We start from the raw sequence: 56,891 nt of genomic DNA on the forward strand, positions 1-56,891 counted from the left end.
GCGATGTGGATGCGGGTCGCCGACCTCAGGATCCGGTGCGACGACGTGGAAGGCGGTCGCGCGGCCCTGGACCGGGCGCTCGCCGTGATGGCGGTCTGACCCCGCGCAGCAGGTCGGCCGGCTCGCGCCCCAGATGCCGCAGCACGCAGCACAGGTGCGAATAGACGGCGTCGGCGCGGGGGTAACGGTCGGTGGACGCGGCGCGTTCGTGCGCCTCGAAGGCGGCTATCAGGGATTCCGGGTAGTCGGCGAGGTAGACGCCGGTGATGCGCGGCGCGAACGCCGACAGCTCCCGGTCGAGCTGCCAGTAGTAGGACACCAGGTCGGTGAGCGGCTCACAGGCTTTGACCAGGTCGTCGTGGTTGTCGAAGCGGGGCACCGGGTGGTCGTGGTCGCAGAAGGGCACGTCGTCCTCCGGCGCCGTCTCCGGCTGTCCGGGGTCGAGCGGCACGTCCGGGAACTCGATCTCGCCGTCACCGCCGGTCTCCAGGAGGATCCGGCGGGCCGTGGCGAGTGGCGGGTAGCCGAGCGTCAGGCCGCGCAGGGCCCTCGGCAGCTCCGCGAACGCGTCCACGCCCGCGAAGGTGTGGTTGGCGGGGGATTCCTTGCGATGGGACAGCAGCGCCCATGCGGCCGTCTCAGCGGCTTCGGGGGGCAGGACATCGCGGTAGCAGGCGACGAGGGCGTCCAGTTCGAACAGTTCGCCGTACGTCTCCTCGCGGCCCGCGGTGATGTGCAGGGCGTTGCCGTCGATCCGTTCGCGGTGATATTCCAGGCCCACTCTGCGGGCGCGGGTGCACCAGGCCTGGGCTTCTTCGAGGGGGAGCGTGAACCGGCCGAACGGCTTGCGCCCGGTGAGGAGGGCGCCGGCGATCCAGCGTTCACTCCACCCGGCTCCGTCGTAAGGCGCGGGATCGGCGGGATCTCTGAGCAGTCCCTGGGAAAGGACCTCGTTCCACGGGCTCACTAGAGAACTTCTGAATCCGTTCATGGCGGGCCCGGAGAAATCCCAGATCCGGTATCCGTGCCAGACGGCCAGTATCCGCGTCCAGGAGCCGAACTCGTTTTCCGCCCGCTGTCCGTCGTAAAGGCCGTGTAATGGGTTGCCGAAGTCGTCCTGGAAGGGTCCGGGCTGGCACCGTCCTGCGGGGCTCACCGGCGTTCGATCATCAATTAGGGGCATCCAGCCGCGCACGGGGCCGGGCCTCCTTTCCGCCATAGGGATTGTCAGGCTCCCCACCGGCACCTTCAGAAGCGCGCCGAAACCGAAAAGAATTTTGCCCGATCAACGATCGGTCGCGCAATGCACCAAATTAACCATGGTGGGCAATTTGAGCTGCACGTGCATCTTCACGTGCCTTCGAAATCTATTTTCCCTTTTGTGCGGCCCGAATTCACCGTGCCTTCGAGACCGTTGGGGCAGGATCAGCCGGTGGTGGCCGCTGACTCCGGCTCAAGGTGGGCCCGGAGCACCCGCCGCTGCGTGGGCAGCGCCTCGGAGTGGCGGATACGGCCCGCGTCGGTCAGGTTCACGAAGACCCCGCGCCGGTCGTCGGAGCACATCGACCGCATCACGAACCCGGACTTCTCCAGGCGGGCGATCAGCCGTGACAGGGCGCTCTGGCTCAGGCTCACGCCGGCGGCCAGCTCCTGGACCCGGAACTTCCCGTTGGGGCTCAGGCAGATCCCCTCGACCAGCCGGTCGAGCACCTCGAACTCGCTCACGCCCAGTTCGTGGTGCTCCTGCAGCTCCCGCTCCAGGTCGGACACGATCGCGGCGTGCCTGGCGGAGAGCTCACGCCAGGTCGAGACCACCTCGGTGTCGGTCATCTTCCACTCCTGATTTTCCTTCGCCGCACCATAGCACCGGTGTCAACCACATGCAAATGCATTAATTGCTTGTGCATTGAATGCATGTGCATGTAACGTCCACCCTCATGATGTCTACTCGTGAGGGCCGCTGGGGGGCCTCCCTTTGGGGCGTCCTCATCGTGCTCTGCACCGTCGTCTTCCTCGACGGTCTCGACGTTTCGATGGTCGGCGTCGCCCTGCCGTCCATCCAGGCCGAACTCGGCATGTCGACCCAGGCGCTCCAGTGGGTGGTGAGCGGGTACGTCCTCGGTTACGGCGGCCTGCTGCTCCTCGGCGGACGGACCGCCGATCTGCTGGGACGACGCAGGGTCCTGCTCGTCGCCCTGGGCGTCTTCGCCTTCGCCTCGCTGCTCGGCGGGATCGTCGACAACGGCGCGCTGCTGATCGCGGCCCGGTTCGTCAAGGGCATGTCGGCCGCCTTCACGGCGCCGGCGGCGCTGTCCATCATCACCACGACCTTCGCGGAGGGGCCCGAGCGCAACCGGGCGCTGAGCATCTTCACCGCCTGCGCGGCCAGCGGCTTCTCCCTCGGGCTGATCCTGTCGGGACTGCTGACCGAACTCGGCTGGCGGTGGACCTTCCTGAGCCCGGTCCCGGTCGCCCTCGTCGCGCTGATCGCGGGGGCCCGGCTGCTGCCGAAGTCGGAGGAGCGCAGTGAGGGGGGCTACGACCTCTTCGGGGCGTTCACCATCACCGCCGGGATGCTGCTGCTCGTGTTCACCGTGGTCGAGGCGCCGGAGGTGGCCGTGGGGCGTACCGTCCTGACGGGCCTGGCCGCCGTCGTGCTGCTGGGGCTCTTCGTCTGGTGGGAGCAGCGGGTCAAGCATCCGCTGGTGCGGCTCGGGATCCTCAGGTCGGCGCCGCTCCGCCGTGCCAACCTCGGGCTGGTCATCCTCTTCGGGTCCTACGTCGGGTTCCAGTTCGTGGCCATGCAGTACTTCCAGAACATGCTCGGCTGGTCGGCTCTGGCCACCTCGCTGGCCTTCCTGCCCGCGGGGCTGCTCGTCGCGCTGTTCTCCACCAAGGTCGGGTCGCTGGCCGACAGGTTCGGGACCCAGAAGATCATCCTGGCGGGGGCGGTGTCGCTGGTGCTGGCCTATCTGGTGTTCCTCAACCTCGACATGAGCCCGTCGCTGTGGTTGATCATTCCGGGCATGCTGCTGCTCGGCGGGGCGTTCGCGCTGGCGTTCCCCTCGCTCAACATCCAGGGCACCAACGGAGTTGACGACGCGGAACAGGGGCTCGCGTCGGGGCTCATCAACACCTCCGGCCAGATCGGCGGGGCGGTCGTGCTGGCCATCGTCACAGCCACCCTGACCTCGGGCGTCGGGGGCGACGACCCGTTGGGGTCGACACGTGCGGCGATCGTCATCTCGGCCGTGTTCGCGCTGATCGGGCTGGGGATCGCGATCACCGGGGTGGTGGCCGGGAGGAGGCGGCGTACACCTGTTTCCGAAACGGTTCTGGAGACCGTGTAACAGATCATATTTATGCAGGTCCACGCTAGTATGCCGCAATGACCCTGCCCACTTTTGAGCAGATCCGCCAGGCCCCCAAGGTGCTTCTTCACGATCACCTGGATGGGGGCCTGCGCACGGAGACGATCATCGAGCTGGCCCGCGAGACCGGCTACGACAGACTGCCCTCCACCGATGCCGCCGAGCTGGCCGCGTGGTTCCGCGCGTCGGCCGACTCGGGGTCGCTGGAGCGCTACCTGGAGACCTTCGCCCACACCGTGGGCGTCATGCAGACCCGCGAGGCGCTGATCAGGGTGGCCGCGGAGTGCGCGGAGGATCTCGCCAACGACGGAGTGGTCTACGCCGAGGTCCGCTACGCGCCCGAACAGCACACCGAGCGCGGGCTGACCCTCGACGAGATCGTCCAGGCGGTCAACGAGGGGTTCCGGCTCGGGTCCGAAGGACGCGGGATCCGGGTCGGGGCGCTGCTCACGGCCATGCGGCACCAGGCCAGGTCGATGGAGATCGCCGAGCTGGCGGTGCGCTACCGCGACGTCGGGGTCGTCGGGTTCGACATCGCCGGGGCCGAGGCGGGCTATCCGCCCACGCGGCACATCGACGCCTTCGAATACCTGCAGCGGGAGAACGCCCACTTCACCATCCACGCCGGTGAGGGGTTCGGGCTGCCGTCGATCTGGCAGGCCATCCAGTGGTGCGGGGCCGATCGGCTCGGCCACGGTGTGCGGATCATCGACGACATCACCGTCTCCGGAGGCGACACCAAGCTGGGCCGGCTCGCCGCCTACGTGCGCGACATGCGGATCCCGCTGGAGATGTGCCCGACGTCCAACATCCAGACCGGGGCGGCCGACTCGATCGCCGACCACCCGATCGGGCTGCTGCGCCGGCTCCAGTTCCGGGTCACCGTCAACACCGACAACCGGTTGATGAGCGGCACCTCGGTGACCAAGGAGTTCGCCCAGCTCGTCGAGGCCTTCGGTTACGGCTGGGACGACCTCCAGTGGTTCACGGTCAACGCCATGAAATCGGCCTTCATCCCGTTCGATGACCGGCTCGCGCTGATCAACGGGGTGATCAAGCCGGGATTCGCACAGTTGAAGTGGCGCGGATGACCTTCCGTTCGAAGACGGCCTGGTTCTTCGGCTGGGCGTGGCTCGTGTTCGTCGCGATCAACACGGTCGACCTGATCGTGCGCGGCACCCTGCCGTCGGCGCTGGTCGTGGGAGCCTTCCTCGGGCTCGTCACCTGGATGACCTACTTCCTGGCGCTGCGGCCGGCGACGATCACCGAGCAGGGTGGCCTGCGGGTCCGCAACCCCTTCCGCACCGCCTACCTGCCGTGGTCGGCCATCGACGAGGTCTCCGTGACCGGCGCGATCACGATCACCGCGGGTGAGCTGACCGTCCGCTGCTGGACGCCCATGCCCACCGCACGCGAGCGGGCCAAGAGCCTGCGGCAGCAGGACCGCCAGGTCAAGCGGGGCCGCTACCCGACCTCAGAGGTGACCCTGTCGAAGGGCGAGCAGGCCGCCCGCGAGGCGATGGCCGGACGCACCCACGCCGACTGGGTGGCCGACCAGATCAGGGAAGCGGCCACGGTCAGGAAGCGCCAGTCCACCGGCGAGCCGACCGTGACGTGGGCGATCGACTCGATCGCGGCGACGGTGGCGATGGTCGCCCTGGCCGTCGCCGCGATCCTGGCGCTTTAAGCGGGGTGCGGCGATGGTCATGTGAGCCACCGCCGCAGACAGCGCGCTTCAGAGCGAGAGCGCCTCGCGCAGGTCGGCTTTCAGCGCCTCGATCTGCTCCGCCGCCGCTGCTCTCGTCGCGACGATCTCCGTCACCGGGAGCACCAGCTCCAGGTAGCACTTGAGCTTCGGCTCGGTGCCGCTCGGCCGGATCACCACCCGGCCGCCGCCGGACAGCCGATAGCGCAGGCCGTCGGTCGGGGGCAGGTCGGGGGAGCCCGCCGCCAGGTCGTCGATCGACTCGACGGCCCGTCCGCCCAGCTCGACGGGCGGGTCGGCGCGGAGCCGGGACATCGCGCCGGTGATCTGGGACAGGTCGTCGACGCGGAAGGAGAGCTGGCTGGTGGCGTGCAGGCCGTAGCGGAGCGCCTGGTCGTCGAGCAGGTCGGTCAGGCTCAGGCCGCGCTGCTTGGCCTCGGCGGCGATGCCCGCGACGGTCAGGGCCGCGCCGATGCCGTCCTTGTCGTGAACGGGCAGGCCCTCGTCGGAGCCGACGCTGTAGCCCAGCGCCTCCTCGTAGCCGAAGATCAGCCCGCTGCCGGCTTTCATGATCCACTTGAAGCCGGTCAGGGTCTCGCGGTGCCGTACGCCATAAGCCTCGGCGATCCGCCCGAGCAGCGACGACGACACGATCGTGGAGGCCACCAGGCGGTCGGGGGCGCTCGTCGAGCGCAGCACGTGTTCGGCCAGCAGGCCGCCCACCTCGTCACCGGTGAGCATCCGGAACGTGCCATCGGCCTGGCGGGCGCCCACGGCGCAGCGGTCGGCGTCGGGGTCGTTGGCGATCACCAGGTCGGCGCTGACGGCCGACGCGGAGGCGAGTTCCAGGGCCAGGTCCATGGCGCCCGGCTCCTCCGGGTTCGGGAACGCCACGGTCGGGAAGTCGGGGTCGGGGCGTGACTGCACCCCGACGCTCATCGGCGAGGCGAACCCCGCCTGCATGAACGCCTGCCCCAGCGTGGTCCCGCCGACGCCGTGCAGGGGGGTGTACGCCACCCTGAGCTCGCGCGCCGTCCCGAGCGGCAACGAGATCAGCGCCTCGATGTAGGGCGTCAGGATGTCGCGGGCCGACAGGATCGCCCACTCCTCGCCGAGCGGGAGCTCGTCGACCCGGCCGGCAGCGTCGATCGCGGCGGAGATCTCCGCGTCGACCGGCGGGATGATCTGGGCGCCGTCGCCCCAGTAGACCTTGTAACCGTTGTCGCGCGGCGGGTTGTGCGATGCCGTGACCATGACCCCGGCGTCGGCCTTCAGATGGCGCACCGCGAAGGCCAGCACCGGCGTCGGGTAGAGGCCGCCCATCAGCGAGACCGTCAGGCCCGCGCCGGTCAGGACGGCGGCGGTGTCCCGCGCGAACACGTCGGAGTTGTGCCGCGCGTCGTAACCGACGACCACGTGACGGCCCGGCCCCAGCACGCTCGCGAGGCCCGCCGCCGCGCGCATCACGGTCACCCGGTTCATCCGGTTGGGGCCCGCGCCCAGTTCGCCGCGCAGACCGGCCGTGCCGAACTCCAGTTTCGTGCCGAACCGGTCGGTCAGCCCGTCGTCGTCGCCCGATTCCAGCAGCGACTCCAGTTCCGCCCGGGTCACCGGGTCGGGGTCCTGGCCGAGCCATTCCCGTGCGAGTGTCGTCAGATCGTTCATCGCCGTCCCCGATTTAGAGCTTGCCGACGACCTGGCTCAGCAGGCCGCCCATCCGCTGCGCGGTGGCCCGGCCGACCTCAAGGACCTCCTCGTGGTTCAGCGGCTCCCCGACGAGCCCGGCGCCCGGATTGGTGACCAGCGACAGCGCCAGCACCTCCGCGCCGGCCTGCCGGGCCGCGATGGCCTCCAGCACAGTCGACATGCCGATCAGATCCCCGCCAAGGGTGCGGAGCATGCGAATCTCGGCCGGAGTCTCATAAGTCGGACCCCGGAACGCGACGTACACGCCCTCGGCCAGGGAAGAGTCGGTCTCCCTGGCCAGCGTACGCAGCCGCTTGGAGTAGACCTCGGTCAGGTCGAGGAAGGTCGCGCCGGTCAGCGGGTTCGCGCCGGTCATGTTGATGTGGTCGCTGATCAGGACCGGGTCGCCCACGTTCTGGGTCTCCGGCCGCAGACCGCCGGCGGCGTTGGTCAGCACGACCACCTGAGCCCCGGCCGCGCAGGCGGTCCGGACCCCGTGGACGACCGGCTCGACGCCGAGTCCTTCATAGAGGTGGGTGCGGCCCAGGAAGATCAGGACGTTCTGGCCATTAGATGCTTTGACGGCTCGGATCCGCCCCGCGTGGCCCTCGACGGCCGGAGGCGCGAAACCGGGCAGATCGGTCGAAGGAAACTCGGCCAGGGGCTCGCCGATGGCGTCGGCGGCCGGCACCCAGCCGGACCCCATCACGAGCGCGACGTCGAACGCGTCGACACCCGTCTTCGCGCGCAGCGCGGACGCCGCCTCGGCGGCCAGGGAAAAAGCGTTACTCACGCTCCTGAGCGTACAGATCAGTCACCGAGGGACTTACAGGGACGGGCACGCAGTTCGTGGACGTAGTCATCGGGTGCCCCCGCCTTCTCGGCGGCATCGGCGATGATGCCGAGATAACGCGCCGAGGGAAGGCCGCCCTCATAGGAGTCGACCACGTAGAACCAGGCCAGCACGTCGCCGTCGAGCGTGGCCACCCGCAGCCGGATCTTCTTGTAAAGCCCCAGGTCGAGGCCTGTCCACTGGTCGAGCGACGGTTCGTCCCACTCGGGGACGTCGTAGAGGACGATGAACACCTGCGCGCCGTCGTCTTCGACCACGGTGGCCAGCGGACCCGCCCAGCCGACCTCTTCACCGCCGAAGGTGAGCCGCCAGCCTGTCAGCCAGCCGGTTCCCCTCATCGGCGAGTGGGGCGCCCGCTCAGCCATCTGCTTCGGATCCATGTTGCTGCCATAGGCGGCGTATACAGGCACCTCGTCAGCCTAAACCAAGATCGCCCGCAGGACCGGCCGTGGCGGTTCCACGTAGTCGTGCCGTTACCACCTTCCTGGGTACGGAAGAATGGGACATGTGACAAGGATCGCGATCATCGGCGGCGGCCCCGGCGGATACGAGGCGGCCCTGGTCGCCGCCCAACTAGGGGCGCGGGTCACCGTGGTCGAAGAAGAGGGCCCGGGTGGCGCCTGCGTGCTGACCGACTGCGTCCCGTCCAAGACCATGATCGCGACCTCGGTCCGCAAACAGGCCCTGGTCGACGGAACCTCGCTGGGCGTCCACTTCACCGGCGGCCCCGACGGAGACGTGGGCGGCGCCGTGGCCGACATGCCCGTGGTGAACAAGCGTGTCAAGGAACTGGCCCGAGCCCAGTCGGCCGACATCGCGGCCCGTCTCGCCGCCGAGAACGTCGAGGTCGTCCGGGCCCGCGGGCGTCTGGTGGAACCCGGCACCGTCCGCGCCGGCGACCGGACCATCCGGGCCGACGTCGTGATCGTGGCCACCGGGGCCACACCGCGCGTCCTGTCCACCGCCGAGCCCGACGGCGAGCGCATCCTGACCTGGCGGCAGATGTACGACATCGACGAGCTGCCCGAGAAGCTGATCGTCGTCGGATCGGGCGTGACCGGCGCCGAGTTCGCCGGTGCCTACATGTCGCTGGGCTCCGAGGTCACCCTGGTCTCCTCGCGCGACCGCATGATGCCCAACGAAGACGCCGACGCGGCCGAGGTCCTCGAAGAGGTCTACCGGCGGCGCGGCATGAACGTGATGGGCCGCTCGCGCGCCTCCTCCGTCAAACGGACCGCCGACGGCGTGGTGGTGACCCTCGAAGACGGGCGCACCGCCGAGGGGACCCACTGCCTGATGACCGTCGGGATGGTGCCCAACACGTCCGGCATGGGGCTCGAAGACAACGGAGTCCGGCTCGACCGCAACGGCTTCATCGAGGTCGACAAGGTCTCCCGGACCTCCGCCCCCGGCGTCTACGCGGCCGGCGACTGCACCGGGGTGCTCATGCTCGCCTCCGTCGCCGCCATGCAGGGCCGGATCGCGGTGTGGCACGCCCTGGGCGAGGCCGTCCAGCCGATCCGGCTGGCCACGGTGGCCTCCAACATCTTCACCGACCCGGAGATCGCGGCGGTCGGGGTGACCCAGAAGCAGGTCGAGAACAAGGAAGTCGACGCCAAGGTGGTCAAACTGCCCCTGGCCACCAACGCGCGGGCCAAGATGCAGGGCTTCCACGACGGCTTCATCAAGATGTTCTGCCGCCCCAACACCGGCATCATCCTCGGCGCGGTGGTCGTCGCCCCCCGCGCCTCCGAGCTGATCCTGGCCCTGTCGGTGGCGGTCCAGCACCGGCTGACGGTCGACCAGCTCGCCCACACGTTCGCGGTCTATCCGTCGCTGTCGGGCTCCATCACCGAGGCCGCGCGCCGGCTGATGTCCCCGCTCACCGCTGCGGACATTTAGTTTCTTTACAGCTCCCGCCGGACACGCCGGCCATCCGCCGGATTGTCAGACCCGATGCCTAGGTTGAGGGCATGACGATTCAGCGGATGGACCATGTCAGCCTTGTCGTCGGAGACCTCACGGCGGTTCACCAGGCTCGGCATGGAGGTGGAGGGCACGGCGCCCATCGAGGGGCCGTGGGTGGACGCGATCAACGGCATCGACGGCCTTCGGGCCGAGATCACGATGATGGGGACCCCTGACGGCCACGGCAAGATCGAGCTGACCAAGTTCCACTCGCCGGCGGCGGTCAGCCACGGAGACCAGGCGATGCCCAACGCTCTGGGCATCCGCAGCATCATGTTCCTCGTCGACGACCTCGACGAGACCCTCGCCCGGCTGGACGCCGAACTGGTGGGCGAGGTGGCCCAATATGTGGATGCCTATCGGCTCTGCTACGTCCGGGGCCCCGAGGGCGTCATCGTTTCCTTGGCCCAGCAACTGAGCTGAGCCGCCATCGCGGGGCGCAGTCCGGCAAGGCTCGTTTTGTCGGAAGCTCTTAGCGTGGCAGTACCGACCGCACCCGCTGCAGGGCCAGCCGCCCGTGGTGGACCGCCGCCGCGGCCGCGTGGAGTTCCTCCGGCGTCCGGGCCAGGTAGAGGGCCTGCTTGGCCGCCTCGTAGGCGTCGAGCGCCGCCCGCCAATCTTGGCTCGGGCCGCTGACCGCGTTGACCTTCATGTCGAAGTCGAGGGTGTCGATCTCCTCGCCCAGCCGGGTCACGTCCTCTTCGGCCACGCGGCGGGCGAGGGCGAAGTTGGTGTCGCTGCGGCGGGTGCGCTGGTGGCTCAGGCCCCAGACGATCAAGGTCAGGCTCAGCCCGAGGGCGCCGGCCAGGATGATCAGCAGGGCGGGAGACATGCCCAGGATCCGGGGCGGCATGTTGCGGCTGGTCGGAGGGGTGGTCGGGTCGTCGCCGGAGCCGGTGTCGCCGGTGAAGGGCTCCTGCGGAGTGCCTTCGGGCACGTCGTTCGCGCCGCCCCTGGCGCCGTTCAGGTTCACGTCGTCGGCCTGGATGAAGCTGGCGCCCTCGATCACGGCGCCGGTGAAGTCGGCGCCCTGGAGTTCGGCCTGGGTGAACTCGGCCTCGGTCAGGTCGGCGTTCTTGAAGATCGCGTGCTGCAGCCCGCCCTGGCCGAACTTGGCCTCCTTCAGCTTGGCCCCGGTGAAGTCGGCCGTCCGGCCCTTGACCTGGCCGAGCGTGGCCTCGTTGAGGTCGGCGCCGACCAGCTTGGCGTTGGTCAGGGTGACCTGGCCCAGGTTGGCCCTGGTCATGATCGCCTTGGACAGGTCGGCGTGCGGGAACTCGGCCTGGGCCCCTTCGACGTCGATCATGATCGCGCCCCGCAGGTCGGCCTGCTTGGCCCGCAGCTGCCCCAGGTCGGCCGAGGTCAGGTCGGCGCCCCGGAGGTCGGCGTACTCCAGGTAGGCCTGGGTGAAGTCGGCCTCCTTCATGGAGGCGTTGCGGAGAATCGCGCCGGTCAGGTCCTTCTGGGTGAAGTCGACCTCGTCAAGCTTGGCGCCGGTCAGGTCCGCGCAGCGGAGGTTGTCCGGCAGCTGGCGGCCGTTGGTGAAGTCGGCGCCGCGCAGCTTGGGCCCGGAGCCCTTCTGACAGGGCGCCGCCGTGGCCTGGGCGGCGGTGGCCGGGACGGCGAGGACCAGGGAGAAAGCGAACAGCGAAGCGACGACGGCACGCACGGGAAACAGCCTCCTGAGGGGATGCTCCGAGTTTCTCACGCACCCTTTCGCCCCGCTTGCAGTCATCTTGAACAACCTGGCCCCATGGAAAGGCCCCGCGGACCTCCGGGAGGTCGCGGGGCCAAGCCCTGAATCGGGCGGTCTACCAGTCGCCGCCACCGAAGTCGCCGCCACCGAAATCGGAGCCGCCCCAGTCGCCGCCGCCACCGAAGTCGCCACCGCCGCCGAGGTCACCCCCGCCGTCGGCCGCCGCGCCGTTGGCATAACCGGCGCCGTAGCCCCCGTAGCCGAAGCCGCCGAAGGCGCCGCCGAGCATCGTGCCGACGAGCATGCCGGTCAGCAGGCCGTCGAAACCGCCGTAGTAGCCGTTGGCGTAGGGCTGGTAGGCCGGACCGGCCGCCCAGTAGGGCGCCCGCTGGCCGTTGGGCAGCACGACCTCGCGCATCTCCGGGTCGAAACCGCGCTCGATCGCGCTCGCGTCCATCGCGCAGGCCGGGACGTCGCGCAGCGCGCCACCGGGCGGGGCCCAGCGGACGTTGCGCACCGACGGGCCGTGCTGGGGGTTGAAGAAGCAGGGCGGCAGCCGCTCGGGGAGCGGCAGCTGGTTGACCTTGGCCTTCACGACGGCCAGGGCGTAGCGGCCGTCTTCCAGGGTGGCGGTGACGTCGCGCAGTTCGTCGGCCCGCTTGACCTGGGTGAGCTGTGACTTGGCCTTCTCGTAGGAGTCGAGGGCGTGCTGCCAGTCGTGGTCGGTGCCCGCGGCCGGGAGCATCTTCGCGTCGAGGTCGAGCGAGGTGATCTCCTCGCCGAACTTGGTGACGTCTTCTTCGACGGTGTGCAGGACGGCCTTGAGCTCAGCGGCTTCCTTCTCCTCGCGCCGGCGCTTGTTCCGCCGGGCGACCAGCCAGATGCCGCCGCCGCCGACCACGGCGATGACGCCGAGGGTGACCCAGACGCCGGCATTGCCGCTGATCGTGTCACCGGGCTTCAGCGGCGCGGTGCGGTTGCCGCCGAGGTACATCTCGGCCCGGTTCGTGAACTCCTGCATGACGGCGACCGGGTCGCCGACATGGGCGTTGGCCGATTCGTTGGCCATCCGGCCCGCCGCGTTCTGCGGGAAGGCGGTGCTGCCGCCGAACAGGGTCGTGCCGTCGATGACGGCCACGGTCGCCGCCGAACGGCCGTTCTTGTCGAGCTCCGTGAGGAGGCTCGGGATGAACTGGGCGACGTTGGAGCGGTTCACGGTGCCCTCAGGGAGCGCGACCGCGTAGATCGGATATTTGGCGTCGTCGAGCGTCTTGGTGATCTCCGACTGCTGCGCACTCGTCAGGGGAGACCCGCTCACCGTGAACAGCGGGCTGGTCTTCCACGCGCCGATCACCGTGGCCGCGTCGGGGGGCGCCGCAGCGGCCCCTGCCGGGGGGCTCACCAGGAATAGGGCGGACAGACCGATGAACAGTGCCCCGATGACTGCCCCGAGGCGGCCTAGCGGGTGGGATTTTGTCACGATTCGGGCCTCCTTCGCCCTTCAGGACGAACGGCGTTGCGCGATGGTTCCGCTGACCTCCACCGTATCCGCCCGCACACCGCGCTACGCGCGCGGATTCCCTTCGCTGCCAGGGATGTCCGCCTTGTCAGCCCTGTGTCCGCTCTGTGCGAAATCGGGTCAGGCGTCCTTGATCTCGCAGATGACCGACCCGGCGGTGACCGTCTGCCCCACCCCGGCGGCCAGCCCGGTGATCACGCCCGCCTTGTGGGCGGTCAGCGGCTGCTCCATCTTCATGGCCTCCAGGACCACGATCGTGTCGCCCGCGGCCACCGCCTCGCCGTCCCCGGCGACGACCTTGACGATCGTCCCCTGCATGGGGCTGACCAGCGAATCTCCCGAGGCCGCCGCCTTCTTGGCGGCTCCGCCGGCTCGTTTCGGAGCCTTCTGTACGGATCTCGCCACCCCGCCCATCGAAGGCAGCACCACCTCGAGCCGCTTGCCGCCGACCTCGACGGTGATCCGCTCACGGGCGCCCGGTTCGGCCGCCTCCTGAACGCCGTCGTAGGGCGGGATGTCGTTCACGAACTCGGTCTCGATCCACCGCGTGTGCACCGAGAACGGCTCGGAGACGAACGCCGGATCGCTCACGATCTTCCGGTGGAACGGGATGACCGTGGGCATCCCGTCGATCTCGAACTCGGCCAGGGCCCGGCGGGCCCGCTCCAGCGCCTGGGTCCGCGTCGCGCCCGTCACGATCAGCTTCGCGACCAGGGAGTCGAACGACTGCGGAACCGTCATCCCGGCCTCGTAGCCGGAGTCGAGCCGGACCCCCGGCCCCGACGGGGTGCGCATCGCGGTCAGCGTGCCGGGGGCGGGCAGGAAGCCGCGCCCGCCGTCCTCGGCGTTGATCCGGAACTCGAACGAGTGCCCGCGCAGGTGCGGGTCGCCGTAGCCGAGGGTCTCCCCGTCGGCGATGCGGAACATCTCGCGGACCAGGTCGATGCCGGACACCTCCTCGGTGACCGGGTGCTCCACCTGGAGCCGGGTGTTGACCTCCAGGAAGGAGATCGTGCCGTCCTGCCCGACGAGGAACTCGCAGGTCCCCGCCCCCACGTAACCGGCTTCGCGGAGGATGGCCTTCGAGCTGTCGTACAGGATGACCATCTGCTCTTCGGTCAGGAACGGCGCGGGCGCCTCCTCGACGAGCTTCTGGTGGCGGCGCTGGAGCGAGCAGTCGCGGGTCGAGACGACGACCACGTTGCCGTGACTGTCGGCCAGGCACTGGGTCTCGACGTGGCGCGGACGATCGAGGTAACGCTCGACGAAACACTCGCCCCGGCCGAACGCGGTGACGGCTTCGCGCACCGCGGATTCGTACAGATCCGGAATCTCCTCCATCGTCCGGGCCACCTTCAGGCCGCGACCGCCCCCGCCGAAGGCCGCCTTGATCGCGATCGGCAGCCCGTTCCCGGCCGCGAACGCGACGACCTCGTCCACCCCGCTCACCGGATCGGAGGTGCCGGCCACCAGGGGAGCGCCCACGCGCTGGGCGATGTGCCGGGCCTGCACCTTGTCGCCCAGTGCGTCGATCGCCGAGGGAGGCGGGCCGATCCACGTCAGCCCCGCGTCGATGACCGCCTGCGCGAAATCGGCGTTCTCCGCCAGGAACCCATAACCGGGATGAACCGCATCGGCCCCCGTCCGACGGGCCACGGCCAGCAGCTTCTCCACGTCCAAGTAGGTCTCCGCCGAGGTCTGGCCACCCAGCGCGTGCGCCTCGTCGGCCACCCTCGCGTGCAGGGCGTCCAGATCCTGGTCGGCGTACACCGCGACGCTCGCCAGACCCGCGTCCGCGCAGGCACGGGCGATGCGAACGGCGATCTCACCCCGATTGGCGATCAGGACCTTCTCCACCGGGAGCTCCTCACACTCGACCTGAAATTGGAGTGTATGGATGCCTTCGTCATCACTGCCCGGCGACCCGGTTCTGTGCGGGTATTTCACCGTTGAGCTGCCGAAATCAGCCCCGTCTTATAGCGACTGCGCATAACCGGTGCTCAGGGCCGGTGTGGCGTCTACCGTGAGGGCGCCATATCGGTGTCCGTGAAGGGAAAAAAGATGAGTCAGAGCTTGCTCGGCGGTGACCCGGCGGAAATGCAGACCATGGCCGCCCAGTTCACCCAGCAGGCCGACCAGGTCCGCGCCACGATGGCCACCCTCGACCGCGAGGCCGCCAAGGTCGGCTCGGTCTGGACCGGCCCAGGTGCGGAACGGTTCCGCGACGCGTGGCAGAACTACCGGGCAGCCTTCCAGCGCATGTCGGAGGAGCTCAACGAGGCATCCCGGACGATCAACACGTACCGAGGCAACATCGAGTCCGCCACCCGATAGAAGGGGGCGTGGTTCCACGCGCCGGGAACCACGCCTTTCCTCTCTCCTCGATCAGGCCACCGGGATGACCGAGCCCTTTGTCCCGGATGAACTTCCGCCCCTCGGGCCCGGCCGGCTTCTTCACGCGCGACTGGGAAGGTTCGCGTGATCAGGACATGCCTGCGCACTCGCGATGGCCTGCATGCTCGCGACGGCTTGTCGGGCTGCCCGATGACCGTCAGGGGACCGCTGTCTGGATGGGGGTGGCGGTGCCGGAGACGATCAGGAGGCCTCGGCCCACGGGGCCGCCGCTGGTTGTGCCTCTGGGGAGGCGGACGTTGAACAGGTCGCCGTCGGCCGGGCTCTGGACCGACAGGAGCAGGCCCGTCCGGGATTTGCGGGCCTCGGCCACGAAACCCCGGTAGGCCGTGGCCAGGTCGCCCGTGGTTCCCGCGATCAGCAGGCCGTGGTCGCCGTCGCGGGCTCCCCGGAGGATCTCGTCGAGGGCCGTGCCCAGGGCCGAGTCGGGCGAGATGAGTTCGGCGTCGTCGACGATCACCACGTAGTTCTCCTGACCCTCCAGCAGCTTCATCGGGTCATGCGCTCCCGGCAGGCCGCCGAAGCCCCCGCCGGCCCCCGCCTGGTCGTCTTCGCGGACGCTCCGCGCGTTGCCGTCGAGGACCGCCAGCACCCCTCTGAGCTCCCGCAGAGGGCTCCGGCGCGGAGCGATCACCAGCACCCGCACCTCGCGGTCGAGCAGGAACTGGGCGGCGGTCAGCAACGTGGAGGAACGCCCGGAGCGGGACGGTCCCGCGATGACCGCCGCCGGGCCCTGGCCCAGCAGGTCGATGCCCATCGGGGCCAGCGCGTCGCCGCCCGCCCCCAGGAGGGACCACAGGCGCGAGGGCGGTTCGAAGCCGCGTACGAGATTCATGGCCTGATCCGCGGTGATGCGCGCCGGGAGGGCGTCGACCCGCAGCGGGCGGTTGTCCGTCGGGGGGACGGCCGAGCGGGCCAGCGACTGCAGCGCCGCCACCTGGGCGGGGCCCGAGGGGTCTTCGGTCAGCAGGGCGATCTGGCTTTCCACGATGCCGTGTTCGCTCATCGACAGCGCCCGTCCGTTGGGCATCGCCGACGGCACGTTCTTGGCCGGCAGTCCGGCCAGCCCGTAGTCGGCCGGGTCGGACAGCCTCAGCACCAGGCGGTCGTCGAACACCGTCGAGATCTGCCCGATCAACCCCGACCGGTCGGAGGTCACCACGGCGCGCAGTCCGACCGCCGGGCCCTCGCGCAGGAGCTGCATCACCCCGTCGATCAACCGGCCGTAGTCGTAGTTCTCGAAGGCCGCGACGAACCCCTCCCAGCGGTCGATCATCAGCAGCAGCCACGGTTCGCGCAGCCCGGCGGCCCGTGCCTCGGCCAGCGAGGCGAACCCGGCCTCGGCGAGGAGTTGCTGCCGCCGGGCGATCTCCGCGCGCAGCCGGGCCAGCAGGCGCTCGACGCGGTCGAGCTGGTCGCGGGTGACCACCGCGCCGCAGTGGGGGAGCGCCACCAGCGGCAGCAGCGCCCCGGAGCCGCAGTCGATGGCGTGGAGGTGCAGGTCGTCGGCGGTCATGCGGGTGGCCAGGGACCCGGCGATGGTGCGGAGGGCGGTCGAGCGTCCGCTCCGGGCCGTTCCGGCGATCAGCAGATGGCCGGGGCCCAGCACCAGAGCCCGGCGCCGCTGGGCCCACGGCAGGTCGGTCACGCCGAACGCGATGGTCTCGCCGTCGACGTCGGGCAGTTCCACCTGGTCGGCCAGGGGAGGCAGCCACGGGCTCGGCTGTTTCTGCACCCCCCGCGACACCTCGATCACCCGGTCGACCAACCGCGCGAGGTCGGTCGTCCCGGTCAGCTCGGACACGAACGCGCTCGCCGGCGGACGCCCGAGGGCCTCCCAGGGCAGGTCGGTCACCCGCACCTGGCCCAGAGAGCCGCCCCCCGGCGCCCGCCCCCCGATGCGAGCGGCCTGGACGGCCACCGCCGGCCCCGAGCCCGACCGGACGTAACAGCGCCCCGGGGTGGCCTTGGGGATGTAGGCGGCCTCCGGCCCGTCGATGACGTCGGCCGATTCGCGGGCGTCGGTGACCCGCAGCGCGATGCGCAGCGACGTGTTGGCCTGGATGTCGGCGGTCACCACACCGGCCGGGCGCTGCGTGGCGAGGATCAGGTGGATGCCCAGCGACCGGCCACGGCGGGCGATGTCGACCAGGCCCTCGACGAACTCGGGCAGCTCCGCGACCAGGGCGGCGAACTCGTCGATGATCAGCACCAGGCGGGGCATCGGCGCCCGGACACCCGTGGTCCGGACGGCGGCCCGGCCGAAGATGCCGGGAGCGGTCGCCTGCTGGACGCCGGTGGCGCCCATGATCCACGTGGTGCCGCGTTCTTCCAGGTAGTCGTCGATGTCCTTGGACCCCGCGTCGAGCAGCAACCGCTCGCGGCGGCGGATCTCGGCGGCCAGGGACGCCAGCGCGCGCTGGGTCAGGTGGGCGTCGAGGTCGCTGACCATGCCGACCGTGTGGGGGAGGCGGACGCACTCCTTGAACGCCGCGCCGCCCTTGTAGTCGACCAGCACGAACGTCATCTCGTCGGGCCGGTTCACCGCCGCCAGCGAACTGATCAGCGTCTGGAGCAGCTCCGACTTTCCCGCGCCGGTCGTGCCGGCGATCAGCGCGTGGGGGCCGTCGCGGCGCAGGTCGATCGCGAACGGGCCGTCGGGGCCCACCCCCAGGACCGCCTGGGTCGACCGGCCCGGATTGTTCGGCACGTCGATCAGATCGAGCAGCCGCGCCGAGTCGGGCAGCGCGGCCGACGGGTCGTCGCGGCTCACGTCGCGGAGCGGGGCCAGCGACCGGGCCAGCCGGTCGGCCCACGCGGGGGAGACCTGGTCGGGGCGGATCGCGCCGAGGGCGTCGAGGCCGCCGCCGCGCAGCCGGATGGTGCCGTCGTCTTCGCAGGCCACGACGGTCGCGCACTCCTCGGGCAGGAGCGACTGGACGTCGTCGATCGCGATCGTGTAGACCCCGGCGGGCGGGCCCTGGCGCAGGACCTGGGGCATGCCGGGCAGCGCCCGCATCGCCTGGGCGCCGTCGAGCACCACGAGCACGTCGTAAGGCCGCTCGTCGTAGGTGCCGAACGCCGGTTCGGCCGTTTTCGGGGCGCCCCGGCCCAGGTCGTTCCAGCTCGACGGGCCGCCCGTCAACCGGCCGGGCTTCAGCAGCGGGCCGCCCTCGTCGCCCTGGCGTTCGGTGATCAGGGCGGCCAGTTCGGCCACCCGCCGGGCGGCCGACTCCAGGTCGCCGCCGACCGAGGCCAGGCTGCCGCTGGCGTGGGTGACGCAGTGGGGCAGCCAGCGCACCCAGCCCCACTGCGACGCGCCGTCGGGCGTCGCCGACAGCACGACGATCGCCAGGTCGCGGGGGCTGTGGAGGGAGGCCGCCTGGGCCACCAGCCAGCGGGCCACGCCCAGAGCGCCCGCCCGGGGGCCGGTCACCCCGGCCACGCCGAGACGGCGCATCGCCAGGGCCACCGGGACGTCGCGCGCGGGCGGCACCCGCTCGGGGGCGGGCGGCTCGAAGGTGATCTCGGCGGGCAGGTCGGCCAGGCCCACCCGCAGCCGCAGCGCGTCGGGGTCGTGGGTGCGCCGCTCCCACAGCCGCCGCCGGGGGCCGGTCGCGGTCAGCAGCAGCTCGGCAGGGTCGGGGGCCGAGGCCCGCCGGGCCTTCTCGTCGGCGGCGCGGGCCTTCTCGACGGCCCGGTCGAACGACTCCATGGCCAGCTTGTGGTCTCTGACCGCCTGGCGGTGCTGCTTGCGGCCGTGCCGCCGGTCGCTCACCCACTGGCCGACCATGATCATCGGGGTCATGAACGCGATGATCAGGAAGTACCAGTTCTGGAACGCCCACGCCATGCCCAGCCCGAACGCCGCCGGCAGGAACGCCGCCAGCAGTTGCAGCCGGGCCCCGTCGGGACGCCTGGGCTCCTGTGGCACCTCGATCCTGGCCACCCGCTCGGGCGGCACCAGCCTCGGGGGCCGGTTGTAGGCGAGACCTCCGTCGGGCAGGGCGTCGAGATGCGTGTCGGGCGGCTCGATCCGGCCCACCGTGAAGACCGAGTGGCCGATGGCCAGCACCGCGTCTTCCGGCCAGTCGACCGGGCCGGTCACCGGCTCGCCGGCCAGCCGCAGCGGCACCGCGCCGACCGGTTCGACCGTGATCGCGGCCGGGCCCAGCCAGACCACCGCCGCCTCGGACGGGAGCAGGGGGTCGGCCACCGCCACCGCGCACACCGGATCGCCGCCGATCATGTGTGCGCCGAGCCCCAGGCGGTGGACCGACCCGGCTCCCGGGCCGCCCGCGACCCGTAACTCGGCGGTGCCGTCGGGCTCCTCGACCACCGTGGCGGCCGCCCCGCCGGGGTCGAGCGCCACCCGGTCGCCGTCGCGCAGCAGACCGAACACGCGCGCGTCGGCGGGCAGCGGACGGCCGTCGAGCCAGAGCACCCCTTCGGGGGCCGCTTCGCGGTCGATGCCGTAGGGGGCGCGGGCCCGCGGGAGGCGTACGACGTTGCCCAGGTTGCGGGTGTCGAGGGCGGTGGCCAGACCGGTGGCCGTGGTCGACTCGTCGCCGTCGACGATCACCTCACGGTGACCGGCGCTGCCGACGACGGTGAGGGTGATCCGCATCGGCGGCACTCCAATGGGGGTCGGTGGCGGGGTCACCGTACAGAGATGTCATGTCTGCGCGGCTGTGTATGACCCATTCGGTTGGTGTGTGGACAAAGGGCCGATCCTGTGGGTAACCCTGTGGATAACTCGCGGGTCGTTCATCGACGCCCCGCGACACCACCCGGCTGCCAAGTGGGGGTTTTCCCGACGGCTCCCGAGCTGGATCCAACCCGTTCACCTGGCGTTTCTGTGGATAGCGGGCGCAGCAGGCCGCTACAGGACGGCGAGCAGGGGGACGCGGTCACCGGCCGGGAGATCCAAGCCAAAGAGGTGGCTCCCGGCGAAATCCGATGAGTTGTCCACATCCGCTCCAGCTCGCCGATCGATATATGCCGAAATGCCATATCGATTGCGTTCATGATCCGATCAAGTGTTATAGCAAAGAGGGTGGGGCAATTGTGGCTGTTGTGAACAGTGAGGTGGCTAACCCTCGTCTACCTGCGAAAATAAGGGAAGATGTCGTTCTCTTTGACGACGTGGCCTATAACCGATAGGCATGGCTCGCGCTTTTCCTGAACCGTCGGGTTCGGTGGTGTCCATAATGGCGTGATATTTCGTCGCGAATCCTAAATTGCTTTTGATCTGGGAGTTCCCTGCCCATGAGGACCAGCGAGAAGCCAGTCCGGGACGCCTCCCGTCCCGTCAACGGCTCCCCCGTCGATCGGCCCACCCTCTCCGGCCCGGCCTCGCGCAAGCTGCCGGTGCCACCACGGGAGCGCAAACCCGCGCTCGCGGCCGTCGCCGTGCTCCTCATCATCGGCGGCGCCCTCACCAGCACGCTGCTCGTCATGCGCAGCGGCGACCGCGTCTCGGCCGTCGGCGTGGCCGAGCAGATCGGCGCCGGGCAGCAGATCCCCGTCGCCTCGCTGCGCGAGGTGCAGATCGCCGACACCGGGATCTCCTACGTGCCCTGGAACGCCCGCAACCAGGTGGCCAGTACCTTCGCCGCCGTCACCCTGCTGCCCGGCACGCTGCTGACCGAGACGATGGTCACCAGCGACAGCGAGGAGGTCGGGCCCAACCGGGCCCGCGTCGGGCTCTCGCTCAAGGCGGGGCAGTATCCGTCGGGGCTGAAGGCCGGCGACGTCGTGCAGGTCATCTATGTGCCGGCCAACGCGCGCGGTGGGGCCGTACCGCAGAAGATTCTGGTGCCCTCCGCCCGGGTGCACAGCGCCGGATCCTCTGAGCGGGGCGCTTCCGGGCTGGTGACCGTGGTCGTCGACGCCTCGCTCTCGCCGCAGGTCGCGGCGTTCGCCTCGACGGGAGAGATCGCCCTGGCGGTGCTCCCGGGGGCCAGGTAGCCGATGGCGCTGATCGTGCTCGCCGCCGACAAGGGGGCGCCCGGGGTCACCACCGCGGCGACCGCCCTCGGGGCCGTGTGGCCGCGTCCGGTGCTGCTGGCGGAGTGTGACCCGTCCGGGGGAGACCTCGCCTACCGCCTGCCGGCGGCAGACGGCGGGGTGCTGAATCCGGCGCGCGGGCTGCTCAGCCTCGGGGCCGTGGCCCGGCGGGGGCTCTATCCCGATCAGGTGTACGAACACACCCAGAAACTCGTCGGCGGCCTCGACGTGCTGGCCGGGCTGACCAACGGCGAGCAGGCGGCCGGGCTGACCTGGCTCTGGGGGCCGCTGGGGCGTTCCTTCGCCTCGATCGACCACGCCGACGTGCTGGCCGACTGCGGGCGACTGGGCGTACAGCCCGCGATGAACGAGCTGGTCGACGAGGCCGACCAGATTCTCCTGTTCACCCGGGCCAGCCTCGATCACGTCGCCCACCTGCGGGAACGGCTGACCCTGCTGAAGCGCAAGGCGGGCGTGGTCGTGGTCGCCGATCCGCGCAACTACCGGCCCTCGCTCGACGAGGTGCGGCGCATCGTGGCGGGCTTCGACGTCTCCTTCGTCGGCGGCATCGCCTTCGACCCCAAGGGCGCCGAGCTGCTGCGCGGCGAGTGGGGCGGCCGGCTGGAGCGCAGCCCGCTCATCCGGACCGCCCGCGAACTGGCCGGACGCCTGGCCGGCCACCTCCAGAAGAAGGTGGCCCCGTGATCGACCACGCGCTCGTCAAGCGCTTCCGCCAGGAGGTCGGCGACCGGCTCGCCCACCAGCGGCGTCTCGACCAGGCCAGCGGCATCCCGCCCATGAGCGGCGAGGACGAACGCCAGTTCGCCCGCGCCCTGATCGCCCAGGTCCTCGAGGAATTCGCGCGCGGGGAGATCGGCGTGGGCCGCACCCCGCCGACGGCCGACGAGGAGGAGGCCCTCGCGGCCGGAATCCACGCGGCCCTGTTCGGCGTCGGCCGTCTGCAACCGCTCCTGGACGACGCCGAGGTCGAGAACATCGACATCAACGGCTGCGACCGGGTCTTCGTCAGCTACGCCGACGGCCAGGAGCTCAGCCACGACCCGGTCGCCGAGTCCGACGAGGAGCTGATCGAGCTCATCCAGATCCTGGCGGCCTACTCGGGCCTGTCGTCGCGCCCCTTCGACACCGCCAACCCCCAGCTCGACCTGCGGCTCCCCGACGGGTCGCGGTTGTCGGCGGTCATGGACGTCGCGGTCCGCCCCGCGATCTCGATCCGCCGGGCCCGGCTGGGCAAGGTGTTCCTGACCGACCTGGTCGGCAACGGCACGCTGACGCCCGATCTGGCCCGGTTCCTGGCGGCGGCGGTGCAGGCGCGCAAGAACATCATGCTCGCCGGGTCGACCAACGCCGGGAAGACGACCCTGCTGCGGGCGATCGCCAACGAGATCCCGAGCCACGAACGCCTGATCACCGTCGAACGGGCCCTCGAACTGGGCCTCGACCAGTTCCCCGAGCTGCACCCCAACGTGGTGGCGTTCGAGCAGCGGCTGCCCAACTCCGAGGGTCAGGGCGAGATCACCATGGCCGAACTCGTGCGGCGCTCGCTGCGCATGAACCCGTCCCGGGTGATCGTCGGCGAGGTCCTGGGCGACGAGATCGTGACCATGCTCAACGCGATGACCCAGGGCAACGACGGGTCGCTGTCGACGATCCACGCGAACTCGTCGATGGAGGTCTTCAACCGCATCGCGACCTACGCCCTCCAGGCCGAGGAACGCCTGCCGATCGAGGCGTCCCACATGCTCATCGCCGGAGCCATCGACTTCGTGGTGTTCATCGAGAAACGCAACGACTACCACCGGGGCGGCGCTCTGCGGCGTTATGTCTCCTCGGTCCGCGAGGTCGCCGGCTGCGACGGCCGGGTGCTCTCCTCGGAGATCTTCACGGCTTCCGAGGCCGGCGTCGCGGTCGCCCACGCGCCGATCGCCTGCATCGACGAGCTCGTCCACCACGGTTATGTGCCGTCGGGAGGTGGGTGGTCATGATCCCGCTCGATCCGCTGGTGATCCTGTCCGGCGCCGCCGCCGGCGCCGGTCTGTTCCTGTTCTTTCTGGCTCTGTACGGCTTACGCCCACGTCCGGCCTCTCCCGACACCAGCGCCCAGCGGCTGCGCTGGCTCCAGTCGCTGACGACGCGCGGGGCCATCGCGGCCGTCGCGGGCGGCGCGACCCTGGTCGTGACCGGCTGGCCGGTCGTGGCGGTAGGCGCGGTCCTGCTGGTGATCGCCTGGAAGGGCTTCACCGGCGGCGCGGCCGAGGAACGCGCCGCGATGAAGCGCCTCGAAGGCCTGGCCGCCTGGGCCGAATCCCTGCGCGACACCATCGCCGGCGCGGCCGGTCTCGAGCAGGCCATCCCCGTCTCGATCCGCGCCGCCGCCCCCAGCCTCCAGCCGCATCTGCGGGCCATGGTCGACCGGCTGCGGTCGCGGACCGCCCTCGGCGACGCCCTGCGCATGTTCGCCGACGAACTCGACGACCCCTCCGCCGACCTGGTGGTGGCGGCGTTGATCCTCAACTCGCGGCTGCGCGGCCCCGGCCTGCGCGACGTGCTGTCGGCGCTGGCGGTGTCGGCCCGCGAGGAACTCGACATGCGCCGCCGCGTGGAGGCCGAACGGCGCGCGACCCGGCGAAGCGTGCAGATCGTGGTCGGCACGGCATTGGCCTTCGCGGGGTTCCTGGTCATCGCGAACCGCGACTACGTGGCCGAATACGACTCCCTGCTGGGCCAGGCGGTGCTCGTCGTCGTGGCCGCGCTGTTCGGGGCGGGGTTCGCGTGGATGAAACGGCTGGCCCGCTTCGACAAGCCCGGCCGGATCCTGGCGCCGTACCGCCGCCCGGAACCGGTGGAAGCGGTGAGCTCATGAGGTTCACCGCCAGATCAATGCGGTATGGCGCTGCCCTCCCGGCATCCGTGACCGGGCCGGGCGCGTCCCATCAGCGGGGGACAGGCGCGGTCTTGCGGCATCAGGGCTGCGCCGCCCCGCTGGGGGTGGCGGCCACTCCTGCCGGAGGCGCCCACGGGCTCACCGTGCTTGATGGGGTGCGGATCGGAGGGGTGAGGCTGTGATCGCGACTGGTTTCGCCGGTGGGGTCCTCGGGCTGGGGATTCTGCTGCTGCTTCGTGCGCTGTTCCCGTCGCGGCCGGGGCTCGCGACGCGGCTGGCCGCGCTCGACGTGGCGCGTACCGGCGAGGACGCGCCCAAGATCCCGCTGGTCGCGCCCGACGAGCAGGTCAGCGCGTTCCGGCAGGCGCTGGGACAGCGGCTCGCCAAGTTCTACGCCTCCCGGGGGTGGGAGGCCAGGTCGATCCGGGCGGATCTCACGCTGCTGGGCAAGTCGTTCGAGGGGTTCCTGGCCACCAAGGTCCTGCTCGCCGTCTCGGGGCTGCTGGCGTTTCCGCTGCTCGTGGGATGGCTGGCGGTCATGGGGTGGGGGGTGTCGATCCAGATTCCGCTCTGGTCGGCACTCCTGGTCAGCGTGATCTTCTTCTTCCTGCCCGACGTGCAGATCGGCAAGGACGCGGCGGTCCGCCGCCGCGACTTCCGGCACGCCGTCGGGGCCTTCCTCGACCTCGTCGCGATGAACCTGGCCGGCGGACGCGGCGTCCCGGAGGCGCTGATGATGTCCGTCTCCGTCGGGACCAACCCGGGTGTCGACGCCCCCGGCTCCAACTGGGCCATGGAGCGCATCCGCGAAGCCCTCGCCAACGCCCGGATCGTCGGGATCACCCCTTGGCAGGCCCTCGGCCAGCTCGGCGACGAGATCAACGTCGACGAGCTCCGGGACCTCTCGGCGGCGCTCGGGCTCGTCGCCGACGACGGGGCCAAGGTGCGGTCCTCACTGACGGCCCGTGCGGCCACGCTCCGCAGGCGGGAGCTGGCCGAGATCGAGGGCAAGGCGGGCGAACGTTCGCAGTCGATGCTCGTGGCTCAGCTGCTGCTGTGCGCGGGCTTCGTGATCTTTCTCAGCTACCCGGCCGCGATGAAAATGTTGGGATATTGAAAATGATCGATTACCTGGTGGCGATGATCAACGTCCGCATCCACAAGGCCAAATCGGCTCCCACGCGTGGGGCGTCGGCGGTCGAGTGGGCGATCATCACGGCGATCATCGCCGGGGTCGCGCTGGGCCTGGCCGCGCTCATCCGAGGTCTCGTCGAGGCCCAGTCGGCCGAGATCACCTCGAACTTCGGCGGCGGTGACAGCGGTGGTGGCGGCGGTGGTGAGTGAAACGCCCTAGGGGCCGTGACCGGGGCGCGACCGTCATCGAGCTCGCTCTGCTCATGCCGGTCGTCCTGGTCGTCGTGCTGCTGATCGTCCAGATGGCCCTGTGGTTCCACGGACGGCAGGTCGCCGACGCGGCCGCCCGAGAGGGGGCCAGGATCGCGCGGGCCGGGGACGACGGCTGGCAGGAGGCGGCCGAGGCCAAGGCCGAGCAGATCATCCAGGCCATCGGGCCGGAGATCCTGCAGGCCGCCACTGCGACGGCCTGGGAAGAGGGCGACGCGCGCGGCGTGGAGGTGACGGGGAGCGCGGTCCAGGTCGTACCGCTGCTTCCGGAGATCTCCTTCACGATCACGGCCCGCTTCGGCGGGCCGGTGGAGTGTTTCCGGCCGGACGACGGCAGCGGGGGGTGCGCGCCAGATGGGTGACCGGGTGGGTGATCGGGGGTCGATGTCCGTCGAGACCGTCATGCTGGCGCCGGTCCTGGTGCTCTTCCTGCTGTTCCTGGTCGGCGCCGGACGCGTCGTCGAGGCGCAGGGCGAGGTCAACGGCGCGGCCCGCGACGCCGCCCGCGCCGCGTCGGTGCAGCGTGACGAGGGCGCGGCGCAGGAGGCCGCCACGTCGGCGGCGACCGACGCGCTCGCCGACTGCCCGCCGGAGGTGTCGATGGCGGGGACGCAGTGGCAGGAGGGCGGCGTGGTCGAGGTGACCGTGAGCTGCTCGCTCGACCTCGACTTCCTCGGCTTCGGCACGAACGTGACGATCACCGGGGACTCCGTCGTCCCCCTCGAACAGTTCCGGAGAGTCGAATGAGAAGGGCCGATCGGGGCTCGATGTCCACGTTCGTGGTGCTCTTCTCGGTCGCCGTGTTCCTGCTCGCGGGCCTGCTCGTGGACGGCGGCGCGGCGATCAACGCCAAGTTGCGGGCGGCCGACATCGCCGAGCAGGGGGCGCGCGCGGCGGCCGACCAGATCGACGTCGAGACGCTCCGCGCGACCGGGCAGCTGAGGCTCCTCGGCGACGCGCAGGTGTGCGGGCGGGCGGACGAGATCGTGTCGGCGCACGACGCCGACGGGATCGAGATGGGTCAGTGCACGGTCGGGGCGGGCCAGACCGAGGTGACCGTGGAGGTGAGCGTCACATGGGAAGCGTTCTTCCTGGCCGCGATCGGGTTTCCCGGATCGGAGATGACCGCGTCGGCCACGGCCGTCCCGGACCAGGGAGACGGCGGGTGAAACGGACCCCTGGCGACATCGTCGCCGGCCTGGCGGCCCTGGTGGCGCTGGCCGGGCTGCTGGGGGGAGTCCCCTATGCCCTGATCCGCTTCGCCGGACCGCCGATCCCGGCCGAACTGCTCGACCTCGACGCGCTCATGAGCCAGGTCGGGACCGAGACGATCATCGCCGTGCTGGTGCTGCTGGTGTGGATCTCCTGGGTCCAGCTCGTGATCTGCGTCCTCGTCGAGGTGTACGCCGGGGTGCGCCGCATCGGCATGCCCGCGCGCGTGCCGATGTCCGGGGGCACCCAGGTATTGGCCAACCGGCTCGTCTCAGCCGTGCTGGTCCTGTTCACGGTCACGGCCGTGGCCGTCCCGCTGATGCGGTTCGCGTCCACGCCGACGGTCCCGGTGAAGCCGACGCTGGTGAGCGCCGAGACGGCGATCACCGAGCGCGCCCAGCTGGTCCCGCGCGGCGAGGTCAAGAAGGTGTACGTCGTCCAGCCGCCCCACGGCCGGCACCACGAGAGCCTGTGGGAGATCTCCGAGAAGTGCCTCGGTGACGGACGGCGCTACGCCGAGATCTACGAGCTCAACAAGCACAAGGAACAGCCCGACGGGTCCCGCCTGCACATGGCCGACCTGATCCGGCCCGGCTGGGTCCTCGACATGCCGAGCGACTCCCGCAACACCCACGTGGTCCCCGCCGACGACAGCCGCACCGAGATCCTCAAGGACCACCCGGGCGTGCCGAAGTCGAGCGAGGGCGAGCGCATCACCCTCCGGCCGGGCGGCGACACTCAGCCCGACCGCGACACCACGAGGCCGGGCGGCGACACTCAGCCCGACCGGGACACCACCAGGCCGGGCGGCGACACCCGCTTCGAAGACCGCGACAACACCCACGCCCAGCCCCCGGCGGACAGCCGCCCCAACCTCAACCCCACGCGGCCACCCGGCGACAACCCGACGCGGAACGGCCAGCCCACCGCCAACCCGACCCCACCGCCTGCCGCAGGCGACCACAACAACGGCGCCAGGCCACCTGCCACAGCCGACCCCACGCGCGTGCCCAGCGAGAACAACGGTGCCCGCCCACCAGCCACAGCCGACCCCACCCTGCCGGGCGCGGACAATCCTGGAGATACGACGCTTCCGGAAGGTCAGGACGCGCGTCCCCCCGGGGCAGGAGACTCCAGCCGTCCAGGCGCGGACGACTCCACGCGGCCACCCGCCGCCGATGAGCCGACCCGCTCACCCGCCGAGGGCAACCAGAACCGCCCCACCGCCGACCCCACTCGCCCCGGTCAGAGCGAAACCGGCAAGGCCGCCGACCCGACTCGTACACCCCCCAAGAAGCCCGTCCCCACCGTCACCGCCACCACCCCGGCTGAGGAGGCCGGCATCGGGGACACCACGATCCCCAGGTCAGGCATCGTCGCCGCCCCGAACAGCGGCACGATCCTCACCACACCGGTCGCCAGCCAGGGCTGGACCGAGCAGGTCGACCTGGTCGACTTCCTCGCCGGAGCCTCCCTCCTCTCCGCCGGGGTGCTCCTCCTCCTGGGCAGGAAGCGCAGACAGCAGCTCTGGGCCCGCGCGTTCGGCCACCGGATCCAGCGCCCCCGTGGCGAGGCCGCCTCCGCCGAGGTGGCGATGCGGCTGGGGGCCGACGCCCCCGGCAGCCGGATCCTGGACACCGGGCTGAGGTTGCTGGGCAAGCTGCTGGCCGAGGCCGACACCAGGCCGCCCGCCATCTACGCCCTGCACCTGTCCGCACGGGGCATGGACCTGTGGGTCCACCCACCGAGCCACGACGCCCCCGCCCCCTTCGAGGCCGCCGACAACGGTCAGATCTGGCGGCTGGCCTCCCACGAGGCACGACGCCTCGACGACCTGGCGATGGCCGACGTCCCGGCCCCCTACCCGGGGCTGGTCTCCCTGGGCACGGCGGAGACGGGCCGGGTGCTCATCGACCTGGAGGCCGCGCACGGCGTCATCAGCATCGTCGGCGACCAGGCCGTCGCCGCGCTCTCCGCGCTGGCGGTCGAGCTGATCACCAACCGCTGGTCCGACACGATGAAGGTCACCCTCGTAGGCTTCGGCCAGGAACTGCGCGCCATCGCCCCGGAGAGGGTCAACATCGCGGCGTCGCTCGCCGAGGTCCTGCCGGAGTTCGAGAACGCCGCCCAGCCGCCCGACGTCCTCACCGGACGCATCCACGGCAGGGCCAACAACCCCAACCACCCCCCGCACTACCTGCTCAGCGCCGTCCACCCGACCGCCGACGAGGCCCGCAGGCTCGCGGTCCTGGCGAAGAGCACGAGGTCGGCGGCCGGATACGTGATCGCCGCGCCCCTCCCGCACGCCACCTGGACCTGGGAGGTCACCGGCGGCCGGTCCGTCATCGAGGCGCTGGGCTTCGACGTGCAGGCGCAACTGCTCCCGCGCCGCCACATCCAGGCCATCGTCGACCTGTTCCGGACGGCCGGCGACAAGCAGGGCGAACCCCTCCCGCTCCCGGACATCCGCCGCCACGACGACCCCCCGGCCATCGAGGTCAGGATCCTGGGCACGATCGAGATCTCCCCGGTCAACGCCCTGGAAGAGGGCCGCGCCGCGCTGGCCAACGAGCTGGTGGTCTACCTGGCGACCCATCCGGGGGGAGTCCACCCGGTCGTGCTGGGCGGGGTCCTGTGGCCGCGCGGTGTCCAGCCGATGGTCAGGGACGCCACCCTGGCCCGCGTCGCCGAGTGGCTCGGCAACGACCGTGCGGGCCGCCCGTATCTGTACGCCGACGAATCCGGCCGCCTCCACCTCAGCGACGAGATCAGGACCGACTGGTCGATGTTCCAGGACCTGGTGCGACGCGGCGACCCCATCTCCTTGGAAAAGGCATTACACCTGGTCAGGGGCCCATTGTTGAACGCCAGACCGCCCGGCCGCTACGCGTGGCTGGCCGCCGACCCCCTCGAGTTCGACATCACCGCCTCGGTGGCCGACGCCGCCCACCGGCTGTGCGAATCCCGGCTCTACCGGGGCGACGCCGAAGCGGCCATCGCCGCGGCCAGGGCGGGCCTGCTGCTGGCCGCCGACGACGAGAGCCTGTGGCGCGACCTCCTCAGAGCCGCCCACGCGACCGGGGAGCCGTCCAGGCTGCGCGCCGTCGTCGACGGACTGCACCGCCGGGCGGCCTCCCACCCCTATGGGGGCGGCATGGCCCCAGAGACCGAAGCCCTCATCGACGAGCTGCTCCCCGTGTGGCGAGCGACGACCACGGCCTGAACCATGCCGAAACCCATACATCACTGGATAACGGTCCCGGCCGATCGTTACGTTCGCCCCGTGCGCTGGGTAGCCGTCTTCGGGCTCGCGGCCGCCCTGACCGCCTGCGGAGCCCCGGCGGACAAGGGGTTCACCCCCCAGGGCGCGGCCCCGTCGAAGGCCGCCGTCGAGGCGCCTCCGGCGACCGCGGAGACCATCACGATCACCGACACCCTGAAGATCTCCATCGAGTGGCCCGACCAGCGCGACGACATGATCGCCGCCTTCGCCGACTCCTATGTCGACCAGTGGAAGGCGGTCGCGTCGGGCGGCACCGACGACACCTACCTGGCCGGCGTCGAAGACGACGCGAGCCGGACCGCCCTGGCCTGGGTCACCAGCTTCACCGCGACCGACACCTCGGCCCAGGGCACCGCCAAGCTCTATTCGATCCGCGTCGCCGCGGTCGACGGCCGGGGCGCCGAGATCGACGCCTGCGTCGACACCTCGGGCATCCAGGTCATCGACGAGACCGACACCCCGGTGGCCAACCAGCCCAACTGGACCAAGCCCCCCAAATCCATCTACCTCCAGGTCGCCGCCGTACGGCGAGGGGACGACGGCACCTGGCGCGTCAAGCTCTTCAAGCACGCCGCCTACCCCGACCAAGCCGCGAAGGAGTGCCAACGGTGAAAGCCGTGCTCGCCTTGACCCTGGCCCTGAACCTGCTCAGCGCCGACCCGAACCCCGGCGGCGCCCACGGTGAGGGCTTCCAGACGGGCCGGACCGTCGGCGTCCAGCTGTCCAACTCCAGCATCATCATCAGCGGCACCGGGACCTCCGGTCGTGCCGACGGCTACCGGATCAAACGACCCTGCTGGTACGAACCCGGCAACTCCGCCGAGGACATGCTGAAAACCCAGGAAGAACTCCGCTCGTGGTGGTTCCACACCAACCCCGGCGGCACCGAAGAGGACTTCCAGAAGTTCCTGGAGCAGTACAAGGACAAGGTCGGCCAGGACGGCCGCTGGTGGTCCCCCGCCTACAACGCGGCCGACCCCGGTGGCATGGCCTGCTGGTCGAACCTCCAGGGGGCGCTGTGGGTCCCCGAAGGTGAGACGCCGCCCGGCGGGATCACCATCGCCGAACTCCTGGAGATCGCCCGCGCCGCCCTGACCGTCCCGGAACCGACGATCGAGCTCAACCCCGACGCGAAGAGCTTCGTCAACCTGCCGACCTGGGTCTGGCTGGGCAACACCGGCGAGACCACCCGATCGGTCACCGCCACGCTGCCGGGCGTCATGTCCGCGACCGTCACCGCGACCCTCGACAACATCACCATCGACGCCGGCACCACCGCCGACCGCGCCGAGGTGAAACAGAACTGCGGCCCGAGCGGCCGCCCCTACGTCAAGGGCGGCACCTTCAACTGCGGCGTCCGCTACCTGCGCGCATCGGCCGACCAGCCCCGCAAGGTCTACACGATGACCGTGACGACGGTATGGCCCGTGACGAGCAATGTCGACCAGTCTGTCGTACCGTTCGTTTACGATCCGGTGGAGGCGACGGTAACCCGAGACGTCCCTGTGGGTGAGGTGCAAACCTCCGTCGAGGGGTAGTCGTCAAAGCCCGTGATCGTGCGTCCGTCACATCTCCTTCGGCGCACGATCACGGCCCTCAAACCGCTCAGAGGCTCGCGCCCTCGTGGGCGAGCAGCCATTCCTTGACCGGGGTCCCGTAGTAGTAGCCGCCGTAGCCGCCCGACGCGGGCAGCACCCGGTGGCAGGGGATGAACGGGGCGATCAGGTTCTGGGCGCAGGCCCCTCCGGCCGCGCGGGCCGCCGTTCGCGGCATTCCGGCCCGTTCGGCCAGTTCCGCGTAGCGGACCGTCGTGCCGGCCTTGACCCCGCGCAGCGCGGTCAGAAGCCGCTGCCGCCGCTCCGTGCCGGGCTGGACGGCCGCGATGTCGTCGAGGGCGTCGAGGCGTCCGTCCAGATATTCCTTTACGGCTCCCGCCGCCCCCGGCACCTCCCCGACCGCCAGGCCCAGCTTTCGCAGTTCCGGAGCGAGCCGGACGAACATGGCCTCGGGGTCCCCGGTGAAGCCGGCCGCCACGAGCACGTCGTCCTTGGCCAGCAGGGCCAGCGGTCCGGCCGGGGTCTGCACGGTCTGTGTGATGATCATGATTTCTCCTCGGCGTTCCACAGATGCAGCGCGGCGTAGGCCCGCCAGGGCCGCCAGCGCTCGGTCTCACTCATCGGGATGGCCAGCGCGGCCATCGTGCGGCGCAGCCCGAGATCGTCGTCGGGCCACGCGTCGGGATCGCGCAGGGCGCGCAGGGCGACGTATCCGGCGGTCCACGGCCCGATCCCCGGCAGGTCCAGCAGCGCCGCGACCGTCTCGGCCGGGTCGCCGGCCTCCAGGTCGATCTCCCCGGACGCGACCGCCTTGGCGGCGGCCCGCAACGTGGCCACCCGGCGGGTCGTCATGCCCAGCCCGTCGAGGTCGAGGCTCACCATCTCCTCGGCCGACGGGAAGATCTCCGCCGACCGGGCCGCGATGCGCCCCAGGATCGTGCGTGCCCCAGCGACGGAGATCTGCTGGCCGACGACCGCCCGGACGAGCAGCTCGAACGAATCCCACGCCCCCGGCACCCGCAACCCCGGCCGGGCCGCGACGAGCGGCCCCAGCATGGTCGATTCGAGGGCGGCGGTGATGGCGTGGGGGTCGGCGTCCAGGTCGAGCAGGCGGCGGCAGCGGGCCACGATCCTGGCCAGCTGCCGGGTGTCCCCGCCGGTCACGGTCAGCCTGACGTGGTCGGTGACGGGGGTCAGGGTGACCTCCCCGCCGGGGATGCGCCGCTTGTAGACGGCGTTGCCGACGACCTCCTCCACGCCGGGCACAGCCCGCGCCGCCAGGAAGCCCAGCAGCGCCCGCGCCTCGAACGGCTGCCGGACCCCCAGCCGCAGCGTCAGCCCTCCGGAGGCCATCGGACCGTCGGACTTCCGCAGGTCACTGGGGGCGAACCGGTAGGAGTCCTTCATGGCGGAGTTGAACTGGCGTACCGAACCGAACCCGGCGGCGAACGCCACGTCGGCCATCGGCAGGGACGTCTCGGTCAGCAACTGCTTGGCGAGCAGCAGCCGCCGGGTCCGGGCCACCGCGAGCGGCCCGGTGCCCAGTTCGGCCGCGAACAGCCGGTGCAGGTGCCGTTCGCTGACGTGCAGCCGCCGGGCGAGCTCGGCCACCCCGCCCTCGTCGGCGACCCCGTCGTCGATCAGCCGCAGCGCGCGGCCCACCAGGTCGGCTCGGACATCCCAGCCGGGCGCGCCCGGCGAGACCTCAGGCCGGCACCGGCGGCAGGGCCGGAACCCGGCCGCCTCGGCGGAGGCGGCGTGGTCGTAGAACCGCACGTTCTTGCGGGCGGGGGTCCGCGCCGGGCAGATCGGCCGGCAGTAGATCCCGGTCGAGGTCACCGCCGTGTAGAACCGCCCGTCGAACCTGCGATCCCTGGCCGAGATCACCAGGTAGCGCTCTTCGAAGTCGAGTGTGTTCACGCCAGCTACGCTACGCCCAGCTCATAGGGTCGGGCTGGCGGAATTCGGACCTGGCCGTGAGTGGGCCTGTGACCAGGCGGAACGTCGTCGAACGCCTCGCCTTCGCGGCCGGTTGGCGCCGGTTACGAGCCGACTGGAGACGGCGGGCGGTGCCGGCCAGGCGGAGCCGTAACAGAAAAAGAAAAGCCCCCCGAACGGCGGCGGAGGTCGGCGACGGCGCGGAAAATCGGGCGGCTTGCGCCGCCCGAAATTTCGGCATATCTAGGTGCCCAGGGGCTACTTCGAGGAGACTCCGACACCCAGGTCGAACTCCCGGTAGACACGCGCCCAGAAGCCGTCGCGCAACCATACGCGGGCTTCCGGATAGGGCCGCAGTGAGTGCCCCAGCTCCTTCTCCGCCTCGATCAGCAGTTCGGTGTCGATGACGGTCGGCAACAGCGGGCCGGGGAGGAGATCGCGGATGTTGTCACGCCCCCGCGTGAGGATCCACTTCTGGGCCACGTGCTCGCCCACTTCCTCCACCCTCGGACGGCTGGGCCCCAGCTTGGGCTGCCCCGCCTGTTTTTGTGGCGGCGCGACCGGCTTGGCGGTACGCCCGGCGAACACCTGCGCCGGAGACGGCGGCGGCGTCACCGCGACCGGGATGGGCGCGCGGGTGAAGTAGGGACGCAGGAAGTCGGCCAAAATAATCTCAACCGTGTCGGACTCCCACACCAGCCGCTCTGCCTGGTTCGTGCCGAAAGGCGGCTCGACCCCCCACAGGTGCACCCGCACGCCGTAGGCCTGGGCGGCCTCCACCGCCGGCACCATGTCCTCGTCACCGGCGATCAAAACGGTGTCACTGACGGCGTGGTGGCGGGCCAGCGCCTCAAGGTCGCTTCTTATTTGGGCGTCCACGCCCTTCTGCTGGCCACGCGCGTTCAAGTTGCCAAGCCGCACCTTCACCCAAGGGAGCTGGGCGATGACCCTCTGGTCAACGGTGGGCACCCGGTCGCGGGCGGCGTCGTACCAATAGACACGCAGGAGTTCGCCGGGGAGGCGCTCCATGGCATGCTTCTGCAACGATTGGATCAGCTCGTCGGCGGAGACCCGATATTCCTTACGTTCCTTCGCGCCGAGCAACACCTCGCCGGCGGCGGCATACAGGTATCCGACATCGACGAGAACCGCGTATTTCGCTGCTCTGCTGTGCACTGCGAGGTCCGGGATGGCCATCGCGTCCTCCAGGCCTCGACTCCGTGTGTTGTTGGTCTAGCTGGTATTGCCCTTTTGGAGATACTCCCAACTCTTGGGCCACTTGACACCCGGTTCGGCCGATCTAATCCCTGTCTATTCGGGTAGCCCGCTGGCCCTCCAGGTTCCCTTACCGGGCCTTGGGGGTACGTATCCGCGCATTCTCCGCGCCGGGTCGCGCCACCGGCCGGGAGCGGGCTCAGGTTCCGGCTCCGTCTGTTCGACGGCGCGCAGGGCGACGACGAGAGCGGCGACCTCCTCGGGGGTCGCGTCGCCGCGCACGATCCGAAGGTGGGTCACAGCGGGATGTTCCCGTGCTTCTTCGGCGGCAGGGAGGCTCTCTTGCCCCGCAGCGCCCGCAGCGACCGCACGACCTTGACCCGGGTGTCGGACGGCCGGATCACCGCGTCGACGTAGCCGCGTTCGGCCGCCAGATAAGGGTTGGCCAGCGTGTCCTCGTATTCGGTGACGTAGCGGGCGCGGGCCGAGTCGGGGTCGGCGGCGGCGGCGAGTTCGCGGCGGTAGAGGATGTTGACCGCGCCCTGGGCGCCCATGACGGCGATCTGCGCGGTCGGCCAGGCCAGGTTGACGTCGGCGCCGAGGTGCTTGGAGCCCATGACGTCATAGGCGCCGCCGTAGGCCTTGCGGGTGATCACGGTGACCAACGGGACGGTGGCCTCGGCGTAGGCGTACAGGAGCTTGGCCCCCCGCCGGATGATGCCGTTCCACTCCTGGTCGGTGCCCGGCAGGAAGCCGGGCACGTCGACGAAGGTCAGCACGGGGATGTTGAACGCGTCGCAGGTCCGCACGAACCGGGCCGCCTTCTCCGACGCCGAGATGTCGAGCGTGCCCGCCAGGCTCATCGGCTGGTTGGCCACGATCCCGACCGGACGCCCCTCGACCCGCCCGAACCCGACGAGGATGTTGGGCGCGAACCCGGCGTGGACCTCCAGGAACTCGCCGTCGTCGAGCACGTGGGCCAGCACGGTGACCATGTCGTAGGGCTGGTTGGCCGAGTCGGGGATCAGCGTGTCGAGCTCGCGGTCGTCGTCGGTGACCGTCAGGTCGGCCTCGGCGTCGAAGACCGGCGGCTCGTCGAGGTTGTTGGACGGCAGGTACGACAGCAGCGCCCGCGCGAAGTCGAGGCAGTCCTGCTCGTCGGACGCCTCGTAGTGGGCCACGCCCGACTTGGAGTTGTGCGTGTGCGCGCCGCCGAGCTCCTCGAACGTCACCTCCTCACCGGTGACGGTCTTGATCACGTCGGGCCCGGTGATGAACATGTGCGACTTCTCGGCCACCATCAGCACGAAGTCGGTGAGGGCGGGGGAGTAGACCGCGCCGCCCGCGCACGGCCCCATGATCAGCGAGATCTGCGGGATCACGCCCGACGCGTGCACGTTGCGCTTGAAGATCTCGGCGTACAGACCGAGGGAGACGACGCCCTCCTGGATGCGCGCGCCCCCGGAGTCGTTGATGCCGACGACCGGGCACCCGGTCTTGAGCGCGTGGTCCATGACCTTGACGATCTTCTCGCCGAACACCTCGCCCAGCGACCCGCCGAACACGGTGAAATCCTGCGCGAACACCGCGACGGGACGCCCGTCGACGGTCCCGTATCCGGTCACCACGCCGTCGCCGTACGGGCGCTCCTGCTCCATGCCGAAACTGGTCGACCGATGCCGCGCCAGCTCGTCGAACTCGACCAGCGACCCTTCGTCGAGGAACGCCACCAGGCGCTCCCGGGCCGTCATCTTGCCCTTCTCGTGCTGCTTGGACACCGCGCGCGCAGACCCGGCGTGCGCGGCCTCGTCGAGGCGTCGCTCCAGGTCGGCGATCTTTCCCGCGGTCGTGTGCACGTCGATCTCGGGCACCGGTTCAGCAGTCATGGCGCAAGGGTAATCCGGAGGTCCCCAGCGAATTCCCAGGGGGTCGAGAGTGATGTGGGTCACACCGGGTAGTCGCGTGCCATGACTACGCAGGCCCCGAGTCTGAAGCGCGTCATCGGACGCCGCATGCTTCTGCTGTTCGTCATCGGCGACATCCTGGGCGCCGGCATCTACGCGCTGGCCGGAAAAGTCGCCGGCGAGGTCGGCGGAGCCCTGTGGCTGCCGTTCCTGGTGGCGTTCGTCCTGGCCGCGCTGACCGCGACGGCTTATGCCGAACTGGTCGGCAAATACCCCCAGGCCGCCGGCGCGGCCCTCTACACCAACCGCGCCTTCGGCATCCCGTTCCTGACCTTCATCGTGGCCTTCGCGGTCCTGATGAGCGGTGTGACCTCGGCGAGCGCGGCGGCCAGGGCGTTCGGCGGCACGTATCTGGCGGAGTTCGTGACCCTGCCCACGGTCGTCGGCGCCCTCATCTTCCTGGCCATCGTGACCTTGGTGAACTTCGCCGGCATCTCCGAATCGATCAAGGTCAACGTGGTCCTCACGGTGATCGAGGCGTTCGGCCTCCTGGTCATCATCGCCATCGGTGTGTACGCCCTCATCACGGGCGACGGAGATCCCTCCCGGGCTCTGGAGTTCCACCCCGAGAACGGCGCCTTCCTCGGCGTTCTGGGCGGAACCGCCCTGGCCTTCTACGCCCTGCTCGGCTTCGAGGACTCGGTGAACCTGGCCGAAGAGGCGCAGGAACCGCAGCGCAACTACCCCCGCGCTCTGTTCGGCGGCCTGGCCGTGGCGGGGGTCATCTACCTGGCGGTGGCGTTCACCGCGACGATGCTGGTCGACACCGAGACACTGAAGAACTCCAGCGGCCCGCTGCTGGAGGTCGTCAAGGTGGCCGGACTGGAGTTCCCGCCCAAACTCTTCGCCCTGATCGCGCTGCTGGCGGTGGGCAACACCGCGCTGATCAACATGCTGATGGCGTCGAGGCTGGTCTACGGCATGGCGCGGGAGGGCATCGTCCCGAAGGTCTTCGGCGCGGTCCACCCCGGCCGCTCGACCCCGTGGGTCGCCATCCTCTTCACGGTCGCCATCGCCGTCGTCCTGGTCTGCACCGGGGACGTGGGCGGGCTGGCCGACACGACGGTGCTCCTCCTGCTGGCCGTCTTCACGATCGTCAACGTCTCCGTGCTCGTCCTGCGGCGGGAGACCGTCGACCACGACCACTTCCACGCGCCGGTGTGGGCGCCGGTGCTGGGCGCGGTGGCCTGCGCGGTTCTGCTCCTGCCGATCACGGGGCGGGAGGGCTCGGTCTATCTGCGGGCGCTCATCCTGCTGGCCATCGGCGTGGTCCTGTGGGCGGTGAACCACTTCGCCGGCAGGCGATCAAGCCGCGTCGAAGAGTGACGTGATGGCTGTCGGAGCCTATGTCGTGCGGGCGTCGAAGGTGAGGAAGCCGGGTGAGCGCGGCATCTCGTCCTCCGGCAGGAGCGGCAGGCCGCTGCCGGAGTCCAGCATCACCCGGTCGCCCAAGGGCTGGCGCAGGGTGACGTCGATCCGGTCGACCAGCCCGATGGCGGGGCAGCCGTGTCCGTCCGGGAGGTCGTCGAATCCGATGTCGACCTTCACGACGACCACCTCGGGTGTCTCGTACGCGTGGGCTCCGCGGGTCGTGTCGCAGGCGCCGTGCTGGTAGGTCAGGGTGAGCCCGGTCGGAGTGCGGATCTTGTAGGTGACCACCTCGCCGGAGGTGTCGTCTCCGAAGTGCCTGGGCGGGCCGCCCATCGCCTCCGGGTCGACCGCGATCCGGCTGAAGGGCTCCGTCACGCCTTCGACGGTGAACTCCCATGTCGGCACGGTGACCTCGCCCCGGCTGCTGTGGATCGTCGCCTCGCCGGGAGCCGCCTTGGTCACCCGCAGCGGGCGGCAGCCGGCCGCCGGGCACTTTCCCCGGTTGGTCGCCGTCGGCCTGGTGAGCGCGGCGAAGGCCGCGTCGGCTGACAGGAGCGGCACGGTCAGGGTGCCGCCGTCCTTCCAGCGCAGCTCGGCCGGGGCGGGGGCCGCGGTGCTCAGGTCGGTCTCCGATTTCCAGGCACGTGCGCTGACGCTCCGGTAGACCCATTTGGGCCGGGGGTTCTCGGCTTCCACGTTCAGATGGCCCAGCACGACCAGGCCGTCGGTCCAGGGCTCGCGTTCCGGTGAGGTCTGCCAGTGGACGGCGACCATGCGGGCCCGTCCGGGGAAGTCGGGCTCAGCCACGCAGGCGGCCGTCAGGGCTACCACGATCAGGATGACTGGGAAGATCCGCATGTTCCCTAGACGTACCAGCCAAGTGGTTCGGCCGGGTGCTCCTCGTCGGATCGCTTGACGCTTTCAGGTTGTGAGTGTTCAATCAGTCACATGTCACCACGTTCCACCGCCGAGGAGCAGCGCGCGAAGATCGTGTCGCGCGCCGTGGCGGCGTTCGCGCATGCCGGCTATCACGCCACCCCCGTCGCCGAGGTCGCCGAAGCGGCCGGGGTGTCGCCCGCCTATGTGTTCCGCCTGTTCCCCGGCAAGCTCGGTCTCTTCGTCGCGACCGTCGACCACTGCTACGACCAGGTCACCGCCACGCTCGTCAAGGGCGGCGAGGCCGCAGGGCCGGTCTCGCCCGAAGAGGTGCTGGCCGCCATGTCGGCCGCCTACATGGAGCTGATCCGCGATCGGAATCTGATCATGCTGCAGGTGCACGCGCAGAGCGCCTGTGACGTCCCGGAGATCCGGGACGCCGTCCGCCGAGGAGTCGCGCGGGTGGTCCAGGCCGTCTCGCGGGTTTCCGGCGCGGAGCCGGGGGCGGTGCAGTTCTTCATGGCCTATGGCCAGCTCTGCCACCTCATCGTCCAGGCCGATCTCGGGGCCGTCGACGAAAGCTGGGCCCGCACGGTGAGCGCCGGAATCAGCCACTGACCGCCATCGAGCCGATGGCGGGCTTTTTCGGCTCGTAGTTGTGACTGATCGGTCAGTTACTTATCGAATGGAGACCGCCATGAACGCATCCCCCGCCTCGGCCAGGAGAGTCGTCCTGCCCGGCCTCGTGGAGCCCGATGGGCTGATCGTCGAAGAGGGCCCGCTGGACGCCCCAGGGCCGGGTCAGATCCTGGTCGCCGTCGAGGCCACCGGCGTCTCCTACGCCGAGCAGGCGATGCGCCGCGGCCGCTACTTCGGGCAGCCGAAGTTCCCCTTCGTCCCGGGATACGACCTGGTCGGCACAGTCCTGCGGGCAGGACCGCAGGTGGACGGCTCGCTCATCGGCGCGAGGGTCGCGACGCTGACGAAGACCGGCGGCTGGGCCAGTCACGCGGTGGTCGAGGCACGCGACAGCGTCGTCGTGCCGGCCGGGCTCGACCCGGCCGAGGCGGAGACCGTCGTGGTCAACGGCGTGACCGCGTGGCAGATGCTGCACCGGGCGGCGCGCGTCCGACCCGGTCAGACGATCCTCGTACACGGCGCCGGCGGAGGCGTGGGCGGAATCCTCATCCAACTCGCCCGGCACGCCGGAGTGAGGGTCATCGGGGGAGCCTCGCCCCGCCACCACGACGCGCTCAGGGCGGCCGGGGTCGAACCCGTCGACTACAACGACCCGAACCTCGCCGACCGGGTCCGGGAGCTGTCCCCGGGAGGGGTCGACGCGGTGTTCGACAACATCGGCGGGCCCATGATGCGGGTCTCCTACGGGCTGCTGGCGCCGCGCGGGGCCCTGGTCTGTTACGCCATCATCGCGGAGGTGGGCGGCACCGGCGGTCTGGTGGTGCCGTTCCTGAAGGCCATCAGCCGGGTGCTGCTGTGGAACGCGCTGCCGAACGGGCACCGCGCGACGTTCTACGACGTGTGGTCGGGCCACCGGATGCGGCCGGCACGCTTCCGGGAACACCTCGAAGAAGACCTGGGACAGGTGTTCGCCCTGCTCGCGGACGGGACGTTGAAGGCCACCATCGCCGCCCGGTTCCCGCTCGACGAGGCGGCCGCGGCGCTGACCCTCGCCGAGTCCCGCACGGTCAACGGCAAGATCATCCTGCTGCCGTGACCGCCGGGCCGGGCCACTGTCGGACAATTGTGACCTCGTGGCAGCCCAGGGCAAAGCCGGATCCCGTCGGGTCAGGGCAGAGTGGGAGGCATGACGGAGGCGGTTCGGACGCGGGGCCTGGTGAAGGCTTTCGGGCAGCAGGTTGCGGTCGCTGGGGTTGATCTGGTCGTACCGGCCGGGAGTTTCGCGGGGCTCGTCGGGCCCAACGGGGCCGGGAAGACCACGACGCTCAGCATGATCACCGGGCTGTTGCGGCCCGATGGGGGGCTGATCGAGATCCACGGCGCCGACGCGTGGGCCGATCCGGTCAAGGTCAAGGCGTCGATCGGGGTGCTGCCCGAAGGGCTGCGGCTGTTCGAGCGGCTGTCCGGGCGGGAGCTGCTCGCCTACAACGCCGAGCTCCGGGGCATCCCGCGGGCCGAGGGCGAGCAGCGCGCCGCCGAGCTGCTGGCCGTCATGGATCTCCTCGATTCGCAGGACAAGCTGGTCGTCGACTACTCGACCGGCATGCGGAAGAAGATCGGGCTGGCGGCGGCGCTGCTGCACAACCCGGCCGTCCTCTTCCTCGACGAACCCTTCGAGGGCGTCGACCCGGTCAGTGCCAACACGCTCGCCGAGGTGCTGCGTCGCTACACCGCCTCGGGGTCCACCGTCATCTTCTCCAGCCACGTCATGGATCTCGTCGAGCGCCTCTGCGACTGGGTGTCGGTCATGTCGCGGGGGCAGATCGTCGCCCAGGGGCCGATCGACGAGGTCAGGCGCGGGCGCTCGCTCAACGAGGCCTTTCTCGAGCTCGTCGGCGCGGGCGAGTCTGGAGAGGGGGGTCTCACGTGGTTGGGCTCTTCGTCCGGCTGAAGCTGCGGCTGGTCGCCGGGAGCCTCAAGGGGACCGGCGGGCGGCGGGCCGGGTTCGTCTTCTCGCTGATCGCGGGGCTGCTGGTCGCCATCGTCGGCTTCTTCTTCCTGGGCGCGCCGCGGATCCTCGAACCGGGGATGGCCGCCGACATCGGGATCATCTTCTACACGGCCATTCTGACCATGTGGATCGCCGGGCCGCTGCTGATGTTCGGGCTCGACGACACGCTCGACCCCGCCCGGCTGGCGCTGTTCCCGCTGCGCACCGGGCAGCTCGCGAGAGGGCTGCTGGCGTCGTCCGCCGTCGGGATCTGGCCGATCGCCTCGCTGTTCGCGATGACCGGCGTGATCTTCGGGGTGGGCCGGTCGGTGACCGGGGTGCTCCTCGGGATCGTCGGGGTGCCGATCGCGTTCGCCTGCTGTCTCGTCGTGTCAAGGCTGGTCACAACCGGGCTGTCGGGGGTGCTGCGGACGCGGCGGGGGCGTGATGTGCTCGCCGTCGCGGTCATCCTCGTCGTGGTCGGCACGCAGGTGCCCGGGTTGCTGCTCAACACGGGGCTGAACATCGGGCCGGAGGCCATCGCGGGGCTGGCCGACGTGCTGCGGTGGACGCCCACCGGCATGGTCGTGCACGGCATCGCCGACGGCGGGCTCGTCGGGCTCGCCGAGGTCATCGCCGTCGCGCTGTTCACGGCCGGGTGCGCGTGGCTGTGGATCATCGCGTTGAAGGCCGCGCTCGTCCGGCCCGACGCCTCCAGCCAGGGCGGCGGCAGCGTCCGGCGGTCGCGGTTCGGCGGGCTGCTTCCCGAAGGGGTGCTGGGCGCGGTGGCCGCCAAGGAGCTCAAGTACGCCCGGCGCGACCCCCGGGGACGGGTCACCTGGGTCAGCGTGCTGGCCATCATGATCGTCATGATCATCTCGACCCGGAGCAACACCGACGGCGGGCCGACCGTCTGGATGGGCGTCTTCCCCGTCTGGCTGGGCGGCCTGGTGGTGGCGCTGCAGGCGACCAACTCCTTCGGCATCGACGGCAGGGCGCTGTGGATGAACGCCGTCGTCTACGCCAAGCCCGAGGCGCTCCGCGCCGACCTGGCCGGACGCCAGCTCGCCATCTCCGTCATCGGCGTCCCGCTGCTCGGCGTGACGGCCGTGGTCACCGGGCTGCTGACCCGGCCCGAATGGATCCTCCCGGCCGCGCTGACCGGCTGGGGCGTGATGGGGCTGGTCTTCTCGGTCGGATCGTTCACCAGCGTCTACATGGCCTACACCCAGCCCGAGCGCATCAACGCCTTCACCGGCGCGGCCCCCGGGCAGGGCGGGCAGGCGTTCGTGTCGTCGATCGGGTCGATGGTCGGCGGCGCGGCGCTGTCGCTGCCCGTGCTCATCCCGGTCATGTCGGGCTTCGTCTGGGTGTCGGTGCTGATGCCGTTCTACGGGTTCGGGCTGGCCTGGCTGGCCCGCCGCAAGGCGTCGGAGATCGGGCTCCGGCGCATGCCCGAGCTGATGGCCGACGTGTCCCGGCCGACCTAGACAGTGGTCTAGTCCAATGGGTGAGACCGGTCTCAGCTTGACCTGGGGCACTCGCTAGTCTTCCAACCATGGCCGCCCTCTCTCACGAAGACCGCCACAGCGCCGTCACCGAGATGCCCGACGACCTCCGCGCCGACGTCCGCCTTCTGGGAGAGATCCTGGGGCAGGCTATTGCCGAAGACGGCGGCCCCGACCTGTTGGCCGATGTCGAACGCCTGCGCAAAGCGGTCATCGCCGCCCGCAGGCGCGAGACCACGGTCGACGACGTGGCCGCCCTGGTCGCCGACTGGCCGCTCGACCGCGCCGTGCTGATCGCCCGGGCCTTCACCTGCTACTTCCACCTCGCCAACCTGGCCGAGGAGCACTACCGCATCCGCATCCTGCGGCAGCGGGACCGTGACGACGTGCCGGTGCCCGAGTCGCTGCCGCAGGCGGTCCGGGCGCTCCGGAACGACGTGGGGTCCGAGGAGCTCGACCGTCTCATCGGGGAGCTGGAGTTCCGGCCGGTCCTCACCGCCCACCCGACCGAGGCGCGACGCCGGGCCGTGGTGACCGCGATCCAGCGGATCAGCGCCCACCTCGACCTCTACAACACGCCTGGCCGCGGCGCGGGCGAGCAGCAGGAGGCCAAGCGGCGGCTGCGTGAGGAGGTCGACCTGCTCTGGCGGACCGCCCAGCTGCGCTCGACCAAGCTCGACCCGCTCGACGAGGTGCGCACCGCGATGGCGGCTTTCGACGAGACGCTCTTCCGGGCGGTGCCGCTGATCTACCGGTCGCTCGACAGCGCGCTCGAACCGGGCACCGGCACCCGCGCGCCGATCGCCCGCCCCTACATCCGCTACGGCTCCTGGATCGGCGGCGACCGCGACGGCAACCCCAACGTGACCTCGAAGGTCACGCGTGAGGCCCTGCTGATCCAGAACGAGCACGTGCTGATCGCGCTGGAGAACGCCGCCACCCGCATCGCCCGCACGATGACGCTGGCCGCCGAGCGCACCCCGCTCTCGGCCGACCTGCGCGCCGCCCTGTCGCGCGCCGAGGGCGACTTCCCCGACCTCGTCTCCGAGATGTCGACCCGCTCTCCGCAGGAGCCGCACCGGCAGTGGCTGCTGTTCGTGGCCGGCCGGATCGCCGCGACCCGGCGGCGCGACCTCGACCTCGCCTACCGGTCGCCCGCCGACCTGCTCACCGATCTGCTGCTGGCGCAGAACTCGCTGGTGGAGGCGGGGGCGGTGCGGCAGGCGTACGGAGAACTGCAGCATCTGATCTGGCAGGTGGAGACCTTCGGGTTCCACCTGGCCGAGCTGGAGGTGCGGCAGCACTCCCAGGTGCACGCCGCCGCGCTGGCCGAGATCGAAGCAGGCGGGGCCCGGTCGGAGCGCACCGACGAGGTGCTGGCCACGATCCGGAGCATCGCCTGGGTCCAGGAGCGGTTCGGGGTGACGGCCTGTTCCCGTTACGTCGTCTCGTTCACCCGCTCCGCCGACGACATCCTGGCTGTGTACGCCCTGGCCAAGCACGCCCTGGGCGACCGCGCGCCGGAGATCGACGTGGTGCCGCTGTTCGAGTCGGGCGAGGACCTCGACAACTCGGTGCAGGTGCTGACCGGGATGATCGCCTCTGAACCCGTACAGAAGCGGCTCGCGGCCAACGGCCGCCGGGTCGAGGTCATGCTCGGCTACTCCGACTCCGCCAAGGAACTCGGGCCGGCCGCCGCGACCATGCGCCTCTACGACGCGCAGGCCGCGCTCACCAGGTGGGCCGCCGACAACGACATCAAGCTCACCCTCTTCCACGGCCGGGGCGGCGCTCTCGGCCGGGGCGGCGGACCGGCCAACCGGGCGGTGCTCGCCCAGGCGCCGGGTTCGGTCAACGGCCGGTTCAAGGTCACCGAGCAGGGCGAGGTCATCTTCGCCCGCTACGGCCACATCGCCATCGCCCGCCGCCACATCGAGCAGGTCACCAACGCCGTGCTGCTCGCCTCGACCAGCACGGTCGAGGAACGCACCGCCACCGCCGCCGCGAAGTTCCGCGTGCTCGCCGACCAGGTGGCCACCGCCTCCGAGCGGGCCTACCGGGGCCTGACCGAGGCGCCCGGCTTCCCCGAGTGGTTCTCGGCGGTCAGCCCGCTGGAGGAGATCGGCTCGCTGCGCCTGGGCTCGCGTCCGGCCCGCCGAGGGCTGGGGGCGCCGAAGTCGCTCGACGACCTGCGTGCCATCCCCTGGGTCTTCGCCTGGGCCCAGACGAGGGTCAACCTCCCTGGTTGGTACGGCCTGGGCTCCGGCCTGGCCGCAGTCCTCGACGCCGGCGGCGTGGCGGAACTGCGGGAGGCCTACAAGGAGTGGCCGCTGTTCGCCTCGCTGCTCGACAACGTGGAGATGTCGCTGGCCAAGACCGACCGCGCCATCGCCAGCCGTTACCTGGCACTGGGCGCCCGCGACGACTTCTCCAAGCAGGTCATGGACGAATACGACCTGACCCGGCGCCTGGTTCTGGAGATCACCGGGCACTCCCGGCTGCTCGAGAGCCGCCGGGTGCTGTCCAGGGCCGTACAGCTCCGCGACCCCTACGTCGACGCGCTGTCGCACCTGCAGTTGCGGGCGCTGACCGCGCTGCGGACCACCGAGGACCTGAGCGAGGCCGAGCGCGAGAGCCTCTCGACGCTTCTGCTCCTCAGCGTCAACGGGGTGGCGGCGGGCCTGCAGAACACGGGCTGAGCCCATGCCGGAAGGCCTCTCGTGGCGGAAGCCGTGAGGGGCCTTTCATTTTGGGACAAAGGGAGCGAACCTTTAACCGCACGGGTAGGTTCGACTACATGGGGTAGTAATCCCAGGTCATCGACTGTTCGTCGAACAGAGCGGTGTTCGGAAGGGAGAATGGCAGTCGTGCCCGAACCCTCGTATCCCGATTTGGACCGTCCCCAACTGTCCCAGGCCGCCCTCCGGGCCGAGCTGGTCAGACCCGGATCGCTGTGGTCGTCCCTCACCGTCGTCGAGCGCACCGGTTCCACCAACGCCGATCTCTCACAGGCCGTCCGCGACGGCGTCCGTGAAGGGGCCGTCCTGGTGGCCGAATCCCAATACGCCGGGCGGGGCCGTCTCGGCCGCGTCTGGATCGCCCCGCCGCGATCGGGGCTCACCTTCTCCGTGCTGCTGCGGCCCGATGTCCCCGTGGCCCGGCAGGGCTGGCTGCCGCTGCTGTTCGGGCTGGCCGCCGCCACCGCGATCCGCGAGGCGGGGGAGGTCGACGTGCGGCTCAAGTGGCCCAACGACCTGCTCCACGACGAAAGCAAGCTGGCCGGCATCCTGGCCGAGCGCATCGACTCGGCCGTCGTCATCGGCATGGGCCTCAACGTCAGCCTCCGCGACACCGAACTCCCCGTCGGCCACGCCACCTCGCTCGCGCTGGCCGGGTCGGCCTGCCTCGACCGCGACCGGCTGCTGGTGGGGGTGCTGCGGGAGCTCGAACGCCTCTACCGCGACTGGTGCCTGGCCGGCGGCGACGCCGACGCGTCGGGCCTGCGGGCCGCCTACCTGGCCTCCAGCGCGACCGTCGGGCGGGAGGTCCGGGTCGAACTGCCCGGCGAGCGGGTGCTCACCGGCCGGGCGACCGGGATCAGCGAGATGGGCCAGTTGATCGTCAGAAGCGGGGGTGTCGACCACCCGCTGAGCGCCGGTGACGTCGTGCACGCGCGCTTGTAATCAACACCCCGCCCGGAACGGACCGGTACATGCCACGATGTGGCGCATGGGTCTCCCCGATCACCACCTGACCGACGGTGAGCGAGTCGTGCACTCGTTCCACCCGCACTGGAAGCGCCTTGTCGGTCCGTTCCTCGCACTGGTTCTCGTCGTGGCCGCCTCGTCGGCCGCGATCTACTTCATACCCAATGACTACGAATACTCCGGCATCGCCCGCGTCGCGGTCGCGGTGGTCTCGGTGGTCGCGCTGGTCCTGCTGACCTTCCTGCCGTACCTGCGGTGGAAGACGACCGCGTACACCCTGACCACCCACCGGTTCACGATCAGCACCGGCGTCCTCAGCAAGTCGCAAGACGACATCCCGCTCGCCAAGGTCAACTCGGTCAGCTCCGACCAGTCCCTGATGGAGCGCGTGCTGGGCAGCGGAACGCTGAAGGTAGAGTCGGCGTCCGACCGCGGCGTCATCGACTACCGCGACATCCCCAAGATCCAGACCATCCGTGCCGACCTTTTCCGGCTGGTGGAAGACGCCTCCGACGGGGTCGTGGACGGGCATTGATCTGTGGCCTGACTCACATAGGCAAGCCTTACCTTCATCGGATACCTTAGGAGAGCCTTACCTTGGTATCTCTGAAGGGTCCCCTGGATGTACGCCTGTGTGTGTCGAGCCGTCACCGAGAACGAGGTGCACGACTGCATCGCCAACGGCGCCCGGTCCATGCGGCAGATCCGCGACACCACCGGCGCCGGGGGCGACTGCGCCTCTTGTGTCCGGAAGATCTGTGCCATTCTGAAGCGGTCAGAAGACTTGATCACAACCGCTTAGATGTGGGGTGCCCATGCAGGGCGACAAGGACATCATCGCGCTGCTCAACGAGCAGCTGACGTCTGAACTGACCGCCATCAACCAGTACTTCCTGCACGCCAAGATGCAGGAGAACTGGGGCTTCACCAAGCTGGCGAGCTTCACGCGGGCCGAGTCGATCGACGAGATGCGACACGCCGAGGCGCTGACCGACCGCATCCTCTTCCTCGAAGGTCTGCCCAACTACCAGAAGCTCTTCACGCTCCACGTCGGCCAGACCGTCAAGGAGCAGATCCAGAGCGACCTGGAGCTGGAGATCGGCGTCGTCAAGCGCCTCAAACCCGGCATCGCCCTGATGCGTGAGCGCGGTGACATCGTGTCGGCGCTGCTGTTCGAGGAGATCCTCAAGGACGAGGAACACCACATCGACTACCTGGAGACCGAGTTGTCCCTCATGGAGACGCTCGGGGATGGTCTGTACCTCCAGCGGTACGCCGAGCCGCCGTCCGCGTCCTGACGCGAGGCCGCGAGAAACGCCCGCCGGGTTCTGGCGGGCGTTCGCTTTTTCCTCGGGCGGATTCCAGGCGCGAGCCACGGCCGGTCTTCGACCGTCCGCGTCTCGCTTGGACGCTCAAACCCGCCCGGACATGCTGCGGCAAAAACGACTTTGTCCATGTTTGCCCAGGTCAATTGATGGGTCAACGACAAGTCAAACCGCGCGCTGCGCCCGGGAAACGATCGCCTAAGGTCCTACGATCGCTTCCATGACCTGCGTACTTCTCGCCGAGGATGACACCTCGATTTCCGAGCCGCTTGCGCGCGCCCTGCGCCGGGAGGGCTACCAAGTCGAGGTGAGCCCCGACGGCCCGCAGGCCCTGGAAAGGGCACTCTCGGGAGGCGTCGACCTCATCGTTCTCGACCTCGGCCTCCCGGAGATGGACGGCCTGGAGGTCGCCCGCCGCATCAGGGCCGAGGGCCACGGAACTCCCGTGCTGATCCTGACCGCTCGCGTCGACGAGGTCGACACGGTGGTGGGCCTCGACGCCGGGGCCGACGACTACGTGACCAAGCCGTTCCGCCTCGCCGAACTGCTCGCCCGGGTCCGGGCCCTGCTGCGGCGGGGGACCTCCGAGACCCCGGTCGTCCAGGGGGTGCGGATCGACGCCGACTCCCGCCGGGCCTGGATGGGCGACAAGGAACTCCACCTGACCACCAAGGAGTTCGACCTGCTCCGCGTGCTCGTGCGCGACGCCGGCAAGGTCGTGACCCGGGAGCAGATCATGCGGGAGGTCTGGGACACCAACTGGTGGGGTTCCACCAAGACCCTCGACATGCACATCTCCTGGCTGCGGCGCAAGCTCGGTGACGACGCGGCGAAGCCGCGGTACATCACGACCGTCCGAGGGGTCGGCTTCCGCTTCGAACGCGAGTAAGGGGCATGCGGAGGCGTCTGCTCTCCTCGATGCTGCTCGTCGCGGTCATCGCGGTGCTGCTGCTCGGAGTTCCCCTCGGTGTTGTCGTCGTACGTCTCATCAACGACGAGGCCGCGCAGGAGCTCCGAGCGGAGGCCACGCGCGTGCTGATCAGCGTCGAGTACGCCATAAGCCAGGAGCAGCCGGTCGATCCCAAGCAACTCGAGCGGAACTACCCCAACCGGTTCATCCAGGTCGCGTTCCGCGGCATCGAGCCGATAACCGTCGGCGTCGAACCCCCGGTGAGCCGGTCACTGACCGAAGACGCCCGCTCCGAGAACGGTGTCGTCCGGCTCAGCCGCGACACCGCGGAGATCGACCGTGACATACGGGCCCGGCTGCTGCTGACCATCGCCCTGGCGGTCGCCGCCCTGGTCGTGGCCATCGGGCTGGCCGTCGTGACATCGCGACGGCTCACGTTGCCGCTCCTCGATCTGGCCAAGATCGCGGAGCGGCTCGGCTCCGGCGACGCCCGCCCGAGCAAACACCGCTACGGCATCCCCGAGCTCGACCGGGTCGCCGAGGTGCTCGACCGCAGCGCGATCCGCATCTCCGAGCTGCTCGGACGGGAGCGCGAGTTCGCCACCGACGCGTCCCACCAGCTGCGCACGCCCCTCACCGGGCTGACCATGCGCCTGGAGGAGATCGTCGCGGCGGCGTCCCAGCCGGCGATCGTGCGTGAGGAGGGGGAGGCGGCGATCGTCCAGGCCGAACGGCTGACGGCGGTGATCGACGAGCTGCTCAACGCGGCCCGGCGTCAGCGCCACTCCCAGGCCGAGCCGATCGACGTCGACGAGGTGCTGGTGCAGCAGATCACCGAGTGGGATCCGGCGTTCCGGCGCTCCCGCCGGTCGATCCAGCTCACCGGGAGCCGGGGCCTGCGGGCGCTGGCCACCACGGGCGGCCTCAGCCAGGTCGTGGCCACCCTGCTGGACAACTCCCTGCACCACGGGGGCGGCATCGTCTCGATAACCACGACGAGCTCGGAGAAGTCCATCGTCATCGAGGTCTCCGACCAGGGTGACGGCGTGCCGGAGAAGATCCGTGCGCGGATCTTCGAACGGAGCGTGACCGGGGGCAGCGGCACCGGGCTCGGGCTCACGCTGGCGCGATCACTGGTCGCCGCCGACGGCGGACGGCTGGAGCTGGTGAAACCCCGGCCGGCCACGTTCGCGATCTTCCTGCGGAAGGTCGGCGACGACGAGATCGGCTACCGCGTGGTGAGCGGCCCCGCCTGACCTTCCTCCTGGACCACCGGTTCCTGGACCACGGGCGGGGCCAGGAACACCCACCGCTTGTACGACCAGAACCGGAACAGCGTGCCCAGCCCCGTGCCGACCACCAAGCCGATGTTGTTGGCCAGCAGGCTGTCGAAGCCGAGGGTGTAGCGGACGAAGCCGAGGCAGATCAGCTCGATCAGCAGGCCGACCCCGTTGAGCACGAAGAACAGGATGTATTCGCGGGCCAGGCCGCTCTGCTCACGGTGGCGGAAGGTCCAGAAACGGTTGCCGAAGTAGGCGACCGTGGTGGCGACCACCGTCGCGACGACGTTGGCCGACAGCGTGCCCTCGGAGCCCCACGCGGACCAGAGGATGTTCACCAGACCGAACTTGACCACGAATGCGATGGCGCCGATCGCGCCGAACTTGATCAACTCACGGAGGAGGGTGGCGAATCGCGCGTAGGCGCCGCGGATGAGTTGCTGCACGAGCCGCACAGTCCTTCCTGGTGGGATGGGGTCGTCTCAGGTTACCGGTTGGACCTGTGAAGCGGGCTGAAAGCTTCCTCTGAGTCCCTTTCTGCCCAGGTCGTCCAAGAACATTTCAAGAAATGTCAGGCTTTGCGGCCCGATCGGGGTCGATACGGGCTACGTTTGCGCCCGACGTCACACCCGCGCGCACATTTGGGAGAGGTGCGGGCATCTCGATGGGCCGACTGAGCCGAATGCTGATCACGGGGATCGTGCTGGGCCCGCTCGCCGCCTGTGGCGGCTTATCCGCGGAGACCACGGCCCGGGAGACCCCTTCCCGCGCGGCCGGGATCCTCACCCTGGCCACCGCCGAACGTGCTTTCGACAGTCTCCAGACGCTCGACGCCGCCTGGCGCGACAGCGACTGCGCCGAAGTGGCCGAGCTGGTCGCCGCACCCATCGCCGAGCTGGGCGGTGACGCCTGCGAGGCCACCGCGCTCGGCCACGAGATGTCCCGGTTCGACTACACCGAACCCGAGTTCTACCTGCCCACCCGCGGCTCCACGGGCGACCCCTGGTTCGCCGCCCTGGCCCGGATGCCCGACCCGGCCTACTTCGTCTTCACCCACGAGAAGGGCGGCTGGCGGCTCGCCTTAGGGCCGGTCCCGGTGCCGAAGGCCGCCCCGGAGGTGCACGTCACCGACGCCGTGGTGCCCACCGGCGACGACAACCCCCAGATCACCGCCAGCCTGGTGTCCCAGCGCTGTCTGACCTACCTGACCGACCCGACGGGCGTGAACGGCATCCGGGTCCCGGACGGCGACCCGCTGCGCGGCCTGCGCGACGAGATCGCCCGCAGCGCGGCCAAATACCGCCCCGACAAGATCACTGTTGATGTACGTCTCCTCGCCGGCACCCCCTCCCACGCGCTGGCCCTCCCCGACGGCGCGTCCCTCGTCTTCCACGCCCTGCGCCTGGTCACCACCCAGGCCCCGGGCCCCGGCCGGGACGAACTGGCCAAGCCGGTCTACGCCGACCAGGAGATCCGGGCCTTCGCCGGCCACGGCTGGCTCGGCGAGGTGACCGCGGAGGAACTGCTGTTCCTGGCGACCAAGGTCGACGCGGACGGCCGGATGACCACGGTCGGGATGGGCCGTCAGCTGGCCTCCATGACGAACGTCTGAGCTGGGCTGGGTAAACTTCGCGTTCGTGAACAGCCCTTTCATCGTCGGCATGGTCGGCGCCGGGCAGCTGGCCCGGATGACCCAGCAGGCCGCCATCGCCCTCGGCGTCGACCTCCGGGTGCTGGCCGGATCCCGCGACGAGAGCGCCGCCAAGGTCGTCGTCGACACCCGCCTCGGTGACCACCGCGACCTGGGCGACCTTGCCGAGTTCGCCAAGGGCTGCGACGTGGTCACCTTCGACCACGAGCACGTGCCGACCGACCTCATCGAGAGCCTCGGGGTGCCCGCCCGGCCGGGGGCCGCCGCCCTCGTCCACGCGCAGGACAAACGCGTCATGCGGGAGCGGCTGACCGCTCTCGGGGTGCCGTGCCCCCGTTGGAGCTCCTCCGACTTCACCGCCCCGGTCGTGCTGAAGGCCGTCCGCGGCGGTTACGACGGGCGCGGCGTGTGGATGGCGCGGACCCAGGCCGAGGTCGACGAGGTGGTCTCCACCGGGATCGACCTCATCGGTGAGGAGATCGTGCCCTTCGAGCGGGAGCTCGCCGTGCTGGTGGCCCGGTCGCCGCACGGCCAGGGCGTGGCCTATCCGGTGGTGGAGACCGTCCAGGAGGACGGGATCTGCGTCGAGGTCATCGCGCCGGCTCCCGGCCTCGACCCCGAGCTGGCCGCCGAGGCGCAGCGGATCGCGCTGACCATCGCCGAGGAGCTCGACGTGACCGGCCTGCTGGCGGTCGAGATGTTCCAGACCTCGACCGGCCTGCTGGTCAACGAGCTGGCCATGCGGCCGCACAACTCCGGGCACTGGACGATCGAGGGCGCCCGCACCTCCCAGTTCGAGCAGCACCTCCGGGCCGTCCTGGACCTGCCGCTGGGTTCGCCCGAGATGACGGCCCCCGTGGTCGTGATGGCCAACCTGCTCGGCGGCCCCGACCCCGATGTGTACTCGCGCTACGAGCACGTGATGGCCAACGACCCCGGCATCAAGATCCACTTTTACGGCAAGGACGTCCGTCCCGGCCGCAAGATCGGCCACGTGACCGCCCTGGGCACCGACCTCGACGAGGTCCGCGCACGGGCGAGGCACGCGGTCACCTGTCTGAAGGGACCCCTCAGTGTCTGACGCCGGGCCTGCGGTCGGCATCGTCATGGGCAGCGACTCCGACTGGCCCGTCATGGGCCTGGCGGCCGAGGCGCTGCGCGAGTTCGGCGTGTCCTTCGAGGCCGACGTCGTGTCGGCCCACCGGATGCCCGAAGAGATGATCGCGTACGGCAAGTCGGCCGCCTCCCGGGGCCTGAAGGTGATCGTGGCGGGCGCCGGGGGCGCGGCGCACCTGCCGGGCATGCTGGCCTCGGTGACCCCGCTCCCGGTGATCGGGGTGCCGGTGCCGCTGAAGTACCTCGACGGGATGGACTCGCTGCTGTCGATCGTCCAGATGCCGGCCGGGGTCCCGGTCGCGACGGTCGCGGTGGGCGGGGCCAGGAACGCCGGTCTGCTGGCGGTACGGATCCTGGCGGCCTCCGACCCCGCGCTCCAGCAGCGGATGGTGGAGTTCCAGGCGGAACTGAAGAAGACGGCCTACGCCAAGGGCGAGGCGCTGCGCAAGGCGGCGGCGGAGGGGACTCCCTCCTAGTCCTCCGGGACCACGAACTCGCCGCCGGCGGCCGACGCCACTTCGGGGCCGAAGAGCCTGCCCGGGGTGAACGCGCCGGGGCGGCCCTCGCCCCTGGCCAGGCGCAGGGCCACCTCGGAGACGGCGCCGACCGTGAACGTCATGGCCTCGCCGGTGCGCAGCCAGCCCTCACGCACGCGACCGGACGGCCACTCGACCCGGGCGCGGGCCCACGACGATGCGCGCGGGCGCTCCCTGGCCGTGGTCGTCGTGACGCGGGCGAGCCGCCGGATGGCGAAGCCGGCCACACCGGGCAGACGCAGCACGCCGGCGATCGCCGGCAGGGCCGCCCGGACGGCCGGGTTCGCCGGGACCAGAGCCGAAGCGCCGATCACCGACGGGGCGCCGCTGGCCTGCCAGGCCGCGAAGAGCTCGCCGCTGCCCAGGGAGGCGGTGGTGACCTCGTCGCCGTCGGGGGTGGTCAACCTTTCGGCGGCGCCACCGGCCCGGGCGCGCACCAACCGGCCCTGCCGGACCTCGCGGCCGCAGTCGAGCAGCGTGTGCACGATGGTGGCGGCCAGGGCTTCGCCGAGGGCGCCGGGTTCGATCGCGACCGAGGCGACGGCGTCGATGCGCACGAGCGAAGGCTTCTCCTCGCCCGCCAGCAGGTGCAGCAGGATGCCCTCGGTCGCGAGCACGCCGAAGCCCGCCCCGGAGACCAGCGTGCGGCCGGTGGCCGCCGCCTCCCGGTCCATGCCGTGGAGCAGTTCGAACGCGCTCAGCTCGTTGGCGACGTCGACGTAGTGGGTGCCCGGCGGGCAGGCCCGCGCGACCTGCGGCGCGGTGACCACGAACGGGCCCACCGTGTTGATCACGACGGCCGGCGCCTCGGCGGACAGCTGAGCGCAGACCTCGCCGAGCGAGCCGGTCACCGCCCGGACTCCTGGACTCACCCGGGCCAGCCGCTCCCGGTCGCGGCCGGTCACCACCACCTCGGCGCCCGCCTTCCGCAGCCGCTCCACCGCCTCCCGGCCGACCCGTCCGGTCGCGCCGAGCACCCAGATCTCACCCGTCATGGTCGCCTCCATCAGTCATGGCACGTCGTGTCATGACTATCGCATGGCATGACACGACATGTCATCAGTAGGATTCGCCGCATGAGTCGATGGCAGCCGGGTGCGCGAGAACGGCTTGAGCGGGCCGCGCTCGATCTCTTCCTCGAGCAGGGCTTCACCGAGACGACGGTGCCGCAGATCACCGCGCGGGCCGGGCTGACGACCCGGACGTTCTTCCGGCACTTCGCCGACAAGCGTGAGGTGCTGTTCGCCGGTGAGGAGATGGTGCCCGAACTGGTCGCCCGCTTCATGGCCGAGGCCCCGCCGTCGCTCGGCCCGATGGAACTGATCACCGAGGGCCTGGCCCCCGCCGTGGCCGAGATCTTCGAGGGCCGCGGCCTCGACTACCTGCTACGCCGACGGGCCGCGATCGACGCCGAACCCGCCCTGCACGAGCGCGAGTTGCGCAAGTTCGCGCTGATGTCGGCGGCTTTGGAGCGGGGTTTCCGCGACCGCGGCGCCGACGACCTGACCGCCCGGCTGGCGGCCGAGATCGCCGTGACCGCGGTCCGGATAGCGGTGACCCGCTGGCTCGACCAGCAGGGCGACCCCGACCTCCCGGCCACCGTCAACCAGACCCTGGCGGCGATGCGGCGCCTGACGAGTACGTGACGGTTACTGCGGCCTGCCGAGGGCGCGGTAGATCCAACCGGCCTCTCTCCAGGTGGGGGCGTCGAGGGCGTTGCGGCCGTCGACGATGTTGCGGACGGCCACCACCTCGCCCAGGGCATGGGGGCTGAGGTCGACGAACTCCTGCCATTCCGTCAGGAGCAGGACGACGTCGGCGTCGCGGCAGGCGTCCAGGGCCGACTGGGCGTAACCCAGGGTCGGCTGGGTCTTTCTGGCGTTGTCCAGGGCGACCGGGTCGTAGACGGTGACGGCGCCGCCCTCCTGGCCGATCTTCACGGCCACGTCGAGGGCGGGGGAGTCGCGGATGTCGTCGGAGTTGGGCTTGAAGGCGGCCCCCAGGACGCCGACCACCCGGTTGCGGAACGAGCCGCCGACCATGTCGCGGGCCAGGTCGACCATCCGGGCCCGCCTGCGCATGTTGATCGCGTCGACCTCGCGCAGGAAGCTCAGGGCCTGGTCGGCGCCCAGTTCGTCGGCGCGGGCCATGAAGGCGCGGATGTCCTTGGGCAGGCAGCCGCCGCCGAACCCCAGGCCGGGGTTGAGGAAGCGGCCGCCGATGCGTTCGTCGTACGAGAGAGCCTTGGAGAGCAGTTTCACGTCGGCCTGGGTGGCTTCGCAGACTTCGGCCATGGCGTTGATGAACGAGATCTTGGTGGCCAGGAAGGCGTTGGCGGCCGACTTGACCAGCTCGGCGGTCGGGAAGTCGGTGACCACGATCGGGACGTCGCCGAGCGGCGCGTAGACCTCGCGCAGGATCATCTCGGCCTTGGGGGAGGTGACGCCGAGGACGATCCGGTCGGGGTGGAGGGTGTCGTCGACGGCGAAGCCCTCCCGGAGGAACTCGGGGTTCCAGGCGAGCTCGACGTGGTCGCCGGCCAGTTCCCTGAGCCGGGCCGCGAGCCGCTGGGCGGTCCCGACCGGGACGGTCGACTTGCCCACCACGAGACAGCCCCTGTCCAGGTGCGGGGCGAGGGAGTCGACGACCTGGTCCAGGAAGGAGACGTCGGCGGCGAACTCGCCCTGCTTCTGGGGGGTCCCGACGCAGACGAAGTGGACGTCCCCGAACGCGGCGGCCTCCTCGTAGGAGGTGGTGAAGCGGAGTCGTCCACTCCCGACGTGTTTTCTGAGCAGGGTCTCGAGCCCCGGTTCCCAGATCGGCGACTCGCCGCGCTGGAGCCGGGCGATCTTGTCGGGGTCGACGTCGAGCCCGAGCACCTCGAAGCCGAGCTCCGCCATGCACGCGGCATGCGTCGCCCCCAGGTAGCCGGTCCCCAGGACCGTGAGTCGGTACGGCACGCCCGCTCCCCTCATGACCTGCTCTTACAGGGTGTGTGATGTTACATGAGGCTATAAGTGCAGATTACCTACCGACTGGTAGGCCGATACTCGGACGTCCTAGAATCCGGACATGAGCTTTCCTCTGTACGCGCCGGCGGAGGAGCACGACATGCTCCGCGAGGCGATCCGGGCCCTGGCCGAAGAGAAGATCGCCCCGCGCGCCGCCGCGGCCGACGAGAACGAGGAGTTCCCGGAAGACTCCTACAAGGATCTCGTCGCGGCCGACTTCCACGCGGTCCACGTGCCCGAGGAATACGGCGGGGCGGGGGCCGACGCGCTCGCGG

General features: G+C 70.4%; 54 protein-coding genes (2 of these 54 only partly in view). 36 read left to right on the forward strand and 18 right to left on the reverse strand.

The window, feature by feature from the left end; translation table 11 throughout:
• Window positions 1-99 carry the 3' end of a tol-pal system YbgF family protein gene (locus AW272_RS24065; RefSeq protein WP_157518734.1) on the forward strand. It extends 1,086 nt beyond the left edge of the window, so 99 of the gene's 1,185 nt are visible here — the last part of the coding sequence; its start codon lies beyond the left edge, outside the window; its stop codon occupies window positions 97-99.
• On the opposite strand, the gene AW272_RS24070 is transcribed toward AW272_RS24065, so the two are convergent.
• Window positions 26-967 (reverse strand): hypothetical protein, encoded by a 942-nt coding sequence (locus tag AW272_RS24070; protein WP_066369292.1) that lies wholly within the window; start codon window positions 965-967, stop codon window positions 26-28. The genes AW272_RS24065 and AW272_RS24070 overlap by 74 nt on opposite strands.
• Before the next feature lie 458 nt (window positions 968-1,425).
• Entirely contained in the window at window positions 1,426-1,830 is a 405-nt protein-coding gene (locus tag AW272_RS24075; protein ID WP_066369295.1) for a MarR family winged helix-turn-helix transcriptional regulator, read from the reverse strand.
• 107 nt (window positions 1,831-1,937) lie between these two features.
• Between AW272_RS24075 and AW272_RS24080 the strand changes: the two genes are divergently transcribed.
• From AW272_RS24080 to AW272_RS24090, 3 genes are read left to right on the forward strand one after another with little or no spacing between them, the layout of a single operon-like run.
• Window positions 1,938-3,350: an MFS transporter gene (locus AW272_RS24080; RefSeq protein WP_066369297.1), complete on the forward strand. Its 1,413-nt coding sequence runs from the start codon at window positions 1,938-1,940 to the stop codon at window positions 3,348-3,350.
• Between the two features lie 38 nt (window positions 3,351-3,388).
• Window positions 3,389-4,462 (forward strand): adenosine deaminase, encoded by a 1,074-nt coding sequence (locus AW272_RS24085; RefSeq protein WP_066369299.1) that lies wholly within the window; start codon window positions 3,389-3,391, stop codon window positions 4,460-4,462.
• Window positions 4,459-5,058, forward strand: a complete 600-nt coding sequence (locus AW272_RS24090; protein WP_157518735.1) for a PH domain-containing protein — start codon at window positions 4,459-4,461, stop codon at window positions 5,056-5,058. Before AW272_RS24085 ends, AW272_RS24090 begins: the two co-directional genes overlap by 4 nt.
• Before the next feature lie 48 nt (window positions 5,059-5,106).
• On the opposite strand, the gene AW272_RS24095 is transcribed toward AW272_RS24090, so the two are convergent.
• The 3 genes from AW272_RS24095 to AW272_RS24105 are packed head-to-tail and all read right to left on the reverse strand — an operon-like array spanning window position 5,107 to window position 8,025.
• Complete coding sequence (locus AW272_RS24095) at window positions 5,107-6,741, reverse strand: phospho-sugar mutase (protein ID WP_066369306.1); 1,635 nt, start codon at window positions 6,739-6,741, stop codon at window positions 5,107-5,109.
• Between the two features lie 13 nt (window positions 6,742-6,754).
• Entirely contained in the window at window positions 6,755-7,555 is an 801-nt protein-coding gene (locus AW272_RS24100; protein WP_066369308.1) for a purine-nucleoside phosphorylase, read from the reverse strand.
• 17 nt (window positions 7,556-7,572) lie between these two features.
• Window positions 7,573-8,025: a gamma-glutamylcyclotransferase family protein gene (locus AW272_RS24105; RefSeq protein WP_066369309.1), complete on the reverse strand. Its 453-nt coding sequence runs from the start codon at window positions 8,023-8,025 to the stop codon at window positions 7,573-7,575.
• Between the two features lie 97 nt (window positions 8,026-8,122).
• On the opposite strand from AW272_RS24105, the gene AW272_RS24110 reads away from it, so the two are divergent.
• Both AW272_RS24110 and AW272_RS24115 read left to right on the forward strand, forming a co-directional pair.
• Entirely contained in the window at window positions 8,123-9,517 is a 1,395-nt protein-coding gene (locus AW272_RS24110) for an NAD(P)H-quinone dehydrogenase (RefSeq protein WP_066369310.1), read from the forward strand.
• A gap of 93 nt (window positions 9,518-9,610) precedes the next feature.
• Window positions 9,611-10,006, forward strand: coding sequence for a VOC family protein (locus AW272_RS24115; RefSeq protein ID WP_369408759.1), 396 nt, complete (start codon window positions 9,611-9,613; stop codon window positions 10,004-10,006).
• A 49-nt stretch (window positions 10,007-10,055) separates the two neighbouring features.
• Here the strand turns inward: AW272_RS24115 and AW272_RS24120 are convergent, their stop codons facing one another.
• The 3 genes from AW272_RS24120 to AW272_RS24130 form a co-directional block, all read right to left on the reverse strand.
• A complete protein-coding gene (locus AW272_RS24120) occupies window positions 10,056-11,252 on the reverse strand; it encodes a pentapeptide repeat-containing protein (protein WP_066369311.1) in 1,197 nt (398 codons plus the stop codon).
• Between the two features lie 142 nt (window positions 11,253-11,394).
• Window positions 11,395-12,759, reverse strand: coding sequence for a hypothetical protein (locus AW272_RS43490; protein ID WP_066369312.1), 1,365 nt, complete (start codon window positions 12,757-12,759; stop codon window positions 11,395-11,397).
• A 159-nt stretch (window positions 12,760-12,918) separates the two neighbouring features.
• Window positions 12,919-14,655 (reverse strand): acetyl/propionyl/methylcrotonyl-CoA carboxylase subunit alpha, encoded by a 1,737-nt coding sequence (locus AW272_RS24130; RefSeq protein WP_066369313.1) that lies wholly within the window; start codon window positions 14,653-14,655, stop codon window positions 12,919-12,921.
• A gap of 204 nt (window positions 14,656-14,859) precedes the next feature.
• Between AW272_RS24130 and AW272_RS24135 the strand changes: the two genes are divergently transcribed.
• Window positions 14,860-15,132, forward strand: a complete 273-nt coding sequence (locus AW272_RS24135; RefSeq protein WP_030451352.1) for a WXG100 family type VII secretion target — start codon at window positions 14,860-14,862, stop codon at window positions 15,130-15,132.
• Between the two features lie 217 nt (window positions 15,133-15,349).
• Here AW272_RS24135 and AW272_RS24140 read toward each other — a convergent pair whose 3' ends face one another.
• Window positions 15,350-19,837 (reverse strand): type VII secretion EssC family protein, encoded by a 4,488-nt coding sequence (locus tag AW272_RS24140; RefSeq protein ID WP_066369316.1) that lies wholly within the window; start codon window positions 19,835-19,837, stop codon window positions 15,350-15,352.
• Between the two features lie 641 nt (window positions 19,838-20,478).
• Here AW272_RS24140 and AW272_RS24145 point away from each other — a divergent pair.
• The 12 genes from AW272_RS24145 (at window position 20,479) to AW272_RS24200 (ending at window position 31,561) form a co-directional block, all read left to right on the forward strand.
• Window positions 20,479-21,180 (forward strand): hypothetical protein, encoded by a 702-nt coding sequence (locus AW272_RS24145; RefSeq protein ID WP_066369318.1) that lies wholly within the window; start codon window positions 20,479-20,481, stop codon window positions 21,178-21,180.
• A gap of 3 nt (window positions 21,181-21,183) precedes the next feature.
• Window positions 21,184-21,924, forward strand: a complete 741-nt coding sequence (locus AW272_RS24150) for a CpaE/TadZ family protein (protein ID WP_066369321.1) — start codon at window positions 21,184-21,186, stop codon at window positions 21,922-21,924.
• A complete protein-coding gene (locus tag AW272_RS24155) occupies window positions 21,921-23,225 on the forward strand; it encodes a TadA family conjugal transfer-associated ATPase (RefSeq protein WP_066369323.1) in 1,305 nt (434 codons plus the stop codon). Before AW272_RS24150 ends, AW272_RS24155 begins: the two co-directional genes overlap by 4 nt.
• Complete coding sequence (locus tag AW272_RS24160) at window positions 23,222-24,103, forward strand: type II secretion system F family protein (protein ID WP_066369324.1); 882 nt, start codon at window positions 23,222-23,224, stop codon at window positions 24,101-24,103. The genes AW272_RS24155 and AW272_RS24160 overlap by 4 nt, the downstream gene beginning before the upstream one ends.
• Before the next feature lie 199 nt (window positions 24,104-24,302).
• Window positions 24,303-25,241: a type II secretion system F family protein gene (locus tag AW272_RS24165; protein WP_066369326.1), complete on the forward strand. Its 939-nt coding sequence runs from the start codon at window positions 24,303-24,305 to the stop codon at window positions 25,239-25,241.
• A gap of 2 nt (window positions 25,242-25,243) precedes the next feature.
• Window positions 25,244-25,468: a hypothetical protein gene (locus tag AW272_RS24170; RefSeq protein ID WP_066369329.1), complete on the forward strand. Its 225-nt coding sequence runs from the start codon at window positions 25,244-25,246 to the stop codon at window positions 25,466-25,468.
• A complete protein-coding gene (locus tag AW272_RS24175) occupies window positions 25,465-25,890 on the forward strand; it encodes a TadE/TadG family type IV pilus assembly protein (RefSeq protein ID WP_245657693.1) in 426 nt (141 codons plus the stop codon). Before AW272_RS24170 ends, AW272_RS24175 begins: the two co-directional genes overlap by 4 nt.
• Window positions 25,883-26,275: a TadE/TadG family type IV pilus assembly protein gene (locus tag AW272_RS43915; protein ID WP_066369335.1), complete on the forward strand. Its 393-nt coding sequence runs from the start codon at window positions 25,883-25,885 to the stop codon at window positions 26,273-26,275. The genes AW272_RS24175 and AW272_RS43915 overlap by 8 nt, the downstream gene beginning before the upstream one ends.
• Complete coding sequence (locus AW272_RS24185; RefSeq protein WP_245657694.1) at window positions 26,272-26,697, forward strand: pilus assembly protein TadG-related protein; 426 nt, start codon at window positions 26,272-26,274, stop codon at window positions 26,695-26,697. The genes AW272_RS43915 and AW272_RS24185 overlap by 4 nt, the downstream gene beginning before the upstream one ends.
• A complete protein-coding gene (locus AW272_RS42310; RefSeq protein WP_066369340.1) occupies window positions 26,694-29,963 on the forward strand; it encodes an AfsR/SARP family transcriptional regulator in 3,270 nt (1,089 codons plus the stop codon). Before AW272_RS24185 ends, AW272_RS42310 begins: the two co-directional genes overlap by 4 nt.
• 60 nt (window positions 29,964-30,023) lie before the next feature.
• A complete protein-coding gene (locus tag AW272_RS24195) occupies window positions 30,024-30,635 on the forward strand; it encodes a hypothetical protein (RefSeq protein WP_066369342.1) in 612 nt (203 codons plus the stop codon).
• Complete coding sequence (locus AW272_RS24200; protein ID WP_066369344.1) at window positions 30,632-31,561, forward strand: hypothetical protein; 930 nt, start codon at window positions 30,632-30,634, stop codon at window positions 31,559-31,561. Before AW272_RS24195 ends, AW272_RS24200 begins: the two co-directional genes overlap by 4 nt.
• A 67-nt stretch (window positions 31,562-31,628) precedes the next feature.
• Here AW272_RS24200 and AW272_RS24205 read toward each other — a convergent pair whose 3' ends face one another.
• The 5 genes from AW272_RS24205 to AW272_RS24220 form a co-directional block, all read right to left on the reverse strand.
• Window positions 31,629-32,126 (reverse strand): methylated-DNA--[protein]-cysteine S-methyltransferase, encoded by a 498-nt coding sequence (locus AW272_RS24205; protein ID WP_066369346.1) that lies wholly within the window; start codon window positions 32,124-32,126, stop codon window positions 31,629-31,631.
• Window positions 32,123-33,499, reverse strand: a complete 1,377-nt coding sequence (locus AW272_RS24210) for a DNA-3-methyladenine glycosylase 2 family protein (RefSeq protein WP_066369348.1) — start codon at window positions 33,497-33,499, stop codon at window positions 32,123-32,125. The genes AW272_RS24205 and AW272_RS24210 overlap by 4 nt, the downstream gene beginning before the upstream one ends.
• A 276-nt stretch (window positions 33,500-33,775) precedes the next feature.
• On the reverse strand, window positions 33,776-34,714 hold the full coding sequence (locus AW272_RS24215) for an NYN domain-containing protein (protein ID WP_066369350.1): 939 nt from the start codon (window positions 34,712-34,714) through the stop codon (window positions 33,776-33,778).
• A gap of 114 nt (window positions 34,715-34,828) precedes the next feature.
• On the reverse strand, window positions 34,829-35,032 hold the full coding sequence (locus AW272_RS40945) for an acyl-CoA carboxylase subunit epsilon (RefSeq protein ID WP_083958611.1): 204 nt from the start codon (window positions 35,030-35,032) through the stop codon (window positions 34,829-34,831).
• Entirely contained in the window at window positions 35,029-36,618 is a 1,590-nt protein-coding gene (locus AW272_RS24220) for an acyl-CoA carboxylase subunit beta (RefSeq protein WP_066369352.1), read from the reverse strand. The genes AW272_RS40945 and AW272_RS24220 overlap by 4 nt, the downstream gene beginning before the upstream one ends.
• Before the next feature lie 126 nt (window positions 36,619-36,744).
• Here AW272_RS24220 and AW272_RS24225 point away from each other — a divergent pair, with 126 nt between their 5' ends.
• Window positions 36,745-38,022 carry an APC family permease gene (locus AW272_RS24225; RefSeq protein ID WP_245657695.1) on the forward strand — a complete coding sequence of 426 codons (1,278 nt, stop codon included), beginning with the start codon at window positions 36,745-36,747 and terminating at the stop codon, window positions 38,020-38,022.
• An 18-nt stretch (window positions 38,023-38,040) separates the two neighbouring features.
• On the opposite strand, the gene AW272_RS24230 is transcribed toward AW272_RS24225, so the two are convergent.
• Window positions 38,041-38,925 (reverse strand): hypothetical protein, encoded by an 885-nt coding sequence (locus AW272_RS24230; protein WP_066369357.1) that lies wholly within the window; start codon window positions 38,923-38,925, stop codon window positions 38,041-38,043.
• A 90-nt stretch (window positions 38,926-39,015) separates the two neighbouring features.
• Here AW272_RS24230 and AW272_RS24235 point away from each other — a divergent pair, with 90 nt between their 5' ends.
• From AW272_RS24235 to AW272_RS24285, 11 genes are all read left to right on the forward strand, one after another.
• Window positions 39,016-39,561, forward strand: coding sequence for a TetR/AcrR family transcriptional regulator (locus AW272_RS24235; protein ID WP_066369358.1), 546 nt, complete (start codon window positions 39,016-39,018; stop codon window positions 39,559-39,561).
• Between the two features lie 79 nt (window positions 39,562-39,640).
• The gene (locus tag AW272_RS24240) at window positions 39,641-40,678 is read left to right on the forward strand and encodes a medium chain dehydrogenase/reductase family protein (protein ID WP_066369573.1); all 1,038 of its coding nucleotides are present in this window, start codon (window positions 39,641-39,643) and stop codon (window positions 40,676-40,678) included.
• A gap of 90 nt (window positions 40,679-40,768) precedes the next feature.
• On the forward strand, window positions 40,769-41,533 hold the full coding sequence (locus AW272_RS24245) for an ABC transporter ATP-binding protein (RefSeq protein ID WP_066369359.1): 765 nt from the start codon (window positions 40,769-40,771) through the stop codon (window positions 41,531-41,533).
• Complete coding sequence (locus AW272_RS24250) at window positions 41,509-43,062, forward strand: hypothetical protein (RefSeq protein ID WP_066369369.1); 1,554 nt, start codon at window positions 41,509-41,511, stop codon at window positions 43,060-43,062. The genes AW272_RS24245 and AW272_RS24250 overlap by 25 nt, the downstream gene beginning before the upstream one ends.
• A 68-nt stretch (window positions 43,063-43,130) precedes the next feature.
• A complete protein-coding gene (locus AW272_RS24255; RefSeq protein WP_066369372.1) occupies window positions 43,131-45,779 on the forward strand; it encodes a phosphoenolpyruvate carboxylase in 2,649 nt (882 codons plus the stop codon).
• A gap of 159 nt (window positions 45,780-45,938) precedes the next feature.
• Window positions 45,939-46,763: a biotin--[acetyl-CoA-carboxylase] ligase gene (locus AW272_RS24260; RefSeq protein ID WP_218011031.1), complete on the forward strand. Its 825-nt coding sequence runs from the start codon at window positions 45,939-45,941 to the stop codon at window positions 46,761-46,763.
• A gap of 46 nt (window positions 46,764-46,809) precedes the next feature.
• The gene (locus AW272_RS24265) at window positions 46,810-47,322 is read left to right on the forward strand and encodes a PH domain-containing protein (RefSeq protein WP_066369376.1); all 513 of its coding nucleotides are present in this window, start codon (window positions 46,810-46,812) and stop codon (window positions 47,320-47,322) included.
• A gap of 87 nt (window positions 47,323-47,409) precedes the next feature.
• Window positions 47,410-47,589: a (2Fe-2S)-binding protein gene (locus AW272_RS24270; protein ID WP_066369379.1), complete on the forward strand. Its 180-nt coding sequence runs from the start codon at window positions 47,410-47,412 to the stop codon at window positions 47,587-47,589.
• Window positions 47,590-47,602: 13 nt separating this feature from the next.
• The gene (gene bfr, locus AW272_RS24275) at window positions 47,603-48,085 is read left to right on the forward strand and encodes a bacterioferritin (RefSeq protein ID WP_066369381.1); all 483 of its coding nucleotides are present in this window, start codon (window positions 47,603-47,605) and stop codon (window positions 48,083-48,085) included.
• 247 nt (window positions 48,086-48,332) lie between these two features.
• The gene (locus tag AW272_RS24280) at window positions 48,333-49,001 is read left to right on the forward strand and encodes a response regulator transcription factor (RefSeq protein ID WP_030451323.1); all 669 of its coding nucleotides are present in this window, start codon (window positions 48,333-48,335) and stop codon (window positions 48,999-49,001) included.
• Between the two features lie 5 nt (window positions 49,002-49,006).
• On the forward strand, window positions 49,007-50,278 hold the full coding sequence (locus tag AW272_RS24285) for an ATP-binding protein (RefSeq protein WP_066369383.1): 1,272 nt from the start codon (window positions 49,007-49,009) through the stop codon (window positions 50,276-50,278).
• On the opposite strand, the gene AW272_RS24290 is transcribed toward AW272_RS24285, so the two are convergent.
• The gene (locus AW272_RS24290) at window positions 50,251-50,748 is read right to left on the reverse strand and encodes a GtrA family protein (RefSeq protein ID WP_174551852.1); all 498 of its coding nucleotides are present in this window, start codon (window positions 50,746-50,748) and stop codon (window positions 50,251-50,253) included. The genes AW272_RS24285 and AW272_RS24290 overlap by 28 nt on opposite strands.
• Window positions 50,749-50,984: 236 nt before the next feature.
• On the opposite strand from AW272_RS24290, the gene AW272_RS24295 reads away from it, so the two are divergent.
• Genes AW272_RS24295 through purE form a run of 3 tightly spaced genes read left to right on the forward strand, consistent with a single transcriptional unit; the run spans window position 50,985 to window position 53,545 of the window.
• Window positions 50,985-51,914, forward strand: a complete 930-nt coding sequence (locus tag AW272_RS24295) for a DUF8094 domain-containing protein (RefSeq protein ID WP_066369385.1) — start codon at window positions 50,985-50,987, stop codon at window positions 51,912-51,914.
• 49 nt (window positions 51,915-51,963) lie between these two features.
• Entirely contained in the window at window positions 51,964-53,034 is a 1,071-nt protein-coding gene (locus tag AW272_RS24300) for a 5-(carboxyamino)imidazole ribonucleotide synthase (protein WP_066369578.1), read from the forward strand.
• A 25-nt stretch (window positions 53,035-53,059) separates the two neighbouring features.
• Window positions 53,060-53,545 carry a 5-(carboxyamino)imidazole ribonucleotide mutase gene (purE, locus tag AW272_RS24305; RefSeq protein ID WP_083958628.1) on the forward strand — a complete coding sequence of 162 codons (486 nt, stop codon included), beginning with the start codon at window positions 53,060-53,062 and terminating at the stop codon, window positions 53,543-53,545.
• Here the strand turns inward: purE and AW272_RS24310 are convergent.
• Complete coding sequence (locus AW272_RS24310) at window positions 53,542-54,600, reverse strand: NAD(P)H-binding protein (protein WP_066369579.1); 1,059 nt, start codon at window positions 54,598-54,600, stop codon at window positions 53,542-53,544. The two genes, purE and AW272_RS24310, sit on opposite strands and share 4 nt — an antisense overlap.
• 81 nt (window positions 54,601-54,681) lie before the next feature.
• On the opposite strand from AW272_RS24310, the gene AW272_RS24315 reads away from it, so the two are divergent.
• On the forward strand, window positions 54,682-55,251 hold the full coding sequence (locus AW272_RS24315; protein ID WP_066369394.1) for a TetR/AcrR family transcriptional regulator: 570 nt from the start codon (window positions 54,682-54,684) through the stop codon (window positions 55,249-55,251).
• A 3-nt stretch (window positions 55,252-55,254) separates the two neighbouring features.
• Here the strand turns inward: AW272_RS24315 and AW272_RS24320 are convergent, their stop codons facing one another.
• Window positions 55,255-56,565, reverse strand: coding sequence for a UDP-glucose dehydrogenase family protein (locus AW272_RS24320; protein ID WP_157518738.1), 1,311 nt, complete (start codon window positions 56,563-56,565; stop codon window positions 55,255-55,257).
• Between the two features lie 112 nt (window positions 56,566-56,677).
• On the opposite strand from AW272_RS24320, the gene AW272_RS24325 reads away from it, so the two are divergent.
• Window positions 56,678-56,891 carry the 5' end (the start) of an acyl-CoA dehydrogenase family protein gene (locus AW272_RS24325; RefSeq protein ID WP_083958612.1) on the forward strand. The gene runs 950 nt beyond the window's last position, so 214 of the gene's 1,164 nt are visible here — the first part of the coding sequence; the start codon lies at window positions 56,678-56,680; its stop codon lies off the right edge, out of view.

The organism is Herbidospora mongoliensis (assembly GCF_001570545.1).
Classification (GTDB): Bacteria; Actinomycetota; Actinomycetes; order Streptosporangiales; family Streptosporangiaceae; genus Herbidospora; species Herbidospora mongoliensis.

Coding starts and splice junctions, on each gene's coding strand:
- AW272_RS24285 (WP_066369383.1), top strand. CDS start 49,007: ATGCGGAGGCGTCTGCTCTCCTCGATGCTGCTCGTCGCGGTCATCGCG.
- AW272_RS24215 (WP_066369350.1), bottom strand. CDS start 34,714: ATGGCCATCCCGGACCTCGCAGTGCACAGCAGAGCAGCGAAATACGCG.
- AW272_RS24085 (WP_066369299.1), top strand. CDS start 3,389: ATGACCCTGCCCACTTTTGAGCAGATCCGCCAGGCCCCCAAGGTGCTT.
- AW272_RS24295 (WP_066369385.1), top strand. CDS start 50,985: ATGCTGATCACGGGGATCGTGCTGGGCCCGCTCGCCGCCTGTGGCGGC.
- AW272_RS24300 (WP_066369578.1), top strand. CDS start 51,964: ATGGTCGGCGCCGGGCAGCTGGCCCGGATGACCCAGCAGGCCGCCATC.
- AW272_RS24150 (WP_066369321.1), top strand. CDS start 21,184: ATGGCGCTGATCGTGCTCGCCGCCGACAAGGGGGCGCCCGGGGTCACC.
- AW272_RS24255 (WP_066369372.1), top strand. CDS start 43,131: ATGGCCGCCCTCTCTCACGAAGACCGCCACAGCGCCGTCACCGAGATG.
- AW272_RS24265 (WP_066369376.1), top strand. CDS start 46,810: ATGGGTCTCCCCGATCACCACCTGACCGACGGTGAGCGAGTCGTGCAC.
- AW272_RS24240 (WP_066369573.1), top strand. CDS start 39,641: ATGAACGCATCCCCCGCCTCGGCCAGGAGAGTCGTCCTGCCCGGCCTC.
- AW272_RS24220 (WP_066369352.1), bottom strand. CDS start 36,618: ATGACTGCTGAACCGGTGCCCGAGATCGACGTGCACACGACCGCGGGA.
- AW272_RS24075 (WP_066369295.1), bottom strand. CDS start 1,830: ATGACCGACACCGAGGTGGTCTCGACCTGGCGTGAGCTCTCCGCCAGG.
- AW272_RS24135 (WP_030451352.1), top strand. CDS start 14,860: ATGAGTCAGAGCTTGCTCGGCGGTGACCCGGCGGAAATGCAGACCATG.
- AW272_RS24080 (WP_066369297.1), top strand. CDS start 1,938: ATGATGTCTACTCGTGAGGGCCGCTGGGGGGCCTCCCTTTGGGGCGTC.
- AW272_RS24170 (WP_066369329.1), top strand. CDS start 25,244: ATGATCGATTACCTGGTGGCGATGATCAACGTCCGCATCCACAAGGCC.
- AW272_RS24140 (WP_066369316.1), bottom strand. CDS start 19,837: ATGCGGATCACCCTCACCGTCGTCGGCAGCGCCGGTCACCGTGAGGTG.
- AW272_RS24115 (WP_369408759.1), top strand. CDS start 9,611: ATGTCAGCCTTGTCGTCGGAGACCTCACGGCGGTTCACCAGGCTCGGC.
- AW272_RS24090 (WP_157518735.1), top strand. CDS start 4,459: ATGACCTTCCGTTCGAAGACGGCCTGGTTCTTCGGCTGGGCGTGGCTC.
- AW272_RS24235 (WP_066369358.1), top strand. CDS start 39,016: ATGTCACCACGTTCCACCGCCGAGGAGCAGCGCGCGAAGATCGTGTCG.
- AW272_RS24310 (WP_066369579.1), bottom strand. CDS start 54,600: ATGACGGGTGAGATCTGGGTGCTCGGCGCGACCGGACGGGTCGGCCGG.
- AW272_RS24315 (WP_066369394.1), top strand. CDS start 54,682: ATGAGTCGATGGCAGCCGGGTGCGCGAGAACGGCTTGAGCGGGCCGCG.
- bfr (WP_066369381.1), top strand. CDS start 47,603: ATGCAGGGCGACAAGGACATCATCGCGCTGCTCAACGAGCAGCTGACG.
- AW272_RS43915 (WP_066369335.1), top strand. CDS start 25,883: ATGGGTGACCGGGTGGGTGATCGGGGGTCGATGTCCGTCGAGACCGTC.
- AW272_RS24160 (WP_066369324.1), top strand. CDS start 23,222: ATGATCCCGCTCGATCCGCTGGTGATCCTGTCCGGCGCCGCCGCCGGC.
- AW272_RS24280 (WP_030451323.1), top strand. CDS start 48,333: ATGACCTGCGTACTTCTCGCCGAGGATGACACCTCGATTTCCGAGCCG.
- AW272_RS24095 (WP_066369306.1), bottom strand. CDS start 6,741: ATGAACGATCTGACGACACTCGCACGGGAATGGCTCGGCCAGGACCCC.
- AW272_RS24230 (WP_066369357.1), bottom strand. CDS start 38,925: ATGCGGATCTTCCCAGTCATCCTGATCGTGGTAGCCCTGACGGCCGCC.
- AW272_RS24260 (WP_218011031.1), top strand. CDS start 45,939: ATGGCAGTCGTGCCCGAACCCTCGTATCCCGATTTGGACCGTCCCCAA.
- AW272_RS24145 (WP_066369318.1), top strand. CDS start 20,479: ATGAGGACCAGCGAGAAGCCAGTCCGGGACGCCTCCCGTCCCGTCAAC.
- AW272_RS24225 (WP_245657695.1), top strand. CDS start 36,745: ATGCTTCTGCTGTTCGTCATCGGCGACATCCTGGGCGCCGGCATCTAC.
- AW272_RS24185 (WP_245657694.1), top strand. CDS start 26,272: ATGAGAAGGGCCGATCGGGGCTCGATGTCCACGTTCGTGGTGCTCTTC.
- AW272_RS24270 (WP_066369379.1), top strand. CDS start 47,410: ATGTACGCCTGTGTGTGTCGAGCCGTCACCGAGAACGAGGTGCACGAC.
- purE (WP_083958628.1), top strand. CDS start 53,060: ATGGGCAGCGACTCCGACTGGCCCGTCATGGGCCTGGCGGCCGAGGCG.
- AW272_RS24205 (WP_066369346.1), bottom strand. CDS start 32,126: ATGATCATCACACAGACCGTGCAGACCCCGGCCGGACCGCTGGCCCTG.
- AW272_RS24245 (WP_066369359.1), top strand. CDS start 40,769: ATGACGGAGGCGGTTCGGACGCGGGGCCTGGTGAAGGCTTTCGGGCAG.